Source organism: Paraburkholderia fungorum, assembly GCF_900099835.1.
Lineage (GTDB): Bacteria > Pseudomonadota > Gammaproteobacteria > Burkholderiales > Burkholderiaceae > Paraburkholderia > Paraburkholderia fungorum_A.
On the sequence record NZ_FNKP01000002.1, the window covers coordinates 1,551,935 to 1,609,605 of the forward strand.

Genomic DNA, 57,671 nt, shown 5'->3' on the forward strand with positions numbered 1-57,671 from the left:
TTTCAGCCTTGTGCTGGCCGCTTGCTTCCGAGAGTGCATCCATGACGCTTTCGGAGCCGAGGAGCTGCTGTTTAGCTTCCTGCGCGTCGAGAGGTTGCGTTGCAAGGCCGGTGCGGGTGTTAGTCGACACGTACAGGCCCTGCGCAGCGCGAACGGCACCGAACGAATCAGCCGTGAGGTCGAACCCGCTGCCCAAGTAGTTGCCGCGGAGGTTGCCCGTATGGTCTACGAGATACCCTAGGTGCAATGCCGCGTTTGCACTCGTCGTGTAAAGCTGGACCCTGTTTTGCCCCGTAGCATCGTCCATGACAAGCTGGTTGAAGCCAGCGCCGCCGTATTCCTTTGACTTGTATCCCGATAATAGCCCGTTCGAATGCCAGTGCGGATTCGTTGCACCGTTGTAAAGCCGACCTGTCACCAACGGTCGGTCGCAATCGCCGTCGAGCCACGCGATAACCACCTCTTCGCCGATGCGCGGCACATGCACGCCTCCGTAGCCGCTCCCGGAGTCAGAGAAGAGCACGCGCACCCAGCAAGAGGCATTCTCGTCGCCCCTGTTGCGGCGGTCCCAGTGCATACGGACCTTGATACGATTAAGCGAATCGGTGTAGACCTCTTCGTTCGCTGGACCCACGACAGTAGCCGTTTGCATCTGCATATGCGGCTTGTGATGCTCGAACGGGCTACGGTATTGCACGCTCCGGCGCTGAACCTCAGCCTCAACCAGGAAGAAGCCTTCGCTGCTGTCGGAGGCGTTGCGACCCTGAACGGATGCGTAGGCCTCAGAATCCGTGCGGGCCGCAGCAATGCGGCGTTGAAGGCTGTGAGGAAATGGGCGGCTGTTGCCGACGGGCAGATTGTTCTCGATGTACCAGTCGGCAGCGATAACGACAAACTCGCGGTCGTGCGACGAATCATTGTCGTGCTCTGGATGACCCGAAAGCGTGAAATACTGGCCAGCATCAATGCGGCGCACACCACCAATCCCGACGAACCGCTTTGCACGGGATTCCCATTCCTCCAGATGCAGCTTCGTAAGCTGGTCGCCGCGGTCACTTTCAAGGTAACTGTACGCGCCCGTGTATTCGTAGACCTCCGACTGCGCGGGAAGCGAGCCTTGATTCCCGATGGTCGGAAAACTCGTTCCCTTTTGCTCGAGGGGCGATTTGTAATCGAACGTGCTGGTCGTGTAAGTCGCGCTCTGCAGAGTGCGCGTCCCCGTCCATTGTACAAACGCATCAGTCTCGCTGTTCACACCGACGCGTGCAAAATCAACCTCTTCAGGCGACGTTGCCGTGAGGGTGTATACATCGTCGGTGACCACATAGGTGTGCGACTTCCCATCGGAGGCTTGCTCGAAGTATCCGAACAGCCCTTCTGCCTCCATCAGTCGGTGCACAAAATTCCAATCATCTTCGTACTGTACGCTGAAGGAGCGTTTCGGCGTGGACCGGCGCACTGCCATGCGATACGCGCCGCGTGCCTGCGGGTGCTCGTTGAATATCGTGCTAAGTATGTCCTCAGTGCTCACTTCCTGGAAAATCCGAGCATCCTTTCGAAATTTGAGGAAGTGGAGCCACGAGGAGAACGTGAGCTGATAGCTTGCTATGTCTCCGTCTGAGCCGAGTCTTCGCACCGTGTGTACGTATCCATGGTGTGGTCTGTACGACTTGTCGCTTTGCTGAATCCATAAGGCGACAGGCTGGGCGACAAGAGTTTTCAGCTCGAGCGTATCCTTGAGCGACAGAACATCAACCGCGAATTCGTAGTTGCGGCCAATCCGCGAATGTCCAATCGCTCGTTGCGGCAGCAAAACATTGGACCCTAATGGGGTGTCCAGCTTTAGCAAGCGGTCCTGCTGACTAATCCCCGAAGAAACTAGCGCGAATAGCTCTTGTGCGCTCATAACCATTGCCCTTCCCTGGATTTCGCTTTTTGATTGCGGTGCGAATAATATGACGATTTGGGCTACGGGGCAATTACGTGATTTGATAGGTTTATTTTAAACAATCGATTGAGCAAACCACTCTAAATAAAATGAAAGTTAATTGATTGGCTGGTGTAATAAATTTAGTAAATTAATGTATCCCGCATTAAAATTTAATTGCCTTGCATATCAAATATGCGGAAAAGATAAGCTTAAAATGAGACGCCGGTACGCCGTCGCGGTGCTGAATTTTTCCGCGTCGGTTGCTGCCTAGGTGGTCCGTTGACACGTCGCCTAACAGCCACTGGACAGGTCATTATGTTTTCGAAGGCATCCGATATTAGGGGATTGGTTGGTCGGAACCGTCTCGAAACCAACCAGAAGGCGACCGATATACTTGGTTCGAGGAAGAACTAAATGGCTATTACGGACTTGGAGCGTAAGCAAATGGGATGGCATGGGTGAAATTGAATCGCCCGCTGACCAATGACGAGCGGATGCGTCAGTTGAAGATAGACAGAGCTGCTAGCGAGAAGCCGCGCGATGATTTTTCGGTATTCTCGATGAACGACATATTCCTCGAGAGTACGAACGCAGCATTCCAGCAGCCAGGCCTGTTCTCGTATGGGTTCGTTGCGGTCGTTATTGCAGGGCTGCTCGTGCTAACTGGAGGTATCTACTGTCTGACGGATACCCCACCGAATGTTGGGTCGACCGAACTCGCTTTTGCTCGACTGTTTATGGGACTGTTAACCCTTTTTGGTCTCAGCGTAGTGCTTGCAGGGCTTTGGGGGCTGCAAAAAGAAAACTTCACCTGGAGGCGCTTTCCAATTCGATTCAATCGACATACCCGAATGGTCTACGCGTTTCGTGGCGCAGGCTCGAAAGGCGTCATTGCTGTCCCGTGGGAAAAAGCGTTCTTCTAAGTGGAACGGCGCGACAAGGACGCAATATCGCACACAACAAGTTTCAATATTCGATGTCACGTGCTGGACTCGAGTCAGAATGTCACGCAGTCGTTCTCGGTCGGGAGTCGGGTCACAACCCTGTCGGATGAATCAACGGATAACGGCAGCTCGATTGTGGAAACCCTAAATGACCAGTTCGAATATTTGCGCCGCTACATGAACGACGGACCTGCCTTGCTCCCACACTCCGAACTTGTGCCGACAGCCGTATCGCTCAGAAACTCGTACAGACTCGTAACGCGCACGGTCCGGAAGGTGATTGCAGAAGGAAACGGTCCTTTGACGCTCCTGATATGGATTGCCAAGGCCGTTTGCGCTGCTGACCACCCTGCTTCACTATGTCGGACAAGTGACAAGTCGCGAACCAGTTTGGCCTGAAAACGTAAGCAGCGAATGCGAGGGACAACGCGGCGACCACGCGGCCGTCGCGCAAGCAGAGCGGAGTGCGACGCCAATAGCCTGCTGAATCAGTGCTTCCCCACTAGTGTGAGTCTGCTATTGAATACTATATTGGAGCATTAAAACTTCTCCGCCCATGGTCGAAGTTCGATTTCCCACGTCCACGTGCTTCGGTGCTGACGGTGAATATGGAGGTATTCCCTCGCAATGGCATCAGGGTCCAGCCATCGGTCATCTGCACCTGTGCCGTCGGATTGCGTACGGCTGCTAGCTATGCCGCCGTCGATAACAAAGTGAGAGACGTGAATATTCTTTGGCCCAAGCTCTCGCGCCATGCATTGCGCCATTCCCCGAAGGGCAAATTTCCCCATCGCAAATGGCGTTGACCCGGGTAGCCCCTTTACGCTCGCAGTAGCCCCGGTCAAGAGGATGCTGCCACGGCCACGAACCAGCATGCGTACAGTCGCGGCTTGCGCAACGAGAAATCCGCCGAGCGCCGTAACCTTGAAAGAATCTTCAAGCTTATCGGCTTCGATGTCTTCAATCGCTGCTCGATAGCGCCCACTAGCGTTGTAGACCACGAGGTCGGGGCAGCCCAGTTCTTTATCCACGCGCTCAAAAAGTGTTGTCACCTCGTCCGACCGGCTGGCATCACAGCGCACAGGCAAAGCGCCCGTCTCAGCGACGATATCGGTCAGCTTACTGATATCACGTGAGGCCAGCGCTACCTTCATGCCTTCTGCCGCGAACAGTCGAGCAAGAGAAGCGCTTAACCCGTGCCCTGCGCCCACTATCAGTGCAGTCTCGCTTTGATTCATGGCTTCCCTCCATTCCAGTCAGTGTCACTGCTGTAGGGCAGGACGTAACGTGCACACCCGTGGAAACGGCCGTTGCCCCTTGATTGGGCATCAATCTACCCCGCAAAACATCGCTGTCGCAGTTGCCTAGAATACGAGGTACGAATTTTGCTGAGGCCTTTCCGATGACGCCGCCAACTCGCTCAAGGGTACTCGGCCTGAGACAGAGTTTGTAGCCTTCACAGACCACTATCGCAGAAAGGTGCACGGCATGAACCGCGATTACGATTACATGGGTTATGTCATTCGAGTCAGCACAGAACCCATCATGGAGCCGGCGCTGCGGAAGTTGCAGATGATTGACCGAGGCTACATAGCATTGGTGGCGATTTACAAGCCCGAAGATTCTCTCCCGTGCTGCCCGGAGATGCGCCTCACGGACCTCGGCGATAGATGGTTTTCGAACGAGGTCGATGCGCTTATGCGAGGCTTCAGTGTAGGGCGACGAATTGTGGAAGATGGACTCGGCCGCAGGGCAGCTTGACCGCTGCAATTGCGTAGGTTAGCCGGAGTTCCAGGGGAGCCCCGCTCGTGCTCAAGTGAGGCGACCTAGCTTTATCCCAAGGTCACTCTAACTCCGCCATACAAAGTCCCAATCCCGCTCAGCGTTCCGGTCCGTCCGTTGACCGTCGGCATGCTCGAGTCGCCTGGCACCAAACGCGGCGCTAAACCCGCAATGGCGGGCCGCGGCGAGGTCACCGTTATGCGCCGCTTCCATACACGCTTCAACAGAGTCTATACCGAGAATTTCAACAGTGACCGAGCACACTCAAAACGTCGATTTGAAGATTGTTTGAAAGACCCGATACTTTCGGTCTCTATTCTGCGACGCGAATGGGCCGACGCGATGCACGTGGTGGACCTTCGCTCAATCGCATAAGCGAAGTGAAGTATTCAGGCGACCGAGTCGCGAGCCAGGTCCTGACTGACGCTCGCGAGAGTAGCTGACGTCCCAGCACGAGGTGCAGACTTCGCTCAACCAGCATTAAGGGATATTCCGGACCGAGAAGCCCAACAATGGAAACCGCTTTCTGCAGTTTCCGTTCTTGCCGCTGCAGGCTCGCAACGTAATCGCTGTCACGTCTCACGCTTCGACTTTGAGTAACAAGCTCTGCCGCAGGTGAAGCTACAAGAAGCGCCAAGGCGAAATCTCCCGTGAAGCAACGAGTTTGCCGCATCAGTTCGAGCACCTGGCGCCGTCGAAAGTTACTCATGCAGCAGAGGCAGAGCGTCGTGCGTTCGGGCAAACAATCAGGGGCCGCGAATCGGCTCTCTGACTGCTCCTGCAAAGGCACGTCGAATGTCGAAACAGGCTGCCGCCCGCCGACAGCACCGCCTTCCGAGGTTGTGTGGACGATTCGAGAGACCAGCATACTGGGAATCCGCTTTATGCCAACTTCGTCGAGAAGCGAGATGAATCCCGTGTCGCGAAGCAAGTCATCGAGAAGTCGTCGTAACCGACGATTTTCTTCCGCGACGTGCGTCATTGCGTTGGCGGTGCGTTTTGTGCGGATACATTGCGCCCGCATCACGTCCTGCATCCGTTCAAGTCGTGGCAAGCGGCAATATTGCGATGTCTTCGATACATCGCTCTGCTGGTCACCGATGACCGGGCGAGTACGCGCAGTCATCTACGCTCCAAAAAACGTCCAACCTGCGTCAGTCCTACACTGTCAGTCAGGTCCAGCAGAATACGCAGGTCAGAATGGCGCAACAGGTTGAAATCCTCTGCGTTGGGACCCACGAGTGTTGCGAACTTACCCGGCTGAATACGTCCGGCGGGAATGACAAAGAAGTCGAGAAATTCCCGGATACCCCTCAGCATCCGGCAATACACCAAAAAGTCGATATTGAACCTGTCTGGCCACCGTGCACTCCAGTACGGAGTTTTCCCATCGACCATCCAGGGGGCACGAGCAACTATCTGAAATCGAATCAGGTTGTCGACACAAAGCGTGAGTGACTGCTTCTCATATGTCACCAAGTGGCCTCGTTCGGCGAGAACTTCGGAAGTCACGCGTGCTAAAAGCGCTTCTGCGCGGCGCTCGATGTCGCGATTCTCTTCGCGCTCGGGATTCAGGTTTGGCGCATAGCCAATCTCGCGATATGCCGCGTTGAGACTCCCAAACTCTGCCGCCACCGCTCTGGCAGAGGGCGCCCGGCGGTAATGCTTGAGTAACTTCTGGCTAACCTTCCCATATTTACGCACGAGCATCCTTAGACCATCGAGCAGTTCGTCCCGGTCCGGTGGGCGGCGGTAGTCGGCGAAGCGTGTCTGCACCGCTGAGAAGGTCTTCTGGTCAACGATGGCAGGGAACGCCTTCGGAACAGTTATCCACTGTTCTTCCGGAACTCGGTGCCAACCACCCGCCAGTTTCGATGACGTCCGACTGTAGACGCCGACTCCGGTGTAAGCGGGATTATGGAGAATCTGCGCGATGTGTCGGGGCAACCAGGGCCCGTTATCGCCGTTGACCAGACCAAAATCATTGAGCCTCCTGGCGATTTGTGTGCAGTCTGCCTTCCCCCATGCGTACCACTCGAAAATCTTGCCGATGATACCTACCTGTCCCGCTGCTGCTGGCATCAGCGTGACTCGGTCCGTCCTGATACTTTTGTATTCGTATTTCTCAAGCGTGCGTGTCGAGCCGCGTTTTTCTTCGTACAGGACTCGCTGATACCCGTAAGGCGGGCGGCCACAGACGTGAAACCCGCGCTCTGCAAGCACGCAATGACCGAGGAACACCTTCCGGGACAGTTCCCTGCTGTACTCGGCCGCCATTACCCGCTTGAGCGTTTTCATGACAGGCGACATTGGACTAGGGTCCACTTCGAATGGTTCTGCCACATAGACGACTTTAACGCCGTGGCGTCTGCACAGGTATTCGTAAAAGGCCGATTCGTCGACATCCTGAAATCTTCCCCATCTACTCACGTCGTAGACAAGCACAAGTGAGAAACGGCGCTGCGGGTCGGCAACATCGATAAGAAGCTGGTTAAGTGCTGGCCGGGCCCGAAGCGTCAGACCACTGATGCCTGCATCTTCGTAATCCCTGATAATGCGAATTGACCGCCCAGAAGCGTATTCGGCAATAGCTTGCCGCTGAAATATCGGTGAGCATTGCTGCTGGTCCGTTGACATCCGTAGGTATTGAACAGCGCGCTGTAGCGAATGAGCGGGCTGACGCCCGCTGCGGCTAGGTTGCATTTCGGTGCTCCTTCATGCTCGCGCTGATGGATAAGCCGTCTGACCGAAGTGGCAAGAAAGGGTGACGCAGCCTGTATGCAGCAACAGGGGGGCCGTCGTCAGCCCGGGTCATCGGCTGTGTTGCCTGGTTTCAGGGTCCGTCGGCCAGTCCCTGTTTGGCCAGCTTGTCGACACATACTTTGTGCAGCGTCTGCGCACTAGGCCGCCGGTAATCGATACGCCAACTTCCCGCAAACAACTGGTTGAGCCACGTTTCATCGTTGCATTCCGGCTTCTGGAGAAACTCTATCGCGACCATGACCGAGAGCTTCGACAGGGCAGCTCGTTCCCGCGCAGGGCAATTTGCGCCGTTTGCACACAGCCAGAGCAGCACCGATTCTCCAAGATGCTGAGAAACCAACCATTCTCCAGTCCGTGCTCGTGCAATGAGTTGAGAAACCACCAGATATGCCAGCAGTTCCGCGCGCGCCTGGCCGTCGAGGTTGTAGGGAATTGAACCGTATGCGTCCATGTTTCTCATGCGCCTTCATTAATCTCTTCAGCGGCCTCAGTGTCATCGACCAGCGGTATCGTGCATCCGCTTCGGCAACGTCTGGTCACCCAGCCAAGTCTCTTGCCCGTCATCAGCTATCTCCCCGCTGTCTTTGCCTCAACCCTTCGAAAGTTCTTCGACCGGGGTTCGCGTGTACTGGGCCTCGAGCGCGCTGACTGTGCGTCACTGCTGATGGTGTCGAATTGAGTCGAGTAATCGGGATGATGCTCATCGAGCCATTGTCTGAGGCACCCATTTCCCATCAGTTTTGCAACGTAAGCCGCTGACACCGTGAGATGAAGATGTTCGATTCCATACCGCTCGTCGGTCTGGGCAACGGCAGTCTGAAGCATGGCGAGTTCACGTTCCAGCGTAGCGAGTTGCTCCGCAACTTCGCTCCGCACCTTCCGGTCGGAACCCGGCTCAAGCTGCTCCGGCGGAGTCGCTGCGACAATTGCTCGCGCGAACGACGACGTAAAGTTTCCCTGGCCGCACATAAGCTCAACTGCAGCAATCTGACGCAGCGGTTTGAGGAGCTTCAACGCTCTAAATGTAGTCGCCGGACACATCTTATCCCCAAGCAAAGCCGCCGCTTCCGGCGAAATACCTTCCAGCAGACTGGCTCGACGCTTGACCGTGTTGACGTCAATTCCCAGTACCTGAGCGATACGTTCCCTTGAGACACCCTGCCCAATTGCCCTGGCTATCATCCGCGCGTCCTGTGCAGAGGTTAGTCGGCTAATGTATCGATTGTATGTGTACGCCTCATCATCCGTTGCGATGATGCACTGTGCCTTCTCAAGGCCTAAGCGACGCAACGCCTCAATCCGCAGTCGACCGTCGAGAATACGGAACACCTCTGCGCTGCTTGAAATGCGCGCGACAATCAACGGCTCCACCAGGCCGACCGTCGCGATGGATGCCAGAATCTGCAGGAATTTTTTTCCAGAGGTGGCTGTTCTCGGAAGCTGCCTTGACGATTCCAGTGTATTCAGCTGAAGAATGACGGGCTGCGTTTCGAAGGTAGTTTTAAGGGGTTGGACTGTCAATGAATCCATGATTTAACCTCCCCACGGATACGTTGGTCGAGGACTCGGGGAAGAGTGGTAAGGCCCTCCTGCTCAAGCAGGGATACGAATTCGCGCTCGCGCATGAGCTCACGTAGCGCATGGACAATAAACGACAAACGCGCATGCACCAATTCAACTCTTTTTGCTAGAACTCTTTGACGTTCACTTTCCCGCATGTATAACCGACGTAATTGGTCCGGAGCCAATTCGTGTGAACGAGGACCGGAAGGACCGGCGTAGATGGGTAACGATTTTCCTCCCGCACGCGAACGACGGCTCAGTAGCCTGCGAACGACGGCCAATTGAGGACCTGTTAGCGTTCCCTCCTCATATGCTTCAACCAACGCGGACTGAACGTCGGCGTCATTCGCCCGTGAAATCTGGACGGCGATAGCGATAGGCATTGTTCCGGCTTCAACGGCGGTGATAAGTCTTTCCTCGCCCCGGTCCAGGAGAAACATCAGGCTTTCCAGATACGCAGGCGAGAGTCCCACTTTTTCTGCAACGATGTTGTCGGAGTATCCGCTCATTCGTAAGTTTTGGATGTCTCTCAGCAGCTCAAGCGTTGAGTGATTGCGTCTGGCGATGTTTTCCACAAGACTCATCACCAGACACTCGTCTTCAGGCTGGTCAATGATATTCGCGGGAATAGTGCCATACCCCAGTGCCTGCACAGCTTCAAGTCGTCCCTGTCCGCAGACGAGGTCGAACTCGAACGTATGTTCTTGTGATGTGCAAGGCGTTACTGTGATGGGTTTTTTCAGGCCCACCGCTGCGATGCTCTCCTGAAGCGTTTGTCTTTGGCGCTTGCTACGGCTCCGCGGATTGAGTACGCGAATGCTGCTAACACTGATATCCGAGATTGGAGCCAAGGCGTTATCTGACATTTAAAGCCTCGATGCGAGTCCGCGCTGTCAATTCAAGCAGGACACTCTCGTCCGGATAACGGAATGTTTCAAAAGGACTGCTGCTTCCCACCCTGACGGAAAGTGAGAATTCGTAGCCGGGGGGCAAGCTACCTCGCGGAAAGACGTAGAAATCGAGAGGCAGTTCAAACGCGGAGTCCTGACGCAGTACGACCAGAAGGTCCGGAGAGAAATAGGTTGGCCAGCGCACCCGCCAGCGAGGGCGGTGAGAATCGAACTGGACAACAAGGCATGTTGCGAATCTGACAACCAGTTCGTCATCGACGCGGATGGTCGTCTCGTCTCTTGATATTTCAATGACGTGGCCCAGCGCCTTAAGTGCACCGGTCGTCCTTTCTATGCATCCCTGAAGTGCGGCTCGAGACGCACGATAGACTTCACGCCCTGCACCGACGTAATCACGTTCAAACCCCACGCGCGCGTACGCGAACTGCATGCATCCAAAACGCCTCCAGTATGTCTTTCCTCCAGGCATTCCGGACGCATCGTCGATGGCCTTTGCACTGACGACCTCACTCGAACGGACGAAATCCTTTAACCTTTTCAGGATTTCGTCGTCGCTAAGGTTCTGCGTCCTGTTTATCCGAATTGCTTCTGCTGCCTTAAACGTTACCTGGTCTACGAGAGCTGGGAATGCTCCGTGTGCGCGCGACCATTCAGAGGGTAGGTTCCTATGCCAGTTCGCACCGAGCTTTTTGGAAGTCCTGCCATAGATATTGGTCCCGGCATATTTTTCATTGCTCAATATGCTTGTGATTTGCTGAGGATTCCAGGGGCGACCGTGGTTATTGCGCAGGCCGAATACATTCAGCCTGTCCGCAATCCTCTTGCATCCTAGTCCCTGAATAACGTACCAGTCATAGATTCGCCGAACGAGCGAAACTTCGCGTTCATCTCCGGGTACCACTATGACCCTATCGGACTGGAGATTTTTGCGTTCCTTGTCGCATAAGCGTCCCTTGACCGTGCCGTCTGATGCGAGCAAAAGCCGTTGCAGTCCGTATCCTGGCGCAGCTCCTTGCCAGAAGCCGCGCTCAGCGAGTCGGCATTGCCCAACGAACACTTTTTGAGAAAGCTCGCGACTATATTCACCTGCCATCGTTCGCTTAATCGTTTTCATTAAGGCTGCCGAAGCACTTCCGTCCCAAGCGAATTGCTCTGCGCAATAAACGACCTGAACGCCTGCCTCTCTGCACAGGTACTCGTAGTGAGCGCATTCGTCGACGTCCTGGAAGCGTCCCCATCGACTGACGTCATAGACGAGAACGAGACTGAACTCGTTGGCGCGAGATTGGACGTCCTGAAGCAGGTCAAGAAGAGCTGGCCGACCTTTGAGTGTTACTCCGCTCTTGCCCGCATCCTCGTACGTCGCGACGACAGTGATGCCTTGCTTCTCCGCGAAATCGGCAATGGCTAGCTTCTGATTTTCAGTCGAATACTCCTGATGGTCCGTCGACATGCGCACATATTGCGCCGCGAGTCGTCCAGCCAGAGACGATGACGAGCCGACCACGTGTTGCATTCCAACCTCCAGATGCACGCCGTCCTTAGTGATAGCTCTGTTGCGGTGCAAGTCAAGCAGTTAAATTAACTAATTTCTGATTTTTTGTTAGGGACCCAACCGCATCCCCCATCCGCGACCGATAGAACCAAATAGGCTTTTTTTTACTTCTGGCCACTGCTGAGGTTATTGCTGGGTATGTGGTTACAGACATAGCGCAACCTCCTCACATCAAACTATTTTCCATACGGGTCAGCGCTGCGGACATTGCAGATGATTGACCGGCGCTATATAGCATTGGCGCCGATTTGCAGTAAGCGCCCGGTCATCTCATCTTGAGTTGCGCTGAAAGTCGTGGGAGCATCGTGTGCACTTAAATAGGTGGACACGTGAACACTATTGAAGAAGGAGTAGTGCCTGGCCGTCGACGACGCCGGCGCTACAGTATCGAGTTCAAGGCTCAGGTTGTGGCAGCTTGCCAGGGGCCGGGAGTGTCGCTCGCGGCTATCGCGTTGCACCACAAGCTGAACGCCAATCTGCTTCGACGCTGGGTCGAGCAGGCCGAAACGAACGATTGTGTGCTTGTGGCCCGTAGCGACCTGACAGCGCCCCCATCAGCGGCGCGGACACCGACACCGGAATTTGTACCGCTGCCACTTGAGATGCGAAACACGCGTACAGCTGAGATTCGCGTCGAGGTGCGTCGCGCGGACCTGTCGATAACGGTGAGCTGGCCAACCTCAGAGGCAGCGCAATGCGCCGCCTGGCTGCGCGAGTGGCTCGCATGATCCGTATTGATCAGGTGTGGCTGGCAGTTGACCCGCTGGACATGCGGGCCGGATTCGATACGGCACTGGGTCGGGTGATCAACGTGTTCGGCGCCGCGCATCCACACCATGCGTACCTGTTCGCCAACCGGCGGGCCAACCGCCTGAAGGTCCTGGTTCACGATGGGATTGGCATCTGGCTGGCCGCGCGACGGCTGAATGAGGGCCAATTCGTCTGGCCGCGCGCCGGTAGCGAGCCCAGGCAATACGCGCTCACGCAGGAACAGCTCGAAGGTCTGGTAGTGGGTTTGCCGTGGCAGCGCATCGGCGCGAACGGTGTGATCCGTGTCATTTGAAGACGCCAGGGACGTAAACAGTCGCGCTTTCGCGCTCTCCGGGGTTCTGGCAGACTCGTCTGCATGGACCTGCCAGCCGACCTCAATGCTCTTAGCCCGGAACAGTTGCGTGCGCTCGCCACACAATTGATTGCGCGCGTCGAAGACAGGGACCGGGAGATCGAGGAGAAGACCCGCGAGGTCGGTGAGAAAGAGCGGGAGCTACGCTACCGGCAGACCCGGATCGACCAGTTGACCCACGAGATATCGATTCTCAGACGTTATCAGTTCGGCAAGCGCAGCGAGCAGGTCAGCCGCGATCAGATGAATCTGCTGGATGAGGCGATTGACGCGGATCTCGCCGCCATTGAAGTTGAGCTCGAGCAACTTCAGCCACAAGACACCACCGGGCCGCTACCCCAACAGCCGAAGCGTGCCGCGCTGCCGGCGCAATTGCCACGCACAGAGATTCGCCACGAACCGCAGAGCACCGTATGCCAGTGTGGCTGCGAGCGAGTGCGCATCGGCGAAGACATCAGCGAGAAGCTGGACTACACGCCGGGCGTGTTCACCGTGGAGCGGCATATCCGTGGGAAGTGGGTGTGCAGACACTGCGAAACACTGATTCAGGCTGCGGTGCCAGCGCACGTCATCGACAAGGGCATCCCGACCGCGGGACTGCTGGCGTCAGTGCTGGTTGCCAAGTACGCCGACCACCTTCCGCTGTACCGTCAGGAGCAGATCTTTGGGCGAGCAGGCGTCGCGATTCCGCGCTCGACATTGGGCGCATGGGTCGGCACGTGCGGCGTGCAGCTAGAACCGCTGGTCGACGCGCTGCACCAGGAAATCCTGCAGCAGGGTGTGCTGCATGCGGATGAGACGCCGGTACAGATGCTCAGTCCGGGCAAAGGCAAGACACATCGCGCGTATCTGTGGGCATATACGCCGACGCATTACAGTGAACTGCGCGCCGTGGTCTACGACTTCGCCGACAGCCGTGCAGGCGAACATGCCCGCGCGTTCCTCGCTGGCTGGCAAGGCAAACTGGTATGCGACGACTACAGTGGGTACAAGGCTGGATTCCAGCAGGGCATCACTGAAATCGGATGTGCGGCGCACGCGAGACGCAAGTTCTTCGATCTGCACACTAATCACAGCAGTCAGATCGCCGCGCAGGCGCTGCCGTTCTTCGCTGCGCTTTACGACATCGAGCGTGATGCCGTAACACTGCAAGCTGAGGAACGCTACACCCTCCGGCAAAGTCGGGCCAAACCGGTTTGCGACGCACTTCACGAATGGATGACGGCGCAGCGCAAGCTGGTGTCGGAAGGCTCGGCAATTGCCAAAGCGCTGGATTACAGTCTTAAACGATGGGATGCGCTGACCCGCTATCTCGATGATGGTCACGTGCCTATCGACAATAACTGGGTTGAGAACCAGATACGCCCTTGGGCTATTGGCAGGTCGAACTGGTTGTTCGCTGGTTCACTTCGAGCCGGAAAACGAGCCGCAGCCATCATGAGTCTGCTACGTTCAGCGCAACTGAATGGGCACGAACCACACGCCTATCTGAAAGACGTCCTCACACAGCTGCCAACCCACAGGGCCAGCGATATCGCGACATTACTGCCTCATCGCTGGCAACCAGCGGACCCTGTTCGATAATTCAATTCGTCAAGGCGGGTTTGCCGGTCGCTTACGATTTGCAGCCCTCGGCGATAGATGGTTCTCGAACGAAGTCGACGCGCTTGTGCGCTGCTTCAGCGTACGATGGCGAATCGTGGAAGATGGACGGGGCCGCAGGGCAGCTTGACCGCTGCGACTGCGGAGGTTAGCCGGTGCTCCAGAGAGGTCTGGCTCGTACTCAGGTGGGGCAACATAACTGCGTAGCAAGGCCATTTAGACTTCGCCCTACACAGTCGCATTCCTGCTCAGCGGACGATAAAAGCCGGCTCACCAGGGAACAAGCTTTTGGGGGCAAACTCGACACATCGCAGCGACAACGCTCTCGCCCTTAGATATGCCGGTGGCAACGCTCTGCATCGCCCATAGCGTCCTCCCTGGTAAGCAGCCGCGCAGCGGTCAATGATGTTTGCAAGCGAGTTGCTTCGGCTATTCCATCACCCACCAGTCGTCGTGACTCAATAAGGAATAGCCTACGAAAGGCAACGTTCAAATAGCAACCCCATCCTCAACCAAGATATCTTTTTTGAGGTTTGGTCTGAAATCTATAGGTAAGCATCGGGTCCCCTAGACGCAATCGTCGAAGGTTCCTTCCGCCGTTACACCAGCTCCGCCAGACTATTTCGGGTCCCGCGCCTCTAGCTTCGCCAGCGCGTCCGTTTTCTCAGGACCCATCCCCGTGGTACGGATTTCCCTAGCGCGCCACCGGTCACTCCCCGTCCGCGCTAGCGGTCACTCACCGAAGCCCTTCATTCGAAAGGGGCGGCCCTAAACGTCGGACGGCTCGTGCTCGGCGACGCGTGACAGACTATTTATATCATCCTGAATCCGAGGATGCCATGGCTCACGGAAACTATCTTTTAATTCGAATTCGTTCGACGGAAGTCACCCATAGACAAAAGAAAGAATTTTTAGCCCATCGGTTCGCTGGGGGTTTCGTTGCCTTTGTGAGGGCTCCGTCTCGGGTGCTTGCGTCGCCGCTCGACGGAGTCATGGTTGTCGGCCCGAGCCGCATATTTTCGGGCAGACTAGCTGCCAATATGCCCTTCAAATGTTCATCCAACGGTGCGATGAAAAGCAAAATTCAGGAACTTGGTGTCAACTAAAAGCACGCGTTTCGCTGCTTGCAAGTTTCGTCTGTTCAATGTGGATAGGTTTTTTCCTGTCTGTTTTGTTTCCATGGCTGCACCTGGAAAGTCATGGCGTCGAGCTGCGCTCATCAGCGGATTGCAGAGAATCCTGTTCACATCTTGGCAGCACGCAAACTTTCGTCACATCCTCGTGAACACTTCGAGATTGCTTGTGCTGGGCTGGCTCTGGACCTGGCCTAAGGTCACGAACTTTTGGGATGCCACAATAGGCTCGATGCCCGCAGCCGGAAGTTGTGCATGGCTATTGGGCGCGCCATACACGATTCATGTCGGTGCAGGCGGCCTGTATATCCGCGACAACGGCGAAGCTCTCGCACGGTACTCTGCACGGTGCAAGGCGCCCAGTTAGCGTTCCAGCAATGCTAAGCGCGCTAACTCGGCGAAATATTGCGAGCCGACCGACAGGATATCGTCGTTGAAATCGTACTGCGCATTGTGCAGAGGTATGCCTCCTTTATCGGTAGCAATACCGTTGCCAATGAAGATGAAATTTCCGGGTACGACTTGGAGGAAGGCACCGAAGTCTTCCGAAATCATCATCGGAGCAACGTTTGCATCAACATTCTTGGCTCCGGCGACATTCGCCGCAGCAGTAACGGCGACTTCGACGAGCTCTGGTGTATTCACCGTAGGGACAAACTCATGCGTGTACTCGAAGTCACATTCGACTCCATGCATGCGACAAACGCCTTCGCTGACTTCGCGCATCCTCGTACTCAGTAGTCTCTGGACGTCTGGCGAGTAGCTCCGCGTGTCGCCCTTGATGACAACGTTGGACGGAATTACGTTGCGAAGACCATCAGTGATGACTTCTGTGCAGGAGATGACCGCTGAAAGACTCGGGTCAAGGTTACGCGAAATGATGGTCTGCAATCCAAGGACGATTTGCGACGCAATAACGATTGGGTCGACACCCATATGGGGGCGAGCTGCGTGCGTCCCAACGCCTTTGATGTGAATGACAAAGTTGTCTTCACTGGCCATGATGCCACCGGCCCGTGTTGAGAAACTGCCAGCAGGCATGCCCGGCATGTTGTGCGCGCCGAAGATAGCGTCGACCGGGAATCGCTCAAACAGGCCGTCCGCAATCATTGCCTTGGCACCTCGACCATGTTCTTCCGCTGGTTGGAAAATAATGCGGACAGTCCCGTCGAAATTCCGCCGTTCGGAAAGCAGCTGCGCTGCACCCAAAATCATCGCCATGTGGCCGTCATGGCCGCACGCGTGCATCTTTCCAGGTGTGCACGACGCATATGGCCGATTCGGCGCGTTTTCTGTGATGTTGAGCGCGTCCATTTCAGCTCTTAGGCCAATGACTCGCTTTCCATCGCCGACCTTAAGATTAGCGACAAGTCCGGTTCCGCCTATATTGCGATGTACCTCGTAGCGGAGTGTCTTGAGAATTTTTGCGACATATTCCGAGGTTTGGACTTCTTCGAAGCCAGTCTCCGGGTTGCGATGCAACTGCTGGCGCCAACCCTTTAGCTGCTCTTGCAGGGACGTTTCCATGGGAATTTCCTTGGTCGTTACTTTTGGCGGTTCAGTGTTCCAGAGCCTTCATCCATTCACGCTGGCGTGCGAGGACTGCTTCGGCAGACTCTCCGACTAGCTCGCGATACACTGAGGGCGCTGTCGCTCCCTCGGTGTTGATAACTAGCACATGGGAATCCGCACCAAGTCCAACGGCAGTGGCGAATTCGGGGCTGCGCATCAGCACCGTCAAGCCCGCGAAGCCCGCTGCGCCAGATTCACCCACGACGAGCGGTGGGTCGCGGTCCGTCCCGGTCGAGAGGGTTCGCATCGCATCGATGGCGTCGTTGTCACTGATGGTCATGAACTGGTCGACGCAACGCTCAAGAATTTTCCAGGCGAGTGGCGATGCCTCGCCGCATGCGAGCCCGGCCATCACCGAGTCGACAGTGCCGGTCGCAGTGGTGGCGTGGCCTGCAATTGCGCTCTGGTAAAGGCAATCTGCCTGCTGCGGCTCGACTACGATAAATTGAGGCCGTTCTGCACCATAGTGTTCCCAAAGATAGCTTGCGACGCCTGCAGCGAGGCCACCGACTCCGCCCTGAAGGAAAACGTGGGTGACAGGCGAGCGCGAGGTACTGCTCTCGAGTTGGACAATGGTTTCGCTTGAAATCACGCCATAGCCCTGCATGACATCGCGAGGAATTGCTTCATAGCCCTCGTACGATGTATCCGACACGACGTTCCAGCCATTTTCCTTCGCCAGTTCCGCAGCGTACTCGACTGACTCATCGTAACCGCCCGCAATACGGACAATCTTCGCACCATACTGAGCAATTGCTTCTTCGCGCTCGGCACTGACGTTTGCATGAAGAACAATCACACACTGGCAACCGATATCCCGGGCAGCAGCGGCCAGCGATTTCCCGTGGTTTCCATCGGTCGCGCTAATCACCGTTACATTTGCAAGCAGTTGGGAATATTTTCCTGCAACAAGGTCTCGCGGATTCAGATTGTGGGTGTGCCACTGCCGCAGCAATAGACGCATCAATGCAATCGGCGCACCCAACGCCTTGAAACTGCCAAGCGGGGAACGAAACGACTCGTCCTTAAGACTGATGCTTGCCACGCCCAGCGCGGCCGCCATATCCGGCAAGGACCATAACGGCGTGGCCGTTCGGTTAATCTGGTCCCAACTGAAAAGCCACGCGCCGCTTTCGTCCGCTGCCTTTTTGTTCAGAATTTCTTGTAAATCCTCTGGGTAAGCAGAGCGCAACGAACGGGGATTGGTTAAAAGCATCGGGATAACTCCGTATTACAGCGAAGCAGTAGCGTCGCGTTTCATCATCGAAAGCGACTGGTCTAAGCCCAGTCAAGATGAAGAGATAATATTGCGTTCGCCGGTTAATTTGTAATCGAATTCATCAGCAAAAACGAGATAATTTCTCGTGACAGGGGCTTTTTAGGACGAGCTGCTTGGCATCACCGCTCATCACTTCCGCTTACTTGCGTACGACAGACTTGTCCGTCCATTCGCCCTTCACAAACTGGCGTACAGTAATTGCGCCATTGCGAATGTCGCCTGCCGTGTCGAACTGAATAGGTCCTGTCACGCCGTCTGTTTTGACTGACTGCAACTTCGCTAGATACACCTTCGGGTCTGTCGAATCGGCGGCCTGCATTGCGGCTGCTATGGTCATAACCGCGTCGTAGGCATACGGCGCATAGAGCTGGACCGGTGCATTGAACCGTTTTTCAAATCGATTGAAAAACGCCGTGCCTTGCGGCATTTGTGAAGGAGGAACGCCGGCCAGCGTGCAATACACATCACTCGTCATTGTGGAACCGGCAAGTTTGATGAATTGCGGGGTGCATGCCTCGTCGCCGGCGATGAACTTCACGTTGAGTCCAAGTCTACGCATCTGTTGAACAAACGCTGCAGCCTGGGTGTCACCGCCAGTGAAGGCAATGCCATCTGGGCGACGACTCTTGATGCTCGTCAGAATTGCCATCCAGTTTGTCGTCTTGTCGCTGCCGAATTCCCGGCCGACGACCGTCCCACCATCTGACTTGACCGATTTTTCTATTTCGTCGGCGAGCCCCTGCCCGTACGCAGTCCGGTCGTCGACGATGACAACCTTGCTCGCCTTCAGGTCATGGACCATATAGGAGCCCATTACCGAACCTTGTCGCACGTCGTTTGCGACCATGCGAAAAACGTTCTTGAGACCTCGCTGGGTCAACAGCGGGTTAGTAGCCGACTCGGTAATCATCGGGATTCCGGCATTGCCGTATATCGTGGAAGCCGGAATTGACGTACCAGAGTTTGCGTGGCCGACCACCCCTGCGACCTGGTCATCGACCAGCTTTTGAGCGACTGTCACTGCCGTCTTCGGGTCCGCAGCATCATCCTGTGAATCCAGAACGAAGGTCACCTGCTGTCCGCCAATCCGCAACTTCCTGCTGTTAAGGTCTTCAATCGCGAGACGAACGCCGTTCTCGTCGTCCTTTCCGATGTGCGCCAGTTCTCCTGTCAACGGAGAAACCTGGCCGATTTTGACCGTAGTATCGGCCAATGCTAAGGTCGCCGTCGTGGTGACTGAGGTAGCAAGAAGGAGTCGGCAAAGCAGTTTGGTTTTCATGTTTATATAGTCATACTGAAAGAGTATTTGCTTATCGTCGTTCGAACGAAAGAGTCCTTTAACCTGCCTTGCCCGTAAATTTCTGGTCGAAGCTAGCTGGCGTTGCATGCTCAAGGTAGGTGTAGGGTGGAAGCGTTTCATCGCTCCCGACCGACAGAACTCCCGGTGCAAGCGTGGACGCTGCATTTGCGGATATGCACGCACCAGCGAAAGCGATAGCAGTGGCGCTGAGAGAGACAATGCTGGCAAGCAGTCGAAGTTTCATTGTTAGCTCCGGTTTTCATCGGGCGGGGAACGGGGCAGGTTCGAACCCGCCGGCAATTGCTCTGTGACTCACCTCGCCATCGATTTGGGCGAGCAGTCCGGATATCACAGCAGGACCTAAACCCGCTTGACAAGAAGAGTTTATTGCGAGACAACCTTTAATCTTTATCTAAAAATGCTCGACTTTCGATAAAAATTCTCATGCCACCGACCTTGCGCAATTTGGAACTGGACGATTTCGACCTGAAAATTCTGGCAATCGTCCAACGGGATAATCAGACGCCCCATAGGGAAATAGGTCAGGAAATCAACCTGTCGGTGCCATCGGTCGCTCGTCGCCTGCAGAGGCTAAGAAGTGCGGGTGTGATTGCAGCAGACCGCAGTGTCCTAAGCCCCAATGCGCTCGGTGCGCGAGTGACGATAATCACGCACGTTCAGGCTGAGAACGAGGCAATCGAGTTACTCGACGCGATGAAGGCGAGGTTTGAAGCGTGCGAACAAGTGCAGCAGTGTTATTACGTGACGGGCGACGTCGACTTCATTTTGATTTTTTGTACGCGCGACATGGACGAATACACTTCGCTGACCAGGTCGCTTTTTTTCGCTGAAGGGAACGTCAAAAGCTTCCGTACGTTCGTTGCGATGGAACGGGTCAAGACGACTCTTAATGTTCCCATCGAATCAAAGAAACCTTAGGATTACGGAATTAAATAGCCAGGTTTTCAAATTACAGATGAAAAACAAATTTCAGGAACTTGGTGTCAACTTAAAAACACGCGTTTCGCTGCTTGCAAGTTTCGTCGGTTCAATGTGGATAGTTTTTTTCCTGTCTGTTTTGTTTCCATGGCTGCACCTGGACAGTCATGGCGTCGAGCCGCGCACCATCAGCGGATTGCAGGGAATCCTGTTCGCGCCCTGGCTACACGCAAACTTTCGCCATATCCTTGCGAACACTTCCGGATTGCTTGTGCTGGGCTGGCTCTGCACCTGGCCAAAGGTCTCAAACTTCTGGAATGCCACGATAGGCTCGATGCTTGGGGCAGGGATATGTACGTGGCTACTGGGAGCGCCTTACACGATACACATCGGCGCAAGCGGACTGGTCTTCGGTTATGCCGCGTACCTTGTAGGGCGCGGCCTTTATATCCGCGACATGCTTTCGGTAGCAGTCGCGCTCGTCGTGGTCGCGGCGTATGGAATGACGATGTTCATCGACGCGTTGCCACTGACGCCGGGCATCTCGTGGCAAAGTCATGTCGGAGGTGCGATTGGCGGGATTCTGGCCGCCCGTGCGGGTCGGGTGTCGCGCGCCAGCCTACGCTAGCTGCAACACATCCATGCATGCAGCGTAGAGCAGACAGGTTAGCCGTGGGTATCCACCCACGCGGCCGCCCACGAAATTCCGAAGGCCCGAGCCTATTCCTCGGTTTCGCAGGTAGCAAGTACGCCCGAGCCTTCGATTAGCTTTCTGCTAGACGTGTGCATGTCAGGTGGGACAATCTAACTGCGCAGCAAGCTCTGCCAGACTTCCGACCACGTAGTCCCAGTCCTTCTCGGCTTTCAAATCGGTCTGTTGGCCTTGCCCGTGTTCGAGCGGCCGGACAACGAAGGCCGTTTTTAGTCCGCATTGCCGTGCTGCAGCGAGGTCGCCATTATGCGCCGCGACCATGCAGACCTCGGCAGGGCTCAGACCGAGAATCTCAACGGTGTCTGAGTAGACGCGCAGCGTCGGCTTGTACGCTTTAACGACTTCCGCGCCGAGAATTGCATCCCAAGGTAGCGCAGCCCGCTTGGCCATGTCGACCATCAGTCGGATGTTCCCATTAGACAGCGGCGCGACGATAAATCGACGCTTTAGCCGCAACAGCCCCTCGACAGAATCAGGCCACGGACCGAGTCGATGCACCCAAGTTTCAATTCGGCCAGTTCCTCCGCCGGAATCGAGCCCACCTTGATGCCAAAATCCGTCAATACCTTAGTCAGGTTCTCCATGTGCAACAAGTCGAGCCTGACGAACGCGCGCCGGCCACTCCGAATTTCTTCCATGGCGGGCGAATACTGACGTCGCCAGGCATTGGCGAGTTCAAAGGCATCGACAGAACTTGCGTGGCGGGCGAGGAACGAGTCGACGTCGTGCGCCACGCCGCTTCGCCAATCAACGACAGTGCCAAAAACATCAAATAGTAGCGCTTTGATTTCAGAGGTATCCGTCATTTGGTGCCTCTCGACCGCGCCGTGACAGGCGAAGAGCGGCAGGTTGAGGCGCCAACGGACGAAAAGACGCTGCCACTAATGTCTTGTGGACATTTGCGCATGGATTCGCCCGACTACCTAGACGGTGTTTTTGGCACGGAGCCGGCAGCTATGGACCATGCCATTGATGAGTTGCTACCGCCTGTACTGGCAAACGCAAGCTGAAAATAACCAGAAAGTTGTGAGCCTGTCAGCGGTCTGTTCAGTCAGGATTTGACTTGGCAAGTCACTCGTCGGGGCGTGCAGACATGCTTTCGACCATGAGACTCGTCGTAGCATCGAGCTGCTTGCCCTGTCGCGTGATAACGCTAAAGAGCGACGAATAGGAGAACGCGGACGGAGCAAGGGAAAAGAGCTCTCTTTCGTCAACCCACCGCTGCGCGTAATGGCATGGCAGATAACCGATGTATGTACCCGTGAGCAGCATCGTCAGGATAGCCTCCATCGAGAATGCAGTCCCCACGCGGTTAAACGCCACATGCCGCGGCTTGTTGCTCTCCAGCATGTAGCCTCGCTCGACATACGGCGCCTCGGCAATCGCCTCCATCAGTCCGACCCCGGACGCCGTCGATAGCGGATGACTTTTCGCGCAATAGAGATGCTGCTCCTCGGAAAAGACAGGCGTGTAGACGAGTCCCGACAGGCGGTGGTGGAAAGCTCCAATCGCCAGCGCGATTTTCTCATCTAGCACCGCCTTTTCGAGCCCGTCAGGCGGCATGACATGCAGCGTCAGATGCGTCGACTCTAACCTCTTGCGAAAGCGCTGCAGCGCCGCGACCGTCGGTGAGCCCGGGTATGAGAGCAAGCCGTCGACCACCCCCAGTGCCAGTCTCGCGGTAGGCTGGCCGCTTAACGCACCCACGCTGTCAAGAAAGCGGCTCACATCGGAGAACAGGACGCGGGCTGCCTCGTAGACCGCTAGCCCCTCTTCCGTCACCTGAAAGCCCTGTCGTCCACGGTGACAGAGCTTGGTGCCAAGCCGGACTTCAAGGTCGCGAACCATGATGCTCAGGCGCGGCAGTCCCGTATTAAGGATTGTCTGGGCGGCGGTGAAACCACCGGCCTCGACAATCGTGCAGAACACGCGCAATGATTTCAGGTCGATGTCTGAGAGATTTCCAAGCATGGTTATCGTAAGCGATGGCACTCCGCCAGCCGCTTGAGGAAGCATGCGCGCACATGAGCGTTAAGGCTGCTTACGCGTCAAAGCGCTGACGATAAATCAGTTTTCTGCAAACGCAGGCTGTTCGCTCGCGATTGTACGACGTTGAGCGTGCGCTTCGGCAATCACGCAGAGCAATTCGAACATCATCGTGGCGCCCACCAACGCCGTATTACCGCTCGGGTCGAACGGTGGTGAAACTTCGACGACGTCGCCACCAACCAGGTGCAGGCCACGTAGGCCACGCAGCATCTGCTGCGCTTCCAGCGTCGTGATGCCACCAATTTCCGGGGTACCGGTACCCGGTGCAAAGCACGGGTCCAGCGCATCTACATCGAAGCTCACATACGTCGGCCCGGTGCCCACGACACGCCTCACTTCCTCGAGAGTTGCCGCGACACCGATATCCGCAAACTCCTCCATTTGGATAATCCGGATACCAGCGGCCTTTGCGAAATCCAGGTCGTCCGCGGAATACACAGAACCGCGAATGCCAATCTGCACGGTGCGATGCGGGTCAAGCAGACCTTCTTCGACGGCACGTCTGAAAGGCGTTCCGTGAGTGTACGGGTTGTCGCCAAAGTACGTATCGTTGGTGTCCGAATGTGCATCGAAATGCACCATCCCCACCGGCCGGTCTTTAGCTATCGCTCGGAAGATAGGCAGGGTAACGAGGTGGTCTCCACCCGCCGAAATGGGGATTGCTCCTGCCCGATGAATAGTCGAGAAGAATTGTTCAATCTGCCTGAGCGAATCCAGCAGGTCAATTGGGTTCACGGGCGCATCCCCCACGTCGCCGACACGCAGAAGGTCATACGGTGCAATGCCGCTCACGTGATGAACCCGGCGCATGAAGCTGGACATGTTGCGAATCTCGCGCGGTCCATGCCGCGCGCCAGCCCGATTTGTCGTACCGCCATCCCAAGGGACGCCGACAAGAGCAATGTCGACGTCCGTGAGATTAGTCACGGTTGGCAGACGCATGAATGTCGGAATGCCGGCGAACCGCGGCACGAGTCCCGCATCAAGCGGTTGAGGCAGATTGCTGGCCATGAAAGCTCCTTGAGGATGGGTCCGCACCTGACAAACGTAGCACCAAGCCGAGTCATGAAAATTTTCGGATGAAACAAGTCAGCTTTCCTTTCTGCGTAACTACGCATGTCGCTTTCGCAAGTCGATAAGTTGACTTTATGCCGCCGGAATTGATGAGGGATTTTGACCTTTCTAGAGTTTGGCCACCAAAGCGCTAAGGCGCCATTCCCTCATCGTGTGGAGTTGCCATGTCTAAACCGAATAACTTTTCTGGGAAAACGTGTCTGGTGACCGGCGCCGCGAGCGGCATTGGTTACGCGATTGCACTCGCCTTCGCGCGTCGCGGAGCGCATGTCCTGCTGAATGACCTTCCCGGCAGCAAAGGGCTTTGTACGCTGGCTGACGAGATTCGGCAGTCCGGAGGCACGTTTGCGCTGGTAGAGGCCGACGTGTCGGACCCTGTTGCCGTGGCAGCCATCTTCTCGGATATCAGCCATATCGACGTGCTCGTGAACAATGCCGGCTTCCTTCAGGAATCGCCGTTCACCGAAATGACCGTTGGCATGTGGGACCGCATGATTAAAGTCCACCTGTATGGAGCGTTTCACTTCTGCAGGGAGGCCGCGCGTCTCATGAAGGAGCAACGCTCCGGACGAATCATCAACATCGCCTCGGACCTCGGGCAAGTCGGCTGCGAAAACCTCGCCCACTACAGCGCAGCGAAAGGCGGAATCATCGCCTTAACCAAATCACTCGCCCGCGAACTGAGCAGAGCCGGCGTGCTCGTCAATGCAATCGCGCCGGGAGGCGTACTGACGCCAATGGTCGAGGCGCTCGGGGCGACGTACATCGAGGAGGAGTCTGCGCGCTACCCGCTCAATCGGCTTGGCACGACACGGGAAATCGCAGATGTCGCCCTATTCCTCGCGTCTGAGGCCTCGTCCTTCATGACGGGGCAGATAGTCGGGGTGAACGGAGGCGGCGTCATGAATGGCTAATCGGTAGTTCAAAGGTCCCGGACGTGGACGGGCCAGCCCTCCGCGTTCCGACTACCCACCTGTTCTACAGCGAGACCACACGATGAAACTCTCAGACGTTATTGGCTATGACCGACACGGCACTGTCCAAGAAGTGCCGACAGCGCTGAACAAGGGCACGCTAGGCACCAAGGATGTCACGCTTTCCGCACTCGGCTTCAATGCACCTGCGTGGGTAGCCGCTTCCTCAATGTCGATTCTGTATTCGATATCCGGACATCAGGCACCGCTTGCCATCCTGATTGCTTACTTCTTCCCGATGCTTGTCCTGGCGTTCAGCATGGTGTTTCTGACGCGACAGGCTCCGTCGGCGGGTGGCGTGTTCACCTTCAGCTCCCGCTTTCTCCATCCAGAAGTGGGGACCGTTCTGGGTTGGACCTACACCGTGGCTTGCACGGCCGTCACGCCAATGTGCGCGCTGATTAGCACCGAGTATATTCAGGCGCTCTTTCCGGCGCTCGCCGGTCTGCTAAATGCAAAGATTATTGGCACCTTGCTGATATTGACTTTCTTCGCCATCTCCTGCAGAGGCGTCGGGGTCACCGCAAAGGTCGCAGGCACCTTCCTCATTTTCGAAATTGCCGTCGTCGCGGGCCTCGGTCTGCTCGGCATTCTTCGGCCACACGTCGACGGACTGTCGCTCGCTTCAATGTATTCGCTGAAGCAGGCCGGTGGTCTGTCATCCATTGGCCCGGGCGTGCTTTTTGGTGTCTGGATGCTCGCGAACTTCGACTCGGCCATCAATTACATTGAGGAAGCCCGCGTACCAGTCCGGACGGTGCAACGCTCGCTACTACTCGTTCTGACATCGGCATTCGTCATCTACAGCCTTGCCGCTATTGGCTGGCAATACGCCGTCCCCGTCGTCAAACTCGCAGCAATTGTTGAAAATGGAAATGGTGGCCCGATAGCTGCCGTCGCGCACACCTACCTGCCCTCATCCATGACGTGGCTTGCCCTTTTTGTGGTTATCACGTCCGCTTGCGCCGGACTGCAGATATCGTCGAATGCGGCGGCCCGTACGCTCTATCGCATGAGCGAGGAGAATCACCTCCCCGCCGCGTTGAGTGCGGTGAACAGTCGCAAGGCGCCTTGGCTCGCCACGACAATCGTGTCCATCGCCGCGATTGCTCTCGTCTGGTGGAAGCCGCTCGACAAGATTGTCTGGTACTACGATGTGGTCACCATTACGCTCGTCGCCTCGTACATCTCGGCGCTTGCTGCCATGCTTGTCGCCGTGTGGAAGCTGCACCGCCCGCTGCTTGCGACGTCGCTGTCGGCGCCTGTTGTCCTTGCCATCGGTGTACTCGCCTACATCGGGTACACGTCCGGCGCCAATCCCGTCTCGCCAGAGGACCTGTACAACGCGTGGTATCTCGGCGCAGCAACGCTGGTCACGGGCCTTCTTATCGTCGTCGTCCGTCGCCGCTCGCGCATCGCCCGCAGTGGACGGCCAGCGAACATCGAGGCATCGTGACGACTAAATGACCTGAGTCCTGACATAACGGGGATGCTCATGCATATGAAATCATTTGAATGGCCCAACGGCTATCACGCCGCTGTGTCGTTGTGCTTCGACGTGGACGCTGAGTCTGGATGGGTTACCGACGCAGCGAACCACAAGCGGCTCTCATTAATGTCGATGGGGGCGTACGGACGCCGGGCGGGTGTTCCCAGGATTCTGGACCTACTTAGGCGCCACGAGCTTAAGGCGCAGTTCTTCATCCCGGGCTATACCGCGGAGATTGACCGCGAGCTCGTTAAAACCATCCATAACGACGGACATCCGATTGGTTGCCACGGCTATCTGCATGAGCGTACCGACGAACTGACTTACGAGCAGGAAGACGACATCCTGGCCCGGTCAAAAGCAATTCTGGAGGACATCACCGGCGTTTCACCAAATGGATTTCGCGCGCCGCTATGGGAAGTGACCCCTCAAACACTTGAGCTACTGGGCAAGCACGGCTTCGAGTTCGACAGCAGCCTCATGGGAACAGATGTTCCCTACTCCGTTCAGGCTGGCGGGCGGCGCCTCCTCGAGCTGCCCGTGACGTGGCTACTGGACGACTGGGAACAGTTTGCCTATTCTGCCGTGCCGCAGGTCGGTGCAGTCATCGAGGAGCCTGACAAGGTATTCAGGCTGTGGAAGGCGGAGTTCGATGCGCTGTATCGGGAAGGCCGCTACTTCATGCTGACAATGCACCCGGAAATCATCGGCCGGGCCTCACGCATCGCGATGCTGGACGCGCTGATTTCCCATATGAAGCAGCACGAAGACGTCTGGTTCTGTACGCCGCAGGAGCTGCTCGCGGCATGGAAGGAAAAGCAGTTTTTGACTGAAGACTTGCCCTATTGAAGGAGGTGACAATGGCGATTCTGGTTACAGGAGGTTGCGGGTTTCTTGGGCAGACGCTACTTTCCCAGCTGTGCGCGGACGACAGGACCGCAGTCAGCTATGACCGTCGTGCGCGCGAAGACGATGAGCGGGTTGGCCTGAACTATGTCCAGGGTGACCTGAGCGACCTGCCCCTGCTACTGGAGACAATCGAGCGCTTTGCGGTCACGGAAATCATTCATACCGCAGCGATTTCCCATCCGTTCTTTTCCCGGGAGATTCCGTATCAAACGGTTGTGACCAATGCGCTGGGTACAACCAACGTCTTCGAAGCGGCGCGGTTAAAGTCCATTCGTCATGTGGTCAATTTCAGTTCGGAGTGCGCATACGGCAATAACGACGAACTGGACACCGTGACCGAAGATGCACCACTTAACCCGACCACGCCCTATGGCGCGACAAAGGTATTCACGGAAAAACTCGCCGCCGTCTATAACAACCTGTATGGCATGCGCATCGTGTCGCTCAGGCCAGGCTGGATTTACGGGCCGGGCCAGTTCATGCAGTGCTATCTGAAGACGATGCTGCGCAATGCCATTTATGGCATGCTGACCAGGGAAGATTCGGGACGCGACTACCGCTTTCAGTATGTCCATGTTAGCGACGTCGCACGGGCGAGCATTCTCGCGCTCAAAGCTGACATGTCCAGATTCAGCGTGTTCAACGTCACCGCGGACGACCAGCGGTCTTATGCCGAAGTAGCAGCTCTGGTCAAAGCGCAGTTCCCTGATGCGCAGATTGATATTGGTCCTGGCACCATCGATGTACTGGACCGGAACGGGCCATTCGACCAGACCCGCGCCCGCGACGTCCTGGGCTATACGCCTTCGGTCTCGCTAGAAGATGGCATTGCGACATACGCGGACTGGTTGCGCCACCATCCGTACTGAGAGTTTCCACACGCGGCGCAGGCCGCGCCGGTCTGCTAACGCCCAACGCACAGACTTCTGCCCAGGAGCCCCTGAAGCCCACACATCCCCGCTCTGCCGGGATGTGCACAAGCGCCTTCAACCCCTCAGGCAGTGACGCCTACAATGCTATCGGCGATTTGTGCGTCCTGAACGGCTACACCGGTCAGGTCCGCAACAGTAATCTGTTTGCCGCGCGAATCGTCACGGCCGCGCTTTCCACTTGCCAGCAAGGTTCCGAGCTCGGTCAGTTGCTCGAGCTGAATCAGTCCCGCAGACAACGCATGTGAGACTTCGCCGTACTTGCTGCATTGAGCAATCGAGTCGACCACAATCACATCTGCGCGACTAACGATAACGGGGTCGAGCTCCTGCTTGCCCGGACCGTCGGCTCCGACCGCAGTGATATGCGTGTCATCCTGAACCCAGTTGGACTCCAGCAGCGCCTTGCGCGAGGGGGTCGCGGTCACAATGAAGTTCGAATTGGACGCGACACCGTCAGCGGTATCGTGAGCATGAACCGAGAAGCCGACCACCGACATGTCGTCGGCGAACTGAGCGCGTCGCTCGGCATTTGGTTCCCAGACGTGGACTTCGCGGCACGAAGTGACCGGGCGTAGATACTCAAGCTGCAACCGCGCCTGCACGCCGGTGCCGATGATGCCAATGCCGTGAACCTCAGGCGGCGCAAGTACACGTGCCGCAAGCTGTCCGGCGATAGCCGTGCGCACGCAGGTCAGCCAGCCTTCATCCTGCAGTAATGCGACGGGTGCACCTGTCCTTGCCGAGAAGAGCATGACAAGTCCACTATTGCTAGGCAAGCCAGCAGCGGGGTTGTTGTAAAAGCCAGAAGACACCTTCACCGCGAAAGTATCGGCCCCGTCGACATAGGCCGACTTGATGCAGCATTCGCCGTTAATCGCTTCGAACTGGAAGTTCTGAATCGGCGGCACCTGGGTCGTCTTGCGCGAATAGGCGATGAAGCCCTGCTCAACCATGCGCACAGCACGCTCCATATCGAAGCGCGCAATGATTTCGTCTTTCGTCCAGATTTTCACTTTACGGCCTCGATGAATTTGTTCAGCATGATGTTCCGACCGCACAGTACAACAGCCACCGCGCGTCCCTGATAGCGGGGCGCCAGACGAAGCAGCGAAGCCAGCGCGACGCCCGCGGCACCTTCCACCATAAAGCGGTCGGTCTGAGCGAGCAGTTTCATCGCAGCGCTGATTTCTTCCTCGGTCACAAGGTCAGTGTCCGAAATCACCTTCTGGCCAATGCCAAAAGTAATCGTGTCCGGCTCGATGCCGCCCGCCGTGCCATCGGAAATCGTGTCGCGCTCTTCGACTTCGATAATCTCGCCCGCTTTCAGGGAGCTATAGAGTGCGGTGGAGTTGGCCGGCCAGCAGCCGATGACTTCTGTCTCCGGGCTCAGGTGCTGGATGGCCGTCCCTACCCCCGAAATCAGCCCGCCCCCGCCGACAGAAGCGAAAACCGCAGCCAGGTCGATGCCGGCCGCGCGCGCCTGCTCGCTCAACTCGACCCCGATGGTGCCCTGCCCTGCAATGACGTCGATGTCGTTGTACGGGGACACGAAAGTCATGCCCTTGAGTTTCGCCTGCCGACCCGCTTCAAGTTCGACCGCAAGTGACGTGTCATCGATTGTGATGACTTCGGCTCCCAGCGCGCGGATGGCGTCAAGCTTGATTGCCGACGCAGAGCTCGTCGCATAGACCGTGACCGGCACTCCCGCGAGCTTGCCCGCGAGCGCCACACCCTGACCGTGGTTGCCGCTCGAGACAGTCAGCACACCGTTGCGGCGGGTCGCTTCGTCGAGCAGACGAACTTTGTTGGACGCACCGCGGAACTTGAACGAGCCGGTTAGTTGGAGATGCTCGCACTTCAGATACACCTCGTAGCCGGTCACCTTCGAAAGCATCGGACTGTGCGAAAGCGGCGTCACCGCAACTTGTGGGCGAATGGCGCGATGCGCCTCTTCAATCCGCTGAAATAAATCGTTTGTCACCCGTTACCTCTCAAATCTTTCAGATGGTTGAAAACTGTGGCACGCCCCATCGACAGCAGCTTCGCCACGTAATTTGCCGCGCTTTTTCCCTTGAATGCACCCTCTTCATGGAGTGCCTCGACGAGTGCGCGCTTATGCTCTCGCGTGAGCATGGACAGCGTGAGCTTACGTTCCTGTAGCCAGTGATTCAGAAAGACGTTCACCCGGTCCTGCCAGTCGTCGTGAAAGAGCTTCTCGGGTTGCGGCTGAAGCACAGTGCTCGACACCAGCAACTCAAGCGCCTGCTTCGCCTGTTCCAGGGCCGCCAGATGGAAGTTGATGCACATCACACCGATGGGCTCTCCCGCTTCAGTGCGCACGACAACGCTGGTCGACCGGACCTTGCGACCATCCCAGCCAAGCTTCTCGTAGGGGCCAATGACCGTCTCCCGGTCATCGAACTCAATATCGTCGAGGGCTGAGTCGTCCCCCAGTTCACGCCTGGACTGGTTGTTCGCGACGTAGACCACGGTCTGCGTCGCAAGGTTATGGAGCACAACTTCCGTGTACGGCGGAAACAGCATTGCGATGCCGTCGGCCACTGCGCAATAGGGTGCGAGCGGTCCAAGCGATATCTTCCGGTTGGCTCGTCGGGCTCCGGTCTTCGGAGCCTGCTTTGCCTGCTTCACGGAATGATTGGAACCGTTCGTCGAAGTGTTTGCTCTGGTCATGACATAGCCTTTTTGGAATGCGGAATGCGCATGCAGCATGCCGCACTTGCGGCTCAATGCACGGCGAGGTCCACGGTGAAATACTTTTTCAGAAGTTGCTGGTAGGTGCCGTCGCGCTTCAGCTCTGCAAATGCGCCGTTAAGCGCGTCAAGTAACTCATGGTCACCCTTGCGCACGCCGATACCGACACCTGTTCCGATGATTTTCGCATCATTGACAGAGTGGCCAGCAAAGACGAAGTCTTTCCCATGCGCCTGGTTCAGGAAGCCGAGACTGGCGGCCGTCGCATCGACGAAAGTCGCCTCAATGCGGCCCGCAACCAGGTCGTCGTACACCTGGTCCTGTGTCTGATAGCTTTCCACGTCCACGTTCTTCGGCGCCCACATCTGCTTGGCGTACTGCTCCTGGATGGAGCCTTGGAGCACGCCTACCTTATGTCCTGCCAGCGATTCCGCGTTCGGCTGCAACGTGCTGCCTTTCTTCGCCACCAACTGCGCCGGTGTCAGATAGAGCGGGACTGTAAAGTCCACCTGTTCGGCGCGCTTGGCATTGATGTTCATGGCGGAATCGATAGCGTCGAACTTGCGTGCCTTGAGGGCAGGAATCAAGCCGTCAAACGAGTTCTCCACCCACACACACTTTGCCTTGAGTTGTGCACAAAGTGCATTGCCGAGGTCGATATCAAAGCCCTGGAGCTGGCCGGTCGCCGTTTTGGATTCAAACGGGGGATACGCGGCTTCGACGCCAAAGCGGATTGTCGAAAATTCCTTTGCTTGTGCCGAAAACGAAAACGCGCTCATAAACAACGCGAACACGGCTACCGCACGCAATGCCTGCTGCCTCATGACCAACCTCACTCTCTCGTGGAAGACCAAATAAACGACCGTAATATCGGTTTCGGCAGCATCTGGGGGTAATCCCCACACCGCGAGCGGTGGCTCAGTGTATGGGCAGGTATGTTGCTGAATCTGTACCGATGGGTATAGACTAGACTTTATGGTATAAATGGTCAAGGGTCTTTGAATAGCGCTCAATCCTCATGTCAAGGTGGGCTTGCGAGGGGTGCTGTCTTTGGGCCGGTCTAATAGACCGGCTGCCAGGACATTCCATAACCCGGACTTTTTAGTCTAATTCTCGGGCTGCCTCGCGACGGGCAGCGCAGAGGTCCAAATCAATCAGGATGAAGGCGGGGGTTTTATGGGACGGCTGAACATCAACTGGGAGCGCGAAGGCCGACAAGCGGCCTACCTCGAACTGCCGAGCTCAACGAATGCGAGCGCTTGGCAGAACCTGCGCATACCAGTCTTTTACTTCCGTGGCGGTGAGGGTCCACGAACACTTCTGATTGGCGGGAGTCATGGCGACGAGTACGAAAGCCAGGTGGCATTGTCAAAGCTCGCGCATGGCCTCGACCCGAACGTCGTGCTCGGGTCGATTATCATCATTCCGTCGCTGAACCTGCCAGCGGCGCTTGCAAGAGCGCGCCTATCCCCACTTGATGGAGGCAATCTGAATCGTGAGTTTCCGGGTGATGCGCGAGGAACGGTGACGCAGCGCCTTGCACACTTCGTGACTCATGAGTTGGTGCCGCGCGTCGACAATGTGGTCGACCTGCATTCGGGCGGGCGAACCCTACAGTTTCTCCCTTGTACTTTCATCCACGAACAATCAGATGCTGCGCGCACCGACGCCTTTCTCGCGGCCGCCCAAAGCTTTGGAGCGCCGCTGACCGTCATCCTTCGCGAAGACCATGCGGACGTCATGCTCGATGACGTCGTCGAACGCGCCGGAAAATTGATGCTGGCAAGTGAGCTGGGTGGCAGTGCGTTGGTGACGCCGGATACCGTCCAACTCGCGTCTGATGGGCTGTTGCGACTTCTGAAGCATCTGGGACATTTAAGTGGTGACCACTCCCAGCCCATGGTTGCAGCGCCTTCGAGGGTGGTCTCCGTGCCAGGGCCGGAATACTATCTGCATGCCGACGACACCGCGCTCTTTGAGCCGATGCGAGAGCTCGGAGAAACTGTTCAGGAGGGAGCGGTCATCGGCTTCTATCATTACATCGACCGGCTGGACCGCGCACCCGTACCCTTGCACGCCCCGCACAGTGGCCTTCTGTTGTGCACCAATGGCGAGGCATTGGTGCACCGTGATGACACCGTCGCCGTAATCGCGGCCGACTATTGGCGCTAGACGAACCTGCGCTTTTCAGAGCCGCTTCGCGGTGCGGGCGGGCCCGCAGCCGCTCAAGCGGTACTCGAGACGCTACTTTCAGCGGGACTTTTTGCGGGCATGGGCCACAGAACTCTCTCCCGCGAGCGCCCTCTGAAAGCAGAACGCTGCATCGCACAGATGGCGGGGCGTGGCTTTGAGATAACTGCGTGGTTCCTTGCCCCAGATGAACTCTCTGCGTTTTGCGAAATCGTGAGGGTGCACGACTTCCAACTCTATGTAGCACCGTTCAAAGAGGTCATGGAGGTCATGGAGGTCGTGGAGGTCGTGGAGGTCGTGGAAAAAGTGCTCCAGCTATCTTCGACATAACTTCGTTGCTTCCGATGAACCGAGTTGGGCAGCGGAAGCGAGACTGTCAGATAAACACAAGCGCCAGTTCGAGGCGGATTTCTCACGGAGCCTGAAAGAGTATACACGGAGTTGGTAATATCAAAGGCCATCTACTTACAATCGAACATTCAAGCACCATTGCATGGACATCTTTTACTACTGGCAGAAGCTCGAAACAAATCTCAAGCACGGCGAGGTCGGATACTTTGCTTCCAACAACGCGAAGCTCTCGGACCTTGCTGGTCGCTTGCCCAATCGCATCTGGGTGTTCAAGACGCCGAAGGGCAAGAAAGGCTCAATCCAGCTCGTGGGGTCGCTGTTGGTCTGCGATGAGCCATGCGTTGCAGTCAATACTAACTATGCGAACGTGATTTACTACGACCCATTTTCGCCTGAGTCGGTCATCTACGCTGAGTCTGGAACGGCAGAGCGAATCGCTGAAGTGTCAGGACATTTTCAGTACCGATTTCATGCGGCGTTCAGCGCAAATTTTCACGGTGACGCTGGAATACAGGCGCTGGAAGCCAACGTCGTGCGTGAATTGGAAACGATGGTCGGACACTGGCCCAAAGTCCAGATGCTCGAAAAGGTCCAAAAACCTGAGAAGGTGTACCCCATCAATCCTTTTGCTCGACCAGCCCAATAAGGGACGCGAATACGATGAAGCGACGAGCGACAGTTATATGTGAGCGCGAAGGCAACGTACTACTGGTTGCTCGAGAGCGTGGTCGTTGGGCCTTCCCAGGTGGCCGGCAAAAGGCCGGCGAAGAAATTGCGTCGACTGCTATTCGCGAGCTTGAAGAAGAGACGGGATTGCACGTTTCGAGCAGCCACTACCTCTTCCAGTTTCGGGGCTTGCGAACCCGGCACTTCGTCTTCATTGTCAGGCTGCCGGAACATGCGGAGCCGGTGCCGTCGAATGAAATAGCCCGCTGTCAGTGGGTCAAACTGAAAGACCTTGCGAAGTTGGAAGCAAGTATTCCAACCAAGGGCATCGCGGAAATCTTTCTTCGTCAATCCCGCAGCAGCGGGCAACCGCAGGATAAGTCTATCCAGACATTGACAACGTGACCAACACGATGGTGCCTATCATCGCGGTTTGGCCCTTTCTAGCGAGCCACCTATCGTGTTGTCCCGTACCGCCGGGGCCTAGTTAGCCAAAAATAAGTATCCTCTTCTGGGGCACGCAAAGCGCTTCAGTCATTAATGGTGACGACCATTTCACCCGTGGACGCTATGCGCGTCCAAATCCTTCAAAGCTCCAGCCCTCTGAACAAGCGGGTACTTGTGACTTACAAACGGCTTCATGGTTCCACCTTCGAACCCAGTCGTAAGTTAGCTAAGCCGACCACCTATCAAAACCGGAACTGCAAGAATCGGTCTTTGCAGGATTTGTCACGCGCGTACCTGTCGGGCCAAAAAATTTAGTTGAATTCAACGCTCAGGAACAGGCCATGCGGCGTGTCAGGAGACTTCCCTGACCAAACGCGGCGTGTCGCCGCATCTCGCCAGAACTATCCAACCGTTCTGAGACGTCAGCCGCGAACCGCCGCATCCACTGTGTGCGCTGCGCTCGAGGTTCCTGAATCCGACTCGCCCGGCGTTCCAGGCGGTTAGCCGTCCGGCCCGGCTTTTGAAAGGACAACATCATGTTTGTACACAACAAACGGCTTCAATACACGGTGCGCGTTACGGCCCCGAATCCCGGTCTTGCAAATCTGCTGCTTGAGCAGTTCGGCGGCCCCCAAGGCGAGCTCGGCGCAGCCTGCCGATATTTCACTCAAGCTGTTGGGGAAGACGACCCCGGTCGTAAAGACTTACTGTTCGATATTGCAACGGAAGAACTGAGCCATCTGGAAATCATCGGCTCCATCATCGCCATGCTGAACAAGGGGGCTAAAGGGCAACTCGCAGAGGCAGTGGAAAGTGAAGCGGAGCTGTACCGTTCCATGACCGGTGGAGGTAATGATTCGCACACCACCTCACTACTCTATGGCGGCGGACCTGCCTTGATTAACTCTGCAGGCGTACCTTGGTCGGCGGCTTATGTGGATACGATTGGCGAGCCTACGGCCGACCTGCGTTCAAACATCGCGGCCGAAGCCCGGGCCAAGATTGTCTACGAGCGACTGATTAATGTGACGGATGATGCTGGCATCAGGGAGACGCTTGGTTTTCTGATGACACGTGAAATCGCCCATCAGAAATCATTCGAAAAGGCGCTTCATTCCATCCAGCCAAATTTCCCGCAGGGCAAGCTCCCCGGCGTGCCGGAGTTCACAAGCGTGTACTACAACATGTCTAAAGGCGACGACTCCCCGCGCGGTCCGTGGAATGAAGGACCGGACTGGGAATTTGTTGAATCACCGGAGCCGGCTGTCGACGGGGGCGACGGATTAGCGAGCGTCAATGTATCGGGCAACGACGTTGAGGTGCTGAGTGCGATGGCTGCACGCACGGCATCCGATACGGCAATAGACCCTGTAACCGGCGCGGACCTAGGTGCAGGACAGGCTGTTAAATAATCAACTGAGGTCCAATGATGAGGGGCGTTGCTTGTGCCCCTTGTCAATCGGTCATGCTTTCTGGCGCGAAGAACGGGAGGATTCGCTGACGCATGCGGTGTGGGACGTCCCCTCACCAATGTCATCTAGGGCTCAATTGACTTCTCACCTGATGCGCCTACAATGAATTTTGCTGCATTGCAGCAAAGGACCTCCCGGTCCTCGGCGTGTGCTCCATGGTCGAAGGACTGACCGATTACGCACTCGTCGTCTCCCCTTATGGAGCAGTCATGAGCACGCTTATTCCCCAGCACGCGTTCGAAGCCCAAGCAGCAACTATTCAGCAACTGTTCGCATTTTCGACGAAGGCCTTCGAAGGCTTTGAGAAGCTAACGGCGCTAAATCTTCAGGTGTTTAAGGCGACGCTTGCCGAAAATCACGCGCTTGCAGTGAAGGCCATGTCCTCGAGGCCCGACGAGTTATTGGCGCTCTCCGCCAGTCTTGGTAAGCCCACTGCGGAAAAATGTCTGGCATATGGTCGGCACGTACAGGAAATCCTCGCTGATGTTCAGGGCGGACTCACTTCAGCCAGTCAATCACAGACTCAGCGCTATCAGAAAGACGCCCGAGGATTCGTCGCAGACCTCACGAAAGCCGCTTCCTCCGCCGCGGACATAGTTGTAACTGAGTGACAGTCTGCGCCGGCAATAACATGTTCGTTGAAGCGTTGAAGGACTACCCGTTTACGACTGTTTCGGCGACTTCACGAAGGCACGCTGGTTCGCCAGAATGCTTAATAAAAAATAGTGCGTCAGGTCAATTGGCGGTCGCGACTTAACAGGCTCCCGCAGACTTTTGGAACATTGGGGTGCCGGCCATTGGCATTCCCGCTGATGTGGTCTACGAGTATCGCTTCGGACGTGCGACACACTTCAGTCTATTTACCATCGGACGGTCTTGTCGGTTGGCAGGGGTGCGCTGGTATCGACTCTGAATATCAGCGGAATATCGCAGTCGAGAATGTCAGTCACTGGAGTATGCTTCGCAGGTCCGACATACTTCACGTCGTTTCGCACTTGCTGGCCGAACCTCAGCACGGCGCGCTTCGCAGTTTCGTTGACAGATGCGTCGCGACGGTTCTGTAGTTCGAAGGCTGCCCCCACCTTCGCCAACTCAGGACCGTCCCGCGATAGAGGAAATAGAAAAATGAAGGCGGCCCGCAAACCTGCAGCTGAAAGACAAATCCGTATTGAAAGCGCTTTTGAGGTAGAACTCGCTGTCGGCGCCTCGCATGTCGAGAGCATGCTGCACGTTGCATCCCGTACAGCATGCATCGAAGACCTGGTGCAGAGCTTTGTACTGCGACACGGAAGTATTGACCTGCACCGATTTCTAGTGGCGCTTGCGGACAGGCTGGACGCGCGTGGAAATAGTATTGGTGCGTTGGCGGTCCGAGAGTCCGCGACATACGGGGCGGTGCCGATAGCAACTCACCTACGCGTGTAAACCCGTCACTTCGACAAGCAGAATCTATCGATTCTGCTTTTGTCGTTCTGCGCCTAGCTATCACGCGGGATTTTCAGATGAGGCGAATATTCAAGTAAGCCGCTCGGTAATTAGTGAGGCATGCGAATTGCGGTCCTCATGATAGCGGGTTCACACCTTCCGGTGCCAACGACCGCTATGCTGAGGAGACAGCCATGCGAAATTCAACAAAGGGATTTTTGATTGCAGCCTTATGTATCGGTATTTCTGGCACTGCATACGCGCAGAGCGCAGGCGGTGGTGCCGGGGGCGGTCAGGGCGGGACAGGTATGAGCAAGCCGAATGCTAGCGGTTCAACCAATACGGTTTCCGGCGCATCCGGAGCAGATACTATGGCGCCGGGCGCAACCACTTCGCACAAGAAGATGCAGAAAAAGTCGAACGCCGCCATGCCGGCATCTGCGACTAACCCCGCCTCAGGCGGCAGCTGAAAGCGTTATGCGCTTAACTGACTTTCTACCGGTAGTCGGGGATGCACAGATAGATAAAGCCTTCACGCGGAAGTTCTGAAGCCGCGTCCCGGCTTATGTATTCGCTTGCGAACCCGATGCATCGGGTTCGCAAGCGCGTTCAATTCGGGCCGGTAGCAGAGCGACGGCTGTCGGTGTGAACACTGCCTAACTTGAAGTTCCGCGTACAGTGCCGGGAGGCCGATGTGACTACCGCTTATGTAGTAAAAACGGGTGAACATTTTCTATGTAGCGCTGAGGACGGTGACATCGGCCTCGCACCTGACATCAAAGAAGCCAAGTCCTTCGCCTCTCGAGAGGAAGCAGAAGAAGCGGCGGACACGCATGCTGACCCCGGATACGAAATCCTGACTATCAGTATATCGGTTCGCTAATTCAAAAATGGTTCGTCTTTTTTGGACAGGCCGGATGGGCAGCGAGATATGCATCCTCGCGATGCGCAAGGCTGAAGCGATGATGCCCGTCAGCCCGACAGCAGCTTCTACTCAGTTCACATTTTTTCCGTAGTCTGATGAAAACTGCGGGTTTCACATTTAGCTAGCGTTTGACGCTACGTTCAATTCTGTGGGACGTCGAGTCAACACGCCGACTGTCAACTCCGACCATCTTCAGTGTCGCGTCAATCATATTCAGCTCCTGACCAAAGTCGAGCGGCCACTCTTCACCGTCGCACCTGACGGTCATACCGTTGTGCATCGATATAACGGAGCGTGCCTTGTACAAAGCATCGACAAGCTTAGTTTCGCGTTCGGCTTCCCGAACCCATTCATCCGCCCTCATGATTCAGCTCCTTTAAATGACGCAGGTCACATGTTCCGTCCGGTCGAATGCCTAACTTCTCGCCCGGCTCCGAATTTCCGCCCGCGACGAACGGGTGCGCATGACACTGTTGGCGATTAACCGCCGCTTTTGACTGCCCTCCATATCCAGCAGGGGCTTCAGCGATAGCTGGGTCAAAGGTTAAAAAGTGTCAGTTCGCTATCGTGGATTTGCGTGTACGATACTGTATAAATATACAGTACATTGATGCCATATGACTAGCGCAGCCGCCACCGCCGAAGAGATACATCCGTCCTTGTGGCGGGCGTCCCAGCTCGCGCGCGGCCGCGGCCGGGTCGTCGAAACAGGCTACCCAGCGCTATCCGCGGAGCTTCCCGGCGGAGGCTGGCCCGTCGGCGCGCTTGTCGATTTGCTGGTCCAGCAAGCCGGCGTGGGAGAGCTAAGACTTTTGCGTCCCGCGCTAAGCGCGACTGCGAATCGGCCTGTTGCTTTCGTACAGCCGCCCCACACGCCAAGCGGACTCGGATTGAACTACATCGGACTTCCCATCGAGCAGGTCCTGCGGGTCAAAGCGCAGAAGACAGCCGATGCACTCTGGTCGGCCGAGCAGATTCTGCGCGCAGGTAGCTGCGGCGCACTCATTTTCTGGACGCAGTACGCGCAAGCCTCATCGCTTCGCCGGCTGCATCTGGCGGCGCAATCATCCGAGACCCTGTTTGTGATGGTCAGACCACTGGCCGCCGCGCAGGATTCATCGCCCGCGCTATTGCGGCTTGCTTTGAGACCATCAGCCGACGGTCTGACCGTCGACATTGTGAAACGACGAGGGCCCTCTCGCGCAGAGCCTCTGTCGATTCCCCTTCAGCCAACTCCTGTTCTGCTTTCCCAACATGCGCGTCTTTCTCGCCGTCCACTTGCCGAAGTTGCCGCTCGAGGTCTTCCGACCGAAGTGGTCACCTGAGCCGCCACATGGGAGTGCCGTGCTCGAGAAAGACAAGGTTGTCATCGCCGACAACGCGGCTCGCGCTGCAGGTGTGCGTCTCGGCATGAAGCGCGGCGGTGTGTTGACGCTATCGCCAGAAACCGAGATGCACGAACGCGACGCGGGCAAGGAGGACGCAGCGCAACGGGAAGTCGGAGTTGCACTGATGCGCTTTTCGCCCGAGGTTACCTTGCTCGCTGAAGCGACCGTCGTGGTCGAAGTCGGCGCCAGCTTGCGGCTCTTTGGCGGGCTGCTTGCGCTGTGTCGCGAAGCGAAGGCTGTACTCAGGACACTCGGGCTAACTGCCCGCATTAGCGCCGCGCCCACCGGTCAGGGCGGATGGCTGCTTGCCAAGTTTGGCAATCGTCGCGTGCTCAAACTGGCATCGCTCGAGCAACGCCTGTCCTTCCTCCCAATGATGGCGGTTCCCGAAGTGCGGCCGTTCGGCGAGTGGTTCTCAGGGCTCGGCTGCGAGACTGTCGCCGACATAAGGCGCCTGCCTCGTGCCGGTTTGCAGAAACGATGTGGTGAACATCTGCTCGACTCGCTGGACCGCGCGTTCGGAATCGCGCCCGAACTGTTCGAATGGCTCGAATTGCCACCCAATTTTTCCGTGCGCATCGAGTTGCCAGACCGCCTCGAGCATGCGGACGGTGCCGTGTTTGCAGCACATCGGCTCATCGTGCAACTGTGTGGTTGGCTGTGCGCCAAGCAACTGGCGGTCACCGGCATCAAGCTCCTCCTCGAACATGAGCGTGGCCGCGACGCCATCGCGCCGACGGCTATCGACATCGCATTGGGCGAGCCTACGTGGAAAGAGGAGCATCTTGTCAGGTTGCTCAAAGAGCGGCTCCACCGCGTTGAGCTTACTGCACCCGTCATCGCATTGCGGCTCGACGCATCCCGGGTGGAGTCCGCGGCGCCTGCTTCAGACACCCTCTTCCCTGAGCCCGGTGGCTCCAAGGAAGACCACGCACGGCTTCTTGAGTTGCTCGTCGCGCGGCTTGGCGAAGAGAATGTTCTTCGGTCCGCACCGAGTGCCGACCATCGGCCCGAGATTGCGAACCGCTGGATTCCAGTAGCTCAAAAGTCAAAGCAGGACGCACTTCCGCTGGGGCTTCCACGGCCGACATGGATGCTGGACAACCCGGTGAGGTTGTTGATGCGTCAGCATCGCCCTTTCTATGGTTCTCCGTTGCGGATGGTCTCGCCTGGTGAGCGTATCGAAGCCGGCTGGTTTGACGGTGAACTGGTGACGCGCGACTATTTCGTTGCGCAGGCGGACGACCAGAGCTGCTACTGGATATACCGCGAGCGCGTCAGCAGTCGCGACGCCGAGGAAGAGCAGCGCTGGTTCCTGCACGGACTGTTCGGCTGATGCGTCATGGATACTACATTCAATGTCCTGCCGGCGTATGCCGAGCTTTTCTGCCTCTCGAATTTCAGCTTCCTGCATGGCGCATCCCATGCCGAGGAGCTGTCTGAACGCGCCGCACAGCTGGGCTATTCGGCGCTCGCGGTGACCGACGAATGCTCGCTCGCGGGGGTTGTCCGGGCGCATGTCGCAGCGAAAAAGGTTGGACTGCCGTTTATCGTCGGCTCGTACTTCCGTCTGGTCAATGCCGATGGTTCGCCAGCGTTCGGACTGATTTTGCTTGCAAAGAATCGTGAGGGCTACGGCAACCTGTCCGAACTGGTCACGCTCGCCCGCACGCGCGCACCAAAAGGCGAATATCGCTTGACACCGCAAGACCTGTCGCGACCCGAAAAGGACTATCGGCACCTGTGCGGGATGCCGGATTGTCTCGCTATCCTCGTACCCGATTTCCCGGCGAAGGAGGACGTCCTCGCCGCACAGCTTGAGTGGCTGGATGACGCCTTTACCGGCCGCGCATGGGTAGGTCTGGCGCTACACCAGCGAGCCATGGACGACATCCACCGAGGCTCGGTCGAGTTTGTTGCGCGCAATCTGGATGTGCCCGTCGTCGCGCTCGGGCACGTAGTCATGCACGTGCGCTCGCGCAAGCCACTGCAGGACACCATGACCGCAATCCGGGTCCGCAAACCAGTGCACGAGTGTGGTTATGACCTCGCACCAAATGCCGAGCAGCATTTGCGCTCACGATTACGTCTCGCCAATCTGTATTCTGCCGACGCGCTCGCGGCGACGGTGGACATCGCGAGTCGCTGCACCTTTTCGCTCGATGAGCTGCGCTACGAATATCCGGACGAACTGGTGCCGTCAGGTTTCACGCCAGCGGGATATCTCCGCCAGGAAACGTACATCGGTGCGCAGCGACGTTTCCCATCGGGCATCCCTCACACTGTCCAGGAACAGATTGAACACGAGTTGGGACTTATCGCCGAGCTCGAGTACGAACCGTACTTTCTGACCGTCTACGACATCGTCCGCTTTGCCCGTGGCGAGCACATCCTGTGTCAGGGGCGCGGTTCGGCCGCCAATTCTGCAGTCTGCTATTGCCTCGGCATCACAGAGGTCGACCCGGCGCGCGGCAACATGCTGTTCGAGCGGTTCATCAGCAAGGAACGCGGTGAACCACCTGATATCGACGTGGACTTCGAGCACCAGCGACGCGAGGAGGTCATCCAGTACATCTATCGCAAATATGGTCGCCACCGCGCAGCGATTGCCGCTGCCGTGTCGACTTACCGGCCACGAGGCGCATTGCGCGAAACCGGAAAGGCGCTTGGCATCGACCCGCAGATTGTCGATGTGGTCGCGAAGAGCCATCACTGGTTCGACACGAGTCAGGACCTGCTCGCACGCTTTGCAGAATCCGGGTTGGACCCGGAGAGGCCACTCATCCAGGCATGGGCGAGACTCGCGTCGCAGTTACTCGGCTTTCCCCGGCATCTGTCCCAGCATTCCGGAGGCTTCGTCATCAGTCGCGGCAAGCTTACGCGGCTGGTGCCAGTTGAAAATGCTGCGATGGCCGACCGTTCCGTCATCGAATGGGACAAGGACGACCTCGAAGCGCTTGGACTTCTGAAAATCGATGTGCTCGCGTTGGGTATGCTGTCTGCGATTCGTCGCACTCTGGACATTGTGTCGGAGCAGCGTGGTGAGCGCTTCGAGATGCAGGATATCCCCCCTGAAGACCCGGCGACCTACGACATGATTTCTGCCGCCGATACAGTCGGCGTCTTCCAGATTGAGTCGCGCGCACAGATGTCGATGTTGCCGCGCATGCAGCCGCGAGCCTTTTACGACCTCGTCATCGAAGTAGCCATTGTGCGACCGGGTCCGATTCAGGGTGGCGCCGTTCATCCGTATCTGCAGCGCAGGCAGGGATTCGAACCGGTCACGTACCCGAGCGACGCGCTTAAGACCGCGTTGGGTCGGACGCTTGGCGTGCCGATTTTCCAGGAGCAGGTCATGCAGGTGGCTATCCTGGCCGCCGGATTCACTGCCGGCGAGGCTGACCAGTTGCGACGGGCGATGGCCGCATGGAAACGCAAAGGTGGTCTGGAAAAATACTACAACCGCATCGTGAACGGCATGCAGGAACGCGGCTATGACCTGGCCTTCGCGGAGGGCATCTTCGAGCAGATAAAGGGCTTCGGCGAATACGGCTTCCCAGAGAGTCATGCGGCAAGTTTCGCGTTGCTCGTGTACGCGAGTAGCTGGCTGAAATGTCACGAACCTGAGGCGTTTCTCGCAGCAATGTTGAACTCGCAGCCGATGGGATTTTATTCGCCTTCACAGCTGGTGCAGGACGCTCAACGACATGAAGTCAAAGTGCTTCCGGTAGACGTCTCCATAAGTGGATGGGATTCGTCACTTGAATCGCGCGCAGATGCACCGCGTCCAGCCGTTCGCCTCGGTCTGTCGCTGCTTCGCGGCATGAAGGACGGGGCTGCTGAGCGGATTGAGAATGCCCGGGCGGTCCGCCCGTTCGAAAGCGTCAACGACCTGGCTCGCAGGGCTCAGCTCGACCGGAAGGACCTTCACGTGTTGGCGGACGCCAATGCGCTGACCTCGCTTGCAGGCAACCGAAGGCAGGCCTTGTGGCAATCAGTTGCAGCAGTACCGGACCGGGATATGCTTGCCGTTGCTGCGGTCCAGGATGAGACGCCCGAACTCGGTGCGCCGACGGAGGCGAACGATATCGTCGCGGATTACCGCTCAGCTGGACTCACTCTTGGACGGCATCCGCTCGAGTTGCTCCGGCCACAACTTCTCGAGAACCGGCTGATGCCCGCATCGACATTACGCACGTACCGCGACGGGCGACTGGCGCGAGGGTGCGGTCTCGTGACGGTCCGGCAACGTCCTGGCACCGCAAAAGGTGTGATGTTTGTGACGCTCGAAGACGAGACGGGCAACGTCAACGTCATCGTCTGGCCCAGTCTGCTTGAGAAGCAGCGGAAGGAAGCACTTGGCGCGTCTTTACTTGCTGTGTACGGGACGTGGCAATGCCAGGGCGAAGTGCGACATCTCGTGGCGCAGCGGCTGGTCGACATGTCACACCTGCTCGGCGGACTCGTAACTGCGAGCAGGAATTTCTGCTAAATCCTTGCAAATGGGTATCATGAAATGACGAAACGGAGGCATTCATGTGCTACTCGGCTCAAGTCGTGGCGGACTATCGAAAATTCGTGCGCATGTTCGGCGCTTTGATGGACATCCACGAGTTCGCACGCCTCTTTTTTGAGCGAGCCGAAGGCGCGAGCAAAGCCAAAGTACCGAAGGCAATGGAAGATGCTTTTGCAGAACCGAACACCGATGAGGAACGCGCCATCAAAGCGGCCATCGACCGGTTTAACGGAGCCCAGACTACAAAGCTCGAACAGGACCTGTTCAAGCAGCGTAAGCGGCTAGCGGACGCCGAGCGGACGTTGCAGACCAAGGTAACTAAAGCGGCATCCGAGAGTCAGCGAATAGCCACCGATAAAATCGCGTGGACCCTTGGCAAGCTTGACGACATTCAGCGTGCCGAGCTGAAGCCGAGAGACTCGCGCATATTTCCCGGTCACTATGCCCCAGTGATGGTGTTGGAGAATGGGCAGCGCGTCGTCAAACCCATGCGCTATCAGTGTCGTATTGCTGGCAAGCCGGCATCATACGATGTGAAATATCCGGGCACGTATAACGCTCGGCGCGACAATCTGGAAGGGTTCTGGAAACCATGCTTCGGATACACGCACGGTGTCATGCTTGTCGACGTCTTTTACGAAAATGTCAGCAAGGCCAAATTCGAAGGTACGCTGTCTGAAACTCACGACCGGAATGAGAACGTCGTTCTGGAATTTCGGCCGAGCAACGGCGAATTGATGCACGTCGCCTGCTTGTGGTCTCGATGGAGCGCATCCGGTCAGCCAGACCTGCTCTCATTCGCTGCTATCACGGACGAGCCACCCGTCGAGGTTGCCGCCGCCGGTCATGACCGTTGCATTATTCCTATCAAGCCCGAAAACATTGATGCATGGCTCAATCCAGACTCGAAGAATCTGGATGCCATGTACGCAATTCTTGATGACAGGGACCGACCGTATTATGAGCATCGATTGGCCGCATGAGCGATGCGTGACCATGCGACACACAAATGGAAGGCCGGACTCACCCTGCTTATAAAGCGGCAAACGTACCGGAACGTTCGCGTCGGACACTCCACTTCTGGACTTGACGTGCGTTGCTATCGACAACGTGACGGGTTTGCGAGCAAAGGAATGCTACGTTTGCCTTCGATGCGACACCGTCTTTGTACGGATTCTTCAGAAACCGCGAGTGCAGTACGTGTGGTCGCTCGTGAACGCAGTCATTGACTCCAGCGTCAAGCGACGCAGGAGTCTGACATTATCGCTACGGAATCACTTTGCGGAGGCCTTCTTCTGTGCTGCTCGTACTGCTTGGACGACGCGTAACGATGTGTCCTTCCTAGTTGCTCCTTTGGCTTGACCTGTTGAGGGGCGCACGACAGGGCTATCTGCAAGTGCAAACAGGTAAGCCGCGGGGTCTTCAACTGACGGAAGCAATGCAGGCGGCCGGCCACGTCCATTCCATGTCGCACCGGTTTCCGGGTCACGAAACTTGACGTCCAATGTCTCCGATTTGTCGGCGCTCTGTGGGCCCGTCCGCCTCTCCAGTTCGGCTTTTTTGTATGAATCAATATCAGCCGTAGTAAGCCCGTACTTTCCCATCAATTGGCTGATGGTGTTTAAAACTGCATCGGACCTCCTAGCGGACAACTCTGCGGATTCTGCTCGCAGCTGCGTCAACTTCTCTTGAATAGCCTCTAATGTGGTTGCCATATTTTTGTCACTGAGGGCTAATCCAGGTAGACCGGGAATCACGTCGTCTCCGCCAATGGTGCTTGCGGTCGAAGTTATTCCATTTCAATGAAGAGGCGCTCACTCATTTCGTCAAAAAGCGAGCCTATTTGCAATGGGCTGCATCGATTGCTACCTGGGTACCCACTCAATCAATCATGGCATACCCCTTTCCCGTCGCTCGTCTGCCCTTTCTGCAGCATCTCCAGTTTTATTCGCCGCGATGTCCGGCGCCTTCTTCGTCTTCCAGCCAGAACGTCGGAACCAGCTTGCCTCCATTTCGCCATTCCTGGACGAAGTGAATGCCTGTCTGTCCGTCCCAGAACTGATGCCCCGCATGGTCGAGCACAATAATCTGGAGGTGGCCTTCGTAGGTCGACGCGGCAGCACCAAAGGTTTTGAAGAATCGCTTCACGGCTTCTGAATCTTCATCCGGTACCTTGTAGTTCTCTTCAATACTGCCATCAGTGAGTCGCCGCGGGAAATATACTTGACTTGGTTGGTCAAAAACGAGCAATCCTGGAACAGGTGAGTGATTTTCTCGCGAGAAGAGAAGATGGAGCGCCAGAAGTGCCGCAACGTGATAAGTGAGCCAATTTGCACCGCTTCCAAGCTGCCAAAGGTAATCGGCGCCGCCATTTTCGTTACTAACTTTGACGGTCAGTTCTTTCATGTCGAGCTGCACAGCAGCATTTTTGTCTTCGGCATCTAGATTCTCGGCAATCCGCCCCATCCACCGCGTCAGCCGCTTCTGAGCCCGCTCGAGCCTTGCATGGTAGGAGTGACCCGACAGCTCCCCTTTCAACTTTTCAATACGCGCCAACATCTTGTTCAGTTCATCCTTTGACGCGCTACTCTCTCGGCCTTTATACACGTCGAGTGCTTGCTCCAGCGCGCCGATGAAACGTGCGGCCTGCGTGACCAGCAAGTTTTGCTGCCTCGCGCGCTGATTCCGCGCTTCAATTCCTTTCCTGGTTGCGGCTACTGCGCCGAGTTCATCGACAAGCTCACGCAGTTTTTTTTCCAACGCGACCCAGTCACGGTCATATACCGATGGCGCACGCGCAACTCGTCTCGCTTCAGACTCTACAACTACAAGCGCATCGACAAGTGTCTCGACTTTCTCAGCATGGCCATCAAGGGACTGACTGCACACGGGACATGCTACGTCGACTGTCTCTTCAGTATGAGCGCGTAGCCACCTCGACAGTCCAAGGCGTTCCTGCCGGGTGTTGAGCGATAGTTCGAACTGATTGACCGAAGACCGAAGGTCAGAAAGTCGGCTCATGCGATGCCGAACTTCTGCTATTTCAGCATTCAGGGTCGCCTCTTGTTTTGCCAATTGCCCGTACTCATCGACCACCTTTGCGATGACTTCAGCATGCAGTGTCGGCTGGGGCAAGTTGGCTGTGGTCAACCCTGAGAGAGCTTCCAATATGGCAAGTTCCTCAGCATCCTTCAGTGAGTCTGCCGGTAAAAAGCCGAGCTCATAAGCCTCGGCCACCCAGTTCCCAAGGTTCGCTCGCCACGTTGCGGATGCGCGCTCGTAAGCAGTCAGCTCCTTTTCGAGAGCGCGCGCCGCTCTGCGAAGGCTTTCGTACTCCCACTGCTTCTCGAGGATTTCAGGCGTCGTTACGCCTAGAACATACGGAAATATCGCCCGCAGTTTCTCTCGGTGCTCCGTTGTGTCCGCGCGGTAGAAGAGGACGTCGGGATTCGCGACCAAGTTCTGCGGCTGGAAGCAGAACGCCATCAGGTCTCGAAAGCTGGGGCGCCCCGCGTAGCCACTCGTTGTGTTTTGGGCGTCTGTACCGAGGCGCGTCAGCCTTGCCAACCGGTCCATCGTCAGCTTAACGCGGTCGACGTTGGTATTCGCGATGGGCACATCTAGCGGAGTCTTGCCTTCCTGCACATCCTTGACGTACATATCAGTCGAGGTTGGCTGCCTTCCTGGTTCAGGCCGCGCAAGCAGCATTAGCCCCTCGTCCGTATCAACTACGATTCCAAACCACGCCACTGCTTTACGGATGACACCAACCGGGATTGCACACCGCTCTGACCCGAGACAGTAGTCAATGATTGGAATAATGGATGACTTTCCGGTCTTCGATGCGCCAGTGATGACGTTCGCTTTGTCTCGCTCGAACGGCACTACCTGAGGAGAAATGCCTGCCTTCCTCGGCCACAAGATGAGTTCAATAATTTGCAGCTTCAATCTACAGCTCCAGACGAAAAACGAAGCAGAATTCCCGCAACGAAACCCCTGCGGCCCAGCGTCCCAACTTCTCAGCTGCCTTCATTAGTTCTTTGGGCATCTTCCCTTCCAACACCGGAGGCTCTTTTACACGGCAACGAAATGTAGCCTCTTCGGTCTGGACGGATAGCAGGCCGGCCCGCAGAGCGATGCCTAGACTTTCACTCGACAGATTACGCATGCTCAAGACGTTCATTTGTGCCGTCGTCGAGATGGATTCATCATTGTTCAGCTTTTCATCAATCTTGCGCAGACCCTTGTTGGTCCTGACAACGACTTCAAGAGTCGACTTGTTGTACAAAAGTGGAATTACGAAGAACGCATATGGAAGAGGCACTGCATCCTCCGATTGCGACGCGAACGCCCGTCCGAACTGCCATATCAGCGCGGCACCGAGTCCAGGATTTTGGACTTCCCACATCTCTTTGTTGAGCATATAAGACCTAAATCGCGGCTGCCGATACGAGCGCCTTCCAATCAGGATGCCACCCAATTTTCAGGTCGTTCGCAATCTCGTGGAAGCTCCCCCGAGAAAAATATGTTGGAACGTTCACCGTCTGAATTCGCGCCTCTTTCGTCATGCAGAGAAGGAGAAGCTTCACACCTCGCTGGATTGGTGTTTTCTCCGTATGGAGCGTCTTAACCTCCAGTGAGCACTGTTTCCAATGGTCTTGCAGCTCTTCAACGAAGGGACCGATACTACGCGGGTTCAGATATCCAAGTGCCGCCCACGACGTCCGCGCCGACGAAGCTCGCATATAGTCTTTGATATAGGTTTCAATCATTTCATCCTCCAGCTCAAGAACATTCAGCTGCCGGACAAAATTCGAGCCTTCGAGATGCTCCTCGATTTCGCTTCGCTGGGGTGTGAGCGTGTGTTCTGGAAACTCCGTCAGCTTGCCCATGACTCGCTCGTAAACAACGAGGCGATACTCCCTGAAGTCGTCGAAGGGGATGCCGACAACCCGGCGCGCTTCAATCTGCGCCATCACCTGGGTTTTCGTCCAGCCGAGAAGCGATTCCGTTACTTCGTCGACGTGCTCAATGCGAACATGCGCAGAAATTTCTGCACGCACCTCTTTCACTGGGGACGCACTTCCTTTCTCAATAGAGAAATACGTAACGATGGAGGCAATAACTTCGTCGTTGTTGGCGAACACTCTACGAAGCTGCTTAACAAGCGCCGCAGGGCTCTCATCGTCAAGCTCTGATTCGTCGCCCGACGGGCCACTCCGGACCCTATTCGCGGCGCCCTTGCCCGCCCTTTTTACCTCTTCGGTCTCGAGGTCCTCGGCGAAGCGTTTACGAAGCCTCCCAACGAGTTCAATGGCGTCGTCGGTTTTAGTGCAGTTGTGCAATTCATCCGCAATCGGGCCATCGTAGGGTTGTGCCACGTACAAAACATAGACCGAAGCGACCGGCAAGGAACCGTCACGCCGCGCATCAATCCAGTTGGCCAAAGTTTTCCAAAGCGATACAGCTCTATCCGCAATTGGATTGTGAGCGAGTCCACTCTTATCCTCTTCGGAGACCACTCGACCATCTGTGGTCCGGGTAGAAACGTCACCAAGATGCTCGAATGCGACTACATCACCGGTCCTCGCACGCATGAGATGCCATAGGACTCGAACTTCCTGGACCAAAATCCCATATGCTTGCCCCGGAACAGAAGAACTCCGCTTCACACGCGGCTTCTTCTCAATTTTTTCTTTGGTAGACATGGCAGCTTTTTCACAATGGCATCATTTCTCCGATGACGCCGAGGTGGTCTTTTCTTTCTGAACCTGCTGATACAGCGCAAACCCATGAGGCGTGACGAACCCGCCAAACCATCAACCCCCGGTCATTTCCATTGGCAGCACTCCAACTACAAGCTACGTCAGTTACGCATCAAAGCAATCGAGGTAGACGAAGACCCTTATCCTCGAGGAATGCCCTAACTAGAACTTGCCATCGTAAGATTGTGCATGCAATCACACCTCAAATCCATCGAAGAATGAATGGTTAGTTGCCTTTGCAACGTGGACCCACGGGAGTCTTTGAAGCCATATCGAAACTATGCAAAAGACATACAAGCCTTACCACGGCGCCGCTACCCTCAGACACACAGTATTGAGCGACGGGGAAACATGGCTCAACACTACCGCTCCGGCGCCTACCATCAACCCAGCCATGATGGCGCGCGCAGCTATGCCGAGACAGCGGGGCAGCCGCCGCAGATTGGATTGCCGAATCGGACGACCGCATTTCGTTCCGTTTGCGTTTCGCAGGCCGCGCAATATTCAGGACGTAAAAGCCGGACACGAGGGTTTCCCGCTAGTTGTAGTCAGCGGCCGGCACCGTCGCCCGGCCGTTTTAGCGCGAGCTGCTCGCACGACGGGTGCTTCAACACTTCTCCCATGGCCTCCGTTGCTTCCATGTATCGTGACTGCATCCAAATGGAGCTTTCCTCCAGAATCTGCGCGGTGTAGTCGGTCAGTTCGCATCGCTCTAGCAAGTCTGCTACAGCGTCCAGTTTTCCAAAAAAACGCAGGGTGTTTGCTACGTGCTCTAAGGCGGAGGTCTTTTCGATGAGATGAAAGACCGAATGTCTGAACTCGTCCTCGCCTGATGACCGCTTCGCCAGGAAATCCCGAATCGAGTAGTCTCGCTCTCGCTCGAAGGCCTCGCTGTAATGCAGTCTATCCCGTGAGAAATAGAACATCGCGCTTAGCTCGCCGAAAGCTTCTGGAGTCACTTCGTTCGACAATCGCGGCCAAGCTGTCATTCGAACGTCGCGTTTGTCGTCCAATATATCTCTCAGGTCAAAGGCTTCGTAACTCTCTGCTTCTTTGATTAAGGCATCGACATCGTTGGGAACTCCCTTGAACTGCCTCCTCAATTTGTCAAGGTCGTGATAGTCGCGCCAAGAATCAAAAAACAACTGTAGATGCGTAACAGTTAGGTGCAGAAACGGTTTCGGTGCATCAATGAGCGCAGCCATTTCCAAGTTTCGCTCGATGATTTTCACCGCTTTAGAAAACTCCTGCCCGCTCAGCCCGAACCGCGAGCAAATGTCATTTTTCGCATCAGTAAAAACGGACGTTGGCCAGTCTGCCCGGGGCGGCAAACTGTATGCCACGCAGATAAGGTCGAATCGCGACAGATTTGCTGTGTAGGTTTTGTAGCGATATTCATCTACCAGTCTCGCTCCCAAACGGTTCAGGTCCTTCAACTTCTCAACAAGCAACTTGAACTTCTTCCACAAAACTCCAAGGTTGATAATCGCTAGCTGTGTCAGATGCTTTTGGTTGTCCCTATCAAACGGATAACGGAAGACTTGTCCTGTTGCGTCTACCTCAGCGAAATCTGCAATACCCCTATCCAACTGCGCTATTAGGTCCAAATACCGACGGTCAATTTTTGCTGCATGCTCCTTGAAGTAATTCCACAGTCGACCAATATTATGTGAAGTCTCGACGTCTATATCGGTCAAACGGATGTCATGATGGACAAGAGATGGAAACACTCCAATTGCTGCTTTTAAATAAAGCTCTATAGCATGCCGCATGTTAAAGCAGATAGGATACACAAACGTATCCGTTGAATGCTTCAAACCCCTGTTCTCAAGGACCTGTTCCAGCAAAACGTTCGCGGCATTCGCGAACCCTTCAGCATAGTCGACAATTCCTGGCGAGCCGTTATTTCCCACGCATGCATTTGCCCATGAAGGAGATGAGTTTCTAAAAGTTTCGTTAGCGAATCGCTCAAGCATAAAGGCCTAGGTCTTGATGTAAGGGATGGCGTGCCCTCATATTTTATCGCCCATCGACAGAAACAGGCCGCAGGTCAAGACGATGCCAAGTAAGGTTCAACCCGGTCGTTTCCGCCACAGAAATGGAATTCATGTTCACACCGAACTCCGTCAGCACCCTGACCACATTTCTCACGCGCAACAGTTGACGTCGCCAGGCATCGGCAAATTCGGAGGTAACTGAAAGCAAACTTCCCGCGGTCAGTTGCAGTTTGTGCTGACTGTGCTACCTAAGCTGGTTGAGGTACAGTGAACGCCCAGACTGGTCAAACGGACCGTCTGAGGTTGGCGGGCATTGACCGCTTGCATGTAGTTTGCCCACGCGTTCATGCTGTTTGCAAACTGCTGACTCGCAAGCTGCTGAGCCTGCAACTGATGGTCTTGGTCTTGTAACATCCGGGCCTCCCGATATTTTTCGGAAGCGTCAACGGCCGCCTTCCCAACGGCATAGCGGCGCTGGGCAAACTCACCATATGTCAGCTTCTGCTGGTAAAGGCTGACCACCAGCTCACTGACCTTCGCCTCCGCCTCCGAACCAAATGCCATTTCCTTTCGGATGACCGTTTCTGCGAGCGGTGAGGCGTTTGCGGGTATCGGATTTACCGCTCGTTCGCGCTCCATGCAGGCGTCACGCAGCGTGGCCCACTTGGAGATGAGCGGGCGCTCAGCGGAGGACGGGAATGAATCGAGTGATGCGTACTGAAACGGCGGCGGTGAGTCGAGCTTGCGGATGAACTGAATCTTCTCGCGCAACGGGTCAAGTTCATGCGCGGCCATGTCAGCGTCGCACTGTTGGTGTGCAGCGTCGAACTGAGCTGCTATTGCATCGTGCTGAGCCTTCGCGGCATCCGCTGCCTCTTTCCGATGGAGGCTGCCCCCGCCGTTAGCGTACCCTCGCGTTCCCGGAAGACAGTCCGCCCATGCGATACCAATTGCACAATCGGCAGGATGGTTGGCGAATCCAGGTCCTACGGTACTGCATGCTTCAAGCAACGCGACCGTTACTGACAAACCAGCGAGCTTCTTGTTCATTTTGATGAGCCCCATGCGCGCAGAATCTCGCTGCCCTCGACAGGGAGCAACCCGCGCGATATTTTGTTTTAGCGTGAGGATTCTACTATTCGTCGACACACACGTCGCTACTCCGCGCGGGCGTAGCATGCCGAACAGCATTCGTGCAGGCACGGGCGCCTTGGCGGAGGACGAGTGCCATTATTTCGCAACTGACGTCGGTTTATCTGAAACCATCGCTCCCCCGCCAGCAAGCTCTACGGATGTCGCGCGGTGCATCCGCTTACCGTCATGAACTCCAACGTATAGACCTGCCGGAAACGGCGCCGTGCCGACTATTACAAAAACGAAGCCCGCCAGTTCCGCCTTCCCAGCCACTTGCGCCGCTTCCTCAGCCAGGGCAAGGTCGTCCGACGACGGATGAGGATGTGGCTCGGGATGCGTGTGCCACAGGCCCACACAATGCAGTCGTGCCTCAAACATTTTCCTGCGTTCCGCGTCGACGAAGGTTTTATCCAACACAACCCGGGTACGTCCCGCCGTCTTCGGTCGCAAGACTGTTGCAATCTGCAGTGTTATCTCCTGAGACAGCAGTGACGCCGAATACAACTGGCCAACGCTTTCGTTGGTGAGCCGCCCCCGCTGGACATGAGCGCTCAAAGTGTTGATTACATCATCACTGAAAACCAGCTGCCACTGCGCCCCTGGAATGGCGAAGCTCAGCATGATTCCCTACCCCGGCCGCTAAGCACATCGGCAAGTTCACGCGTCAACCGCACCGAATGAAAGCTGTCGTCCGACTGCGGAACCAAGGGTCCAGGCACAACACGCACACCTAGTGACTCGAAGAAGGCCGATGAACGCACGGTCGACCACACCATTGACCGCAGTCCTCTTTCATCATCCAAGACGCGCAATATGCATTCGCAGGTAGTCGCAGCAGCTTGCGACGCGTCCGCTGGCCCATACTCGTGGAAACCGGAATTGCATGCAGGAAGAACGATTTCCGTATCTTCGTGCCATTCTGCGACGTGAATCTGTAGGACAGGGTCGTCCTTAGGCCACACGGTATCGCTGTCGACTAACACAGTGTGCGAGGCGGCGCAGAAGGGTTCCATCCAGGCGTGAACAATCGGCGTACCGCGGAAAATGCTCTCGCGAACCTGGCTGAGAAATGTGCGAACGCTTTCCTCACCAGTGCAATCAATCACCAGGTCAAACGCCCCGGGGCGACACTCGGAAAGAATCCAGTCACCAGCTGCCGCGCCATGACCTTTGACAACTGCTCCCGGGATGTCTGCGTTGAGCTGGGCGGCCAGCTCCGCGGCCTTCTCATGAAACACCGCACGCATCCCAAGCGGATGCCGGGAAACGTTCTCCGGCATCAGAACTTCCTTGTCTACGAGTGTCAGGTTTTGAAGACCAGCTTTTGCCAGGAAGATGGCCAGAGGCGCTCCCAACGAGCCGCAACCCAAGAGCAGAATCCGCTTCTTCCTGCGCTTCTCGATTCCGCCGAGCCGCTGGTCGCGAACGATAGCCCAGTCGGGGTCCATGCGGGTCACTTCGCGCGGGACGATTTTCGGACCGTCACAGCTGCGAAGCACCGGCTCAATCAGCTGATAAGCGTATGCAGCGTTCTCCGCGGTCAGGATAACGTAACGAGCCGGTGGCTGCGACGGGTTTGCAGCCCACCACTCACCAAGATTGAACGCTCCGTCGGATGACTCCTTCACAAGCTGAGCGAGTTCGCTAAACGTTCGCGGCCAGCTGCTCGGAGTCCAGCAAATCGATGCGGGGAGCGGCACGAAAAGCGCTCGCCCTATTTCCATGGTTTTATGCGCGAGCTTATGCCGTTGAGCGAGGAAGTTCGGGTCCACGTTGGAGCTGCAAGCCAATGCGATGCGACCATTCAGGTAGGATGCCACGCGGCCCTCGGCGACCATATGCGCACGCCCAAAAGCATTGAAAAGTCGACTGACACGTCGGCGCATTGAGGTGTCCCCGCCGCCCGTGCAGAAGCGATTCCAGTAGGCAAGCGCCTCACGCTCGAATTCGTCGGTCACCCATGCAATGTCGCGACATTTGTCCAGGAATATTTGGAAAGCTCCGAGCACGTCGCGAACAGCCTGCACTGGCTCATCGTAGGCGTTTGCCGTACGGTTGCCGAGGCAGACCAGCCCCGGTCCCTCCACGTGCGGAAGGAGGAGGCAAAGGGCCCTGTTAACCATAATGCGGGGAGGCAACGCTGGGAAACCACGCGGCAAGACAAGCTTCACACGCGTGTATCCCCGCAGCACGGGGTGCTGGAGGTCGAACTCCCAGATGTGACTCGAGCCGGAGCGTGCTCCGACGCGCGTCAGGAATTCTGAACCGGCGCCATCAAGCCAATGAACAACTGCTTCAATCTGCTTCTGAAACTGCGCCGCCTGCACTTCATGACTCATGCAAGGGTGTTCTTTTTGCTGCCCGACGGGACGGGGACGACAGGGTCACGCCGCTCGCCACCCGGACCAGACCTAATCAGCGAATTCAGAAGGCCGGACGGCGCGGGAGCGAAACTAGCCTTCCATGCCTGCACACCATCCTCTCCGAAGACTTTTCGAATCTGTGCCTCGCCGCTACGCGAATATGAGTCGGCAAACAGCGCTTTGAGGTCGGACTTGAGCTGCTCGTGCCAGCCATAGAACGCACGCGCTCGCTTCCCCTCATCTTCATTCCAGCGCTCTGCGAAGTTCTCGCCGACATGACCGGGGTTGCAAACGCTATATCGACCGCTATGAAAAGCAATAAAATCGGGCATGCCCTCTACCACATCGAGCAACACCTCGATAGCGTTCGAATACATGTGGCGATTCACAATTGCGGCGTTGTACGCGTGCGTTGCCAGAGTCACCAGAATTACCGAAATCGGCTGCCCTTCTTTGACTTCGTCGGATTTTCCGTAGTACTGCAGGTCACGGTGAAGCTTTATGAGCTGCACAGTGCGGCGAAGAATGTCGTCGATTGCAACCTTCTCGGAAGGCAAGTCGTCGATTTGATGGCGTGCCTCGGCTTTCGTCAAACGCACCGACTGGAACCCAAATTTCTGCTTCGCAGCTTCACAGAACCAGTCTGCAAAGTCTTCCGGGTTTGACGGAGTCCAGTGCGTCTTCGGGTCGCGAACACGAAGGTCCGTGCCGGTAATCTCATAACTACCAGGCAACGCGGGCGTGACGTCGAAATAGAACGGCTCGTTTGCATATTGCAGGCGCCAGCAGCGCGCCTTCGGCTTCGGCTCGCCGGCGGCGTCGTTGAGCCCGCGCAGCGAATCGCCGAAGGCGTTGAAGAATTCGTCAGAGTCCACACCGGAGAAGTGGTCACCTCCCAGCTTCACGACGATATCGAGGTCAAATTTCTGCCTGCCGCGTGGCGCTACGGTTGTCTGCGTACGCATTGAACCCTGGACGACAATATGGACGTCAGTCTCATCAACCTCCAGCTTTCGTGCCACTTGCCTGGCGAGCGTCTGGTAGTGCGCCCTAGCGCGGTCGCGCTCCTCTTTGCTTAGCTCCAGCTTCGAGAGAAGTCCCGCCATCAATTCTTCCCACTGTCGAGCTTCCTGGTCGAAGGTTGCCTTCTCCATGAAGGCTTTGGCTAGCGTACGGTTGTTGGTCATTTCTGGTCTCACTCCGCTTCAGGTTAGAGGCACTTCGCGGTCTGTCGCAACGTTCTTCACATAAGAAGACGCAATCTCAATGGTCGGCTTGAACTGCCCCCGGGTTCCGTCCGTCGTCCGCGCTCTTTCGTAGAAAGCAATGCGGCTTTGATGCCGACTCTGCAGCTTCTGCCCCAGCCTTATACAGGCCGCTGTCGGAGCTATCGGAACGCAATGAATACGGCTAACGCGCCACTTCTCCTGCAAGCTCTGCAATGCGTCATCGAACGCCTTGCCAACCAGTTCAAGGTCGTATGGATGCCCGATAACACTCCGCGAAGGTGTTGGCACGACAACCTCTACCACCGGCATCTTCCATGCCCCGTCTTCGTAGAACTCTGCTGGTAGTTCCCCGCGGGGGACCCGGTCTGTGAGGCTGACCAGCAGCAGAGCTTCGGTTTCACCGTTTGTCGGCTCCCGATGTACTACGACGGAATACTTGCTCGGGTCCGGCCTTTTCGCATCCTTCGGCCACGCCCATTGGTCACCTTGCGTGTTGTCCCCCACGGAGTTCCTTTCGAATTGGAAAACCTGAACGGAACGCGCCTCGCCAATAAGA

Annotated in this window: 50 protein-coding genes and 1 pseudogene (2 of these 51 running past the window's edge); 23 read left to right on the forward strand and 28 right to left on the reverse strand. The window is 56.5% G+C overall.

Annotation, left to right across the window (positions count from 1 at the left end):
- Positions 1-1,906 carry the 5' portion of a type VI secretion system Vgr family protein gene (locus BLS41_RS22830; protein WP_074768952.1) on the reverse strand. The gene continues 884 nt to the left of window position 1, outside the view, so only the first 1,906 of its 2,790 coding nucleotides appear in the window; its start codon is at positions 1,904-1,906; the stop codon falls past the left edge of the window.
- Positions 1,907-2,379: 473 nt separating this feature from the next.
- On the opposite strand from BLS41_RS22830, the gene BLS41_RS22835 reads away from it, so the two are divergent.
- Complete coding sequence (locus BLS41_RS22835; protein ID WP_074768954.1) at positions 2,380-2,853, forward strand: hypothetical protein; 474 nt, start codon at positions 2,380-2,382, stop codon at positions 2,851-2,853.
- 560 nt (positions 2,854-3,413) lie between these two features.
- Here BLS41_RS22835 and BLS41_RS22840 read toward each other — a convergent pair.
- A complete protein-coding gene (locus BLS41_RS22840; RefSeq protein ID WP_074768956.1) occupies positions 3,414-4,112 on the reverse strand; it encodes an SDR family NAD(P)-dependent oxidoreductase in 699 nt (232 codons plus the stop codon).
- A 250-nt stretch (positions 4,113-4,362) separates the two neighbouring features.
- Here BLS41_RS22840 and BLS41_RS22845 point away from each other — a divergent pair, with 250 nt between their 5' ends.
- Entirely contained in the window at positions 4,363-4,635 is a 273-nt protein-coding gene (locus BLS41_RS22845) for a hypothetical protein (RefSeq protein ID WP_074768958.1), read from the forward strand.
- 334 nt (positions 4,636-4,969) lie between these two features.
- Here the strand turns inward: BLS41_RS22845 and BLS41_RS38560 are convergent, their stop codons facing one another.
- From BLS41_RS38560 to BLS41_RS22870, 6 genes are all read right to left on the reverse strand, one after another.
- A complete protein-coding gene (locus tag BLS41_RS38560; protein ID WP_143026343.1) occupies positions 4,970-5,782 on the reverse strand; it encodes a hypothetical protein in 813 nt (270 codons plus the stop codon).
- A complete protein-coding gene (locus tag BLS41_RS22850) occupies positions 5,779-7,359 on the reverse strand; it encodes a recombinase family protein (RefSeq protein WP_074768960.1) in 1,581 nt (526 codons plus the stop codon). Before BLS41_RS22850 ends, BLS41_RS38560 begins: the two co-directional genes overlap by 4 nt.
- 130 nt (positions 7,360-7,489) lie before the next feature.
- Positions 7,490-7,870, reverse strand: a complete 381-nt coding sequence (locus BLS41_RS22855) for a hypothetical protein (protein WP_143026344.1) — start codon at positions 7,868-7,870, stop codon at positions 7,490-7,492.
- A 116-nt stretch (positions 7,871-7,986) separates the two neighbouring features.
- The gene (locus tag BLS41_RS22860; protein WP_074768964.1) at positions 7,987-8,949 is read right to left on the reverse strand and encodes a plasmid partitioning protein RepB C-terminal domain-containing protein; all 963 of its coding nucleotides are present in this window, start codon (positions 8,947-8,949) and stop codon (positions 7,987-7,989) included.
- A complete protein-coding gene (locus tag BLS41_RS22865) occupies positions 8,937-9,848 on the reverse strand; it encodes a ParB/RepB/Spo0J family partition protein (RefSeq protein ID WP_074768966.1) in 912 nt (303 codons plus the stop codon). Before BLS41_RS22865 ends, BLS41_RS22860 begins: the two co-directional genes overlap by 13 nt.
- A complete protein-coding gene (locus BLS41_RS22870) occupies positions 9,838-11,409 on the reverse strand; it encodes a recombinase family protein (protein ID WP_074768968.1) in 1,572 nt (523 codons plus the stop codon). The genes BLS41_RS22865 and BLS41_RS22870 overlap by 11 nt, the downstream gene beginning before the upstream one ends.
- A 392-nt stretch (positions 11,410-11,801) precedes the next feature.
- Here BLS41_RS22870 and tnpA point away from each other — a divergent pair, with 392 nt between their 5' ends.
- The 3 genes from tnpA to tnpC all read left to right on the forward strand — a co-directional run bounded on the left by tnpA (position 11,802) and on the right by tnpC (position 14,155).
- Positions 11,802-12,176: an IS66-like element accessory protein TnpA gene (tnpA, locus tag BLS41_RS22875; RefSeq protein ID WP_083379920.1), complete on the forward strand. Its 375-nt coding sequence runs from the start codon at positions 11,802-11,804 to the stop codon at positions 12,174-12,176.
- Entirely contained in the window at positions 12,173-12,511 is a 339-nt protein-coding gene (gene tnpB / locus BLS41_RS22880; protein WP_074762618.1) for an IS66 family insertion sequence element accessory protein TnpB, read from the forward strand. Before tnpA ends, tnpB begins: the two co-directional genes overlap by 4 nt.
- 63 nt (positions 12,512-12,574) lie before the next feature.
- A complete protein-coding gene (tnpC, locus tag BLS41_RS22885) occupies positions 12,575-14,155 on the forward strand; it encodes an IS66 family transposase (protein ID WP_074762619.1) in 1,581 nt (526 codons plus the stop codon).
- A 1,514-nt stretch (positions 14,156-15,669) separates the two neighbouring features.
- Here the strand turns inward: tnpC and BLS41_RS22890 are convergent.
- The 4 genes from BLS41_RS22890 to BLS41_RS38565 all read right to left on the reverse strand — a co-directional run bounded on the left by BLS41_RS22890 (position 15,670) and on the right by BLS41_RS38565 (position 19,701).
- Complete coding sequence (locus BLS41_RS22890) at positions 15,670-16,833, reverse strand: M20 aminoacylase family protein (RefSeq protein ID WP_074768970.1); 1,164 nt, start codon at positions 16,831-16,833, stop codon at positions 15,670-15,672.
- A 31-nt stretch (positions 16,834-16,864) separates the two neighbouring features.
- The gene (locus tag BLS41_RS22895; protein ID WP_074768972.1) at positions 16,865-18,094 is read right to left on the reverse strand and encodes a diaminopropionate ammonia-lyase; all 1,230 of its coding nucleotides are present in this window, start codon (positions 18,092-18,094) and stop codon (positions 16,865-16,867) included.
- Between the two features lie 202 nt (positions 18,095-18,296).
- Positions 18,297-19,436 (reverse strand): branched-chain amino acid ABC transporter substrate-binding protein, encoded by a 1,140-nt coding sequence (locus BLS41_RS22900; protein WP_074771126.1) that lies wholly within the window; start codon positions 19,434-19,436, stop codon positions 18,297-18,299.
- Positions 19,437-19,494: 58 nt separating this feature from the next.
- Positions 19,495-19,701, reverse strand: coding sequence for a hypothetical protein (locus tag BLS41_RS38565; protein ID WP_143026345.1), 207 nt, complete (start codon positions 19,699-19,701; stop codon positions 19,495-19,497).
- Between the two features lie 200 nt (positions 19,702-19,901).
- Between BLS41_RS38565 and BLS41_RS22905 the strand changes: the two genes are divergently transcribed.
- Together BLS41_RS22905 and BLS41_RS22910 are read left to right on the forward strand one after the other, a co-directional pair.
- Positions 19,902-20,396 carry an Lrp/AsnC family transcriptional regulator gene (locus BLS41_RS22905; RefSeq protein ID WP_074768974.1) on the forward strand — a complete coding sequence of 165 codons (495 nt, stop codon included), beginning with the start codon at positions 19,902-19,904 and terminating at the stop codon, positions 20,394-20,396.
- A 37-nt stretch (positions 20,397-20,433) separates the two neighbouring features.
- Positions 20,434-21,024 (forward strand): rhomboid family intramembrane serine protease, encoded by a 591-nt coding sequence (locus BLS41_RS22910; RefSeq protein ID WP_074768976.1) that lies wholly within the window; start codon positions 20,434-20,436, stop codon positions 21,022-21,024.
- A gap of 162 nt (positions 21,025-21,186) precedes the next feature.
- On the opposite strand, the pseudogene BLS41_RS22915 reads toward BLS41_RS22910, so the two are convergent.
- The 3 genes and pseudogenes from BLS41_RS22915 to speB all read right to left on the reverse strand — a co-directional run bounded on the left by BLS41_RS22915 (position 21,187) and on the right by speB (position 24,168).
- Positions 21,187-21,914 (reverse strand): annotated as a pseudogene (locus BLS41_RS22915) (haloacid dehalogenase type II).
- Between the two features lie 265 nt (positions 21,915-22,179).
- A complete protein-coding gene (locus tag BLS41_RS22920; protein WP_074768978.1) occupies positions 22,180-23,079 on the reverse strand; it encodes a LysR family transcriptional regulator in 900 nt (299 codons plus the stop codon).
- A 96-nt stretch (positions 23,080-23,175) separates the two neighbouring features.
- Positions 23,176-24,168: an agmatinase gene (gene speB, locus BLS41_RS22925; protein ID WP_074768980.1), complete on the reverse strand. Its 993-nt coding sequence runs from the start codon at positions 24,166-24,168 to the stop codon at positions 23,176-23,178.
- Positions 24,169-24,395: 227 nt separating this feature from the next.
- On the opposite strand from speB, the gene BLS41_RS22930 reads away from it, so the two are divergent.
- The 4 genes from BLS41_RS22930 (at position 24,396) to BLS41_RS22945 (ending at position 28,472) form a co-directional block, all read left to right on the forward strand.
- Positions 24,396-25,145 carry an SDR family NAD(P)-dependent oxidoreductase gene (locus BLS41_RS22930; protein ID WP_074768982.1) on the forward strand — a complete coding sequence of 250 codons (750 nt, stop codon included), beginning with the start codon at positions 24,396-24,398 and terminating at the stop codon, positions 25,143-25,145.
- An 82-nt stretch (positions 25,146-25,227) separates the two neighbouring features.
- A complete protein-coding gene (locus BLS41_RS22935; RefSeq protein ID WP_074768984.1) occupies positions 25,228-26,661 on the forward strand; it encodes an APC family permease in 1,434 nt (477 codons plus the stop codon).
- 39 nt (positions 26,662-26,700) lie between these two features.
- On the forward strand, positions 26,701-27,543 hold the full coding sequence (locus tag BLS41_RS22940; RefSeq protein WP_216350616.1) for a polysaccharide deacetylase family protein: 843 nt from the start codon (positions 26,701-26,703) through the stop codon (positions 27,541-27,543).
- An 11-nt stretch (positions 27,544-27,554) separates the two neighbouring features.
- On the forward strand, positions 27,555-28,472 hold the full coding sequence (locus BLS41_RS22945) for an NAD-dependent epimerase/dehydratase family protein (RefSeq protein ID WP_074768986.1): 918 nt from the start codon (positions 27,555-27,557) through the stop codon (positions 28,470-28,472).
- 125 nt (positions 28,473-28,597) lie between these two features.
- Here BLS41_RS22945 and BLS41_RS22950 read toward each other — a convergent pair whose 3' ends face one another.
- The 4 genes from BLS41_RS22950 to BLS41_RS22965 are packed head-to-tail and all read right to left on the reverse strand — an operon-like array spanning position 28,598 to position 32,071.
- Positions 28,598-29,548, reverse strand: a complete 951-nt coding sequence (locus tag BLS41_RS22950; protein ID WP_074768988.1) for an ornithine cyclodeaminase family protein — start codon at positions 29,546-29,548, stop codon at positions 28,598-28,600.
- Entirely contained in the window at positions 29,545-30,516 is a 972-nt protein-coding gene (locus BLS41_RS22955; protein WP_074768990.1) for a threonine/serine dehydratase, read from the reverse strand. The genes BLS41_RS22950 and BLS41_RS22955 overlap by 4 nt, the downstream gene beginning before the upstream one ends.
- Entirely contained in the window at positions 30,513-31,265 is a 753-nt protein-coding gene (locus BLS41_RS22960) for a helix-turn-helix transcriptional regulator (RefSeq protein ID WP_290439531.1), read from the reverse strand. Before BLS41_RS22960 ends, BLS41_RS22955 begins: the two co-directional genes overlap by 4 nt.
- A 14-nt stretch (positions 31,266-31,279) precedes the next feature.
- Positions 31,280-32,071 carry an ABC transporter substrate-binding protein gene (locus tag BLS41_RS22965; protein ID WP_074768992.1) on the reverse strand — a complete coding sequence of 264 codons (792 nt, stop codon included), beginning with the start codon at positions 32,069-32,071 and terminating at the stop codon, positions 31,280-31,282.
- Positions 32,072-32,423: 352 nt separating this feature from the next.
- Between BLS41_RS22965 and BLS41_RS22970 the strand changes: the two genes are divergently transcribed.
- The 12 genes from BLS41_RS22970 to BLS41_RS23040 all read left to right on the forward strand — a co-directional run bounded on the left by BLS41_RS22970 (position 32,424) and on the right by BLS41_RS23040 (position 45,610).
- Positions 32,424-33,419 carry a succinylglutamate desuccinylase/aspartoacylase family protein gene (locus BLS41_RS22970; protein WP_074768994.1) on the forward strand — a complete coding sequence of 332 codons (996 nt, stop codon included), beginning with the start codon at positions 32,424-32,426 and terminating at the stop codon, positions 33,417-33,419.
- Positions 33,420-33,518: 99 nt separating this feature from the next.
- A complete protein-coding gene (locus BLS41_RS22975; protein ID WP_074768996.1) occupies positions 33,519-33,767 on the forward strand; it encodes a hypothetical protein in 249 nt (82 codons plus the stop codon).
- A 163-nt stretch (positions 33,768-33,930) separates the two neighbouring features.
- On the forward strand, positions 33,931-34,434 hold the full coding sequence (locus tag BLS41_RS22980) for a hypothetical protein (RefSeq protein ID WP_074768998.1): 504 nt from the start codon (positions 33,931-33,933) through the stop codon (positions 34,432-34,434).
- Positions 34,435-34,448: 14 nt separating this feature from the next.
- Positions 34,449-34,859 carry an NUDIX hydrolase gene (locus BLS41_RS22985; protein ID WP_074769000.1) on the forward strand — a complete coding sequence of 137 codons (411 nt, stop codon included), beginning with the start codon at positions 34,449-34,451 and terminating at the stop codon, positions 34,857-34,859.
- A gap of 578 nt (positions 34,860-35,437) precedes the next feature.
- On the forward strand, positions 35,438-36,313 hold the full coding sequence (locus BLS41_RS22990; RefSeq protein WP_074769002.1) for a manganese catalase family protein: 876 nt from the start codon (positions 35,438-35,440) through the stop codon (positions 36,311-36,313).
- A gap of 269 nt (positions 36,314-36,582) precedes the next feature.
- On the forward strand, positions 36,583-36,984 hold the full coding sequence (gene phaP / locus BLS41_RS22995; protein WP_074769004.1) for a TIGR01841 family phasin: 402 nt from the start codon (positions 36,583-36,585) through the stop codon (positions 36,982-36,984).
- Between the two features lie 1,008 nt (positions 36,985-37,992).
- The gene (locus tag BLS41_RS23010; RefSeq protein WP_074769010.1) at positions 37,993-38,268 is read left to right on the forward strand and encodes a hypothetical protein; all 276 of its coding nucleotides are present in this window, start codon (positions 37,993-37,995) and stop codon (positions 38,266-38,268) included.
- 224 nt (positions 38,269-38,492) lie between these two features.
- A complete protein-coding gene (locus BLS41_RS23015) occupies positions 38,493-38,681 on the forward strand; it encodes a hypothetical protein (RefSeq protein ID WP_074769012.1) in 189 nt (62 codons plus the stop codon).
- Between the two features lie 659 nt (positions 38,682-39,340).
- Complete coding sequence (gene imuA / locus BLS41_RS23025; RefSeq protein ID WP_074769016.1) at positions 39,341-40,048, forward strand: translesion DNA synthesis-associated protein ImuA; 708 nt, start codon at positions 39,341-39,343, stop codon at positions 40,046-40,048.
- Positions 39,978-41,447 carry a Y-family DNA polymerase gene (locus BLS41_RS23030; RefSeq protein WP_171910293.1) on the forward strand — a complete coding sequence of 490 codons (1,470 nt, stop codon included), beginning with the start codon at positions 39,978-39,980 and terminating at the stop codon, positions 41,445-41,447. Before imuA ends, BLS41_RS23030 begins: the two co-directional genes overlap by 71 nt.
- Before the next feature lie 6 nt (positions 41,448-41,453).
- Positions 41,454-44,603, forward strand: coding sequence for an error-prone DNA polymerase (locus BLS41_RS23035; RefSeq protein WP_074769018.1), 3,150 nt, complete (start codon positions 41,454-41,456; stop codon positions 44,601-44,603).
- A 44-nt stretch (positions 44,604-44,647) separates the two neighbouring features.
- Positions 44,648-45,610 (forward strand): SOS response-associated peptidase family protein, encoded by a 963-nt coding sequence (locus BLS41_RS23040; protein WP_074769020.1) that lies wholly within the window; start codon positions 44,648-44,650, stop codon positions 45,608-45,610.
- Positions 45,611-46,571: 961 nt separating this feature from the next.
- Here BLS41_RS23040 and BLS41_RS23050 read toward each other — a convergent pair.
- From BLS41_RS23050 to BLS41_RS23090, 9 genes are all read right to left on the reverse strand, one after another.
- Positions 46,572-48,575, reverse strand: a complete 2,004-nt coding sequence (locus BLS41_RS23050) for a DUF3732 domain-containing protein (RefSeq protein WP_074769024.1) — start codon at positions 48,573-48,575, stop codon at positions 46,572-46,574.
- A gap of 1 nt (position 48,576) precedes the next feature.
- A complete protein-coding gene (locus BLS41_RS23055; RefSeq protein WP_074769026.1) occupies positions 48,577-49,050 on the reverse strand; it encodes a three component ABC system middle component in 474 nt (157 codons plus the stop codon).
- A 7-nt stretch (positions 49,051-49,057) separates the two neighbouring features.
- Complete coding sequence (locus tag BLS41_RS23060) at positions 49,058-50,335, reverse strand: ABC-three component system protein (protein ID WP_074769028.1); 1,278 nt, start codon at positions 50,333-50,335, stop codon at positions 49,058-49,060.
- A 605-nt stretch (positions 50,336-50,940) separates the two neighbouring features.
- Positions 50,941-52,368 (reverse strand): hypothetical protein, encoded by a 1,428-nt coding sequence (locus tag BLS41_RS23065; protein ID WP_143026347.1) that lies wholly within the window; start codon positions 52,366-52,368, stop codon positions 50,941-50,943.
- A gap of 240 nt (positions 52,369-52,608) precedes the next feature.
- A complete protein-coding gene (locus BLS41_RS23070) occupies positions 52,609-53,439 on the reverse strand; it encodes a hypothetical protein (RefSeq protein WP_143026348.1) in 831 nt (276 codons plus the stop codon).
- 180 nt (positions 53,440-53,619) lie between these two features.
- Positions 53,620-54,144, reverse strand: a complete 525-nt coding sequence (locus BLS41_RS23075) for a Mov34/MPN/PAD-1 family protein (protein WP_083380051.1) — start codon at positions 54,142-54,144, stop codon at positions 53,620-53,622.
- On the reverse strand, positions 54,138-55,862 hold the full coding sequence (locus BLS41_RS23080) for a ThiF family adenylyltransferase (protein ID WP_074769034.1): 1,725 nt from the start codon (positions 55,860-55,862) through the stop codon (positions 54,138-54,140). The genes BLS41_RS23075 and BLS41_RS23080 overlap by 7 nt, the downstream gene beginning before the upstream one ends.
- Positions 55,859-57,073, reverse strand: a complete 1,215-nt coding sequence (locus BLS41_RS23085; protein WP_074769036.1) for a nucleotidyltransferase domain-containing protein — start codon at positions 57,071-57,073, stop codon at positions 55,859-55,861. The genes BLS41_RS23080 and BLS41_RS23085 overlap by 4 nt, the downstream gene beginning before the upstream one ends.
- Positions 57,074-57,091: 18 nt before the next feature.
- A protein-coding gene (locus BLS41_RS23090) for an HNH endonuclease (RefSeq protein WP_143026349.1) crosses the window boundary here: on the reverse strand, positions 57,092-57,671 show its final stretch. It continues 1,265 nt past the right edge of the window; the window shows 580 of its 1,845 coding nt (coding positions 1,266-1,845); its start codon lies beyond the right edge, outside the window; it ends in the stop codon at positions 57,092-57,094.

What these genes read in the sequence shown, in the direction of transcription:
- BLS41_RS22835 (WP_074768954.1), top strand. Translation starts at nt 2,380, where the DNA reads ATGGCATGGGTGAAATTGAATCGCCCGCTGACCAATGACGAGCGGATG.
- BLS41_RS22840 (WP_074768956.1), bottom strand. Translation starts at nt 4,112, where the DNA reads ATGAATCAAAGCGAGACTGCACTGATAGTGGGCGCAGGGCACGGGTTA.
- BLS41_RS22845 (WP_074768958.1), top strand. Translation starts at nt 4,363, where the DNA reads ATGAACCGCGATTACGATTACATGGGTTATGTCATTCGAGTCAGCACA.
- BLS41_RS38560 (WP_143026343.1), bottom strand. Translation starts at nt 5,782, where the DNA reads ATGACTGCGCGTACTCGCCCGGTCATCGGTGACCAGCAGAGCGATGTA.
- BLS41_RS22850 (WP_074768960.1), bottom strand. Translation starts at nt 7,359, where the DNA reads ATGCAACCTAGCCGCAGCGGGCGTCAGCCCGCTCATTCGCTACAGCGC.
- BLS41_RS22855 (WP_143026344.1), bottom strand. Translation starts at nt 7,870, where the DNA reads ATGGACGCATACGGTTCAATTCCCTACAACCTCGACGGCCAGGCGCGC.
- BLS41_RS22860 (WP_074768964.1), bottom strand. Translation starts at nt 8,949, where the DNA reads ATGGATTCATTGACAGTCCAACCCCTTAAAACTACCTTCGAAACGCAG.
- BLS41_RS22865 (WP_074768966.1), bottom strand. Translation starts at nt 9,848, where the DNA reads ATGTCAGATAACGCCTTGGCTCCAATCTCGGATATCAGTGTTAGCAGC.
- BLS41_RS22870 (WP_074768968.1), bottom strand. Translation starts at nt 11,409, where the DNA reads ATGCAACACGTGGTCGGCTCGTCATCGTCTCTGGCTGGACGACTCGCG.
- tnpB (WP_074762618.1), top strand. Translation starts at nt 12,173, where the DNA reads ATGATCCGTATTGATCAGGTGTGGCTGGCAGTTGACCCGCTGGACATG.
- tnpC (WP_074762619.1), top strand. Translation starts at nt 12,575, where the DNA reads ATGGACCTGCCAGCCGACCTCAATGCTCTTAGCCCGGAACAGTTGCGT.
- BLS41_RS22890 (WP_074768970.1), bottom strand. Translation starts at nt 16,833, where the DNA reads ATGGAAACGTCCCTGCAAGAGCAGCTAAAGGGTTGGCGCCAGCAGTTG.
- BLS41_RS22895 (WP_074768972.1), bottom strand. Translation starts at nt 18,094, where the DNA reads ATGCTTTTAACCAATCCCCGTTCGTTGCGCTCTGCTTACCCAGAGGAT.
- BLS41_RS22900 (WP_074771126.1), bottom strand. Translation starts at nt 19,436, where the DNA reads ATGAAAACCAAACTGCTTTGCCGACTCCTTCTTGCTACCTCAGTCACC.
- BLS41_RS38565 (WP_143026345.1), bottom strand. Translation starts at nt 19,701, where the DNA reads ATGAAACTTCGACTGCTTGCCAGCATTGTCTCTCTCAGCGCCACTGCT.
- BLS41_RS22905 (WP_074768974.1), top strand. Translation starts at nt 19,902, where the DNA reads ATGCCACCGACCTTGCGCAATTTGGAACTGGACGATTTCGACCTGAAA.
- BLS41_RS22910 (WP_074768976.1), top strand. Translation starts at nt 20,434, where the DNA reads ATGAAAAACAAATTTCAGGAACTTGGTGTCAACTTAAAAACACGCGTT.
- BLS41_RS22920 (WP_074768978.1), bottom strand. Translation starts at nt 23,079, where the DNA reads ATGCTTGGAAATCTCTCAGACATCGACCTGAAATCATTGCGCGTGTTC.
- speB (WP_074768980.1), bottom strand. Translation starts at nt 24,168, where the DNA reads ATGGCCAGCAATCTGCCTCAACCGCTTGATGCGGGACTCGTGCCGCGG.
- BLS41_RS22930 (WP_074768982.1), top strand. Translation starts at nt 24,396, where the DNA reads ATGTCTAAACCGAATAACTTTTCTGGGAAAACGTGTCTGGTGACCGGC.
- BLS41_RS22935 (WP_074768984.1), top strand. Translation starts at nt 25,228, where the DNA reads ATGAAACTCTCAGACGTTATTGGCTATGACCGACACGGCACTGTCCAA.
- BLS41_RS22940 (WP_216350616.1), top strand. Translation starts at nt 26,701, where the DNA reads ATGCATATGAAATCATTTGAATGGCCCAACGGCTATCACGCCGCTGTG.
- BLS41_RS22945 (WP_074768986.1), top strand. Translation starts at nt 27,555, where the DNA reads ATGGCGATTCTGGTTACAGGAGGTTGCGGGTTTCTTGGGCAGACGCTA.
- BLS41_RS22960 (WP_290439531.1), bottom strand. Translation starts at nt 31,265, where the DNA reads ATGCTGCATGCGCATTCCGCATTCCAAAAAGGCTATGTCATGACCAGA.
- BLS41_RS22965 (WP_074768992.1), bottom strand. Translation starts at nt 32,071, where the DNA reads ATGAGGCAGCAGGCATTGCGTGCGGTAGCCGTGTTCGCGTTGTTTATG.
- BLS41_RS22970 (WP_074768994.1), top strand. Translation starts at nt 32,424, where the DNA reads ATGGGACGGCTGAACATCAACTGGGAGCGCGAAGGCCGACAAGCGGCC.
- BLS41_RS22975 (WP_074768996.1), top strand. Translation starts at nt 33,519, where the DNA reads ATGGGCCACAGAACTCTCTCCCGCGAGCGCCCTCTGAAAGCAGAACGC.
- BLS41_RS22980 (WP_074768998.1), top strand. Translation starts at nt 33,931, where the DNA reads ATGGACATCTTTTACTACTGGCAGAAGCTCGAAACAAATCTCAAGCAC.
- BLS41_RS22985 (WP_074769000.1), top strand. Translation starts at nt 34,449, where the DNA reads ATGAAGCGACGAGCGACAGTTATATGTGAGCGCGAAGGCAACGTACTA.
- BLS41_RS22990 (WP_074769002.1), top strand. Translation starts at nt 35,438, where the DNA reads ATGTTTGTACACAACAAACGGCTTCAATACACGGTGCGCGTTACGGCC.
- phaP (WP_074769004.1), top strand. Translation starts at nt 36,583, where the DNA reads ATGAGCACGCTTATTCCCCAGCACGCGTTCGAAGCCCAAGCAGCAACT.
- BLS41_RS23010 (WP_074769010.1), top strand. Translation starts at nt 37,993, where the DNA reads ATGCGAAATTCAACAAAGGGATTTTTGATTGCAGCCTTATGTATCGGT.
- imuA (WP_074769016.1), top strand. Translation starts at nt 39,341, where the DNA reads ATGACTAGCGCAGCCGCCACCGCCGAAGAGATACATCCGTCCTTGTGG.
- BLS41_RS23030 (WP_171910293.1), top strand. Translation starts at nt 39,978, where the DNA reads ATGCGCGTCTTTCTCGCCGTCCACTTGCCGAAGTTGCCGCTCGAGGTC.
- BLS41_RS23035 (WP_074769018.1), top strand. Translation starts at nt 41,454, where the DNA reads ATGGATACTACATTCAATGTCCTGCCGGCGTATGCCGAGCTTTTCTGC.
- BLS41_RS23040 (WP_074769020.1), top strand. Translation starts at nt 44,648, where the DNA reads ATGTGCTACTCGGCTCAAGTCGTGGCGGACTATCGAAAATTCGTGCGC.
- BLS41_RS23055 (WP_074769026.1), bottom strand. Translation starts at nt 49,050, where the DNA reads ATGCTCAACAAAGAGATGTGGGAAGTCCAAAATCCTGGACTCGGTGCC.
- BLS41_RS23060 (WP_074769028.1), bottom strand. Translation starts at nt 50,335, where the DNA reads ATGTCTACCAAAGAAAAAATTGAGAAGAAGCCGCGTGTGAAGCGGAGT.
- BLS41_RS23065 (WP_143026347.1), bottom strand. Translation starts at nt 52,368, where the DNA reads ATGCTTGAGCGATTCGCTAACGAAACTTTTAGAAACTCATCTCCTTCA.
- BLS41_RS23070 (WP_143026348.1), bottom strand. Translation starts at nt 53,439, where the DNA reads ATGAACAAGAAGCTCGCTGGTTTGTCAGTAACGGTCGCGTTGCTTGAA.
- BLS41_RS23075 (WP_083380051.1), bottom strand. Translation starts at nt 54,144, where the DNA reads ATGCTGAGCTTCGCCATTCCAGGGGCGCAGTGGCAGCTGGTTTTCAGT.
- BLS41_RS23080 (WP_074769034.1), bottom strand. Translation starts at nt 55,862, where the DNA reads ATGAGTCATGAAGTGCAGGCGGCGCAGTTTCAGAAGCAGATTGAAGCA.
- BLS41_RS23085 (WP_074769036.1), bottom strand. Translation starts at nt 57,073, where the DNA reads ATGACCAACAACCGTACGCTAGCCAAAGCCTTCATGGAGAAGGCAACC.